The sequence below is a fragment of the Psychrobacter sp. CCUG 69069 genome (assembly GCF_021023115.1).
GTDB classification, from domain to species: Bacteria; Pseudomonadota; Gammaproteobacteria; order Pseudomonadales; family Moraxellaceae; genus Psychrobacter; species Psychrobacter namhaensis.
The window spans coordinates 1-57,671 of the sequence record NZ_QQAI01000015.1; the positions used below are offsets into that span (position 1 = coordinate 1).

The 57,671-nt window shown below is 45.0% G+C and carries 50 protein-coding genes and 3 pseudogenes (1 of these 53 running past the window's edge); 29 read left to right on the plus strand and 24 right to left on the minus strand.

Annotation, left to right across the window (positions count from 1 at the left end; all coding sequences use genetic code 11):
- Nucleotides 1–124: 124 nt before the first annotated feature.
- The 4 genes from DVY93_RS09795 to DVY93_RS09810 all read right to left on the minus strand — a co-directional run bounded on the left by DVY93_RS09795 (nt 125) and on the right by DVY93_RS09810 (nt 5,127).
- Nucleotides 125–1,480, minus strand: a complete 1,356-nt coding sequence (locus tag DVY93_RS09795) for a peptide MFS transporter (protein ID WP_230710567.1) — start codon at nt 1,478–1,480, stop codon at nt 125–127.
- A 311-nt stretch (nt 1,481–1,791) separates the two neighbouring features.
- The gene (locus DVY93_RS09800) at nt 1,792–2,229 is read right to left on the minus strand and encodes a hypothetical protein (protein WP_193005517.1); all 438 of its coding nucleotides are present in this window, start codon (nt 2,227–2,229) and stop codon (nt 1,792–1,794) included.
- A gap of 171 nt (nt 2,230–2,400) precedes the next feature.
- Entirely contained in the window at nt 2,401–3,984 is a 1,584-nt protein-coding gene (gene lnt, locus DVY93_RS09805; protein ID WP_230710568.1) for an apolipoprotein N-acyltransferase, read from the minus strand.
- 243 nt (nt 3,985–4,227) lie between these two features.
- Nucleotides 4,228–5,127, minus strand: coding sequence for a CBS domain-containing protein (locus DVY93_RS09810; protein ID WP_193005519.1), 900 nt, complete (start codon nt 5,125–5,127; stop codon nt 4,228–4,230).
- A gap of 251 nt (nt 5,128–5,378) precedes the next feature.
- On the opposite strand from DVY93_RS09810, the gene DVY93_RS09815 reads away from it, so the two are divergent.
- Complete coding sequence (locus DVY93_RS09815) at nt 5,379–6,734, plus strand: Lnb N-terminal periplasmic domain-containing protein (protein WP_230710569.1); 1,356 nt, start codon at nt 5,379–5,381, stop codon at nt 6,732–6,734.
- A 29-nt stretch (nt 6,735–6,763) separates the two neighbouring features.
- Here the strand turns inward: DVY93_RS09815 and DVY93_RS09820 are convergent, their stop codons facing one another.
- Complete coding sequence (locus tag DVY93_RS09820) at nt 6,764–7,357, minus strand: YcgN family cysteine cluster protein (protein WP_198334453.1); 594 nt, start codon at nt 7,355–7,357, stop codon at nt 6,764–6,766.
- A 145-nt stretch (nt 7,358–7,502) separates the two neighbouring features.
- Here DVY93_RS09820 and DVY93_RS09825 point away from each other — a divergent pair, with 145 nt between their 5' ends.
- From DVY93_RS09825 to mutY, 4 genes are all read left to right on the plus strand, one after another.
- Entirely contained in the window at nt 7,503–8,240 is a 738-nt protein-coding gene (locus DVY93_RS09825; protein ID WP_230710570.1) for a dienelactone hydrolase family protein, read from the plus strand.
- A gap of 423 nt (nt 8,241–8,663) precedes the next feature.
- Nucleotides 8,664–9,620, plus strand: coding sequence for a ribosome biogenesis GTPase YlqF (gene ylqF, locus DVY93_RS09830; RefSeq protein ID WP_198334451.1), 957 nt, complete (start codon nt 8,664–8,666; stop codon nt 9,618–9,620).
- A 23-nt stretch (nt 9,621–9,643) separates the two neighbouring features.
- Nucleotides 9,644–10,564, plus strand: coding sequence for a GIY-YIG nuclease family protein (locus tag DVY93_RS09835; protein WP_198334450.1), 921 nt, complete (start codon nt 9,644–9,646; stop codon nt 10,562–10,564).
- Between the two features lie 142 nt (nt 10,565–10,706).
- Nucleotides 10,707–11,966 (plus strand): A/G-specific adenine glycosylase, encoded by a 1,260-nt coding sequence (gene mutY, locus DVY93_RS09840; protein WP_230710571.1) that lies wholly within the window; start codon nt 10,707–10,709, stop codon nt 11,964–11,966.
- 106 nt (nt 11,967–12,072) lie between these two features.
- Here the strand turns inward: mutY and DVY93_RS09845 are convergent, their stop codons facing one another.
- Both DVY93_RS09845 and rapA read right to left on the minus strand, forming a co-directional pair.
- Nucleotides 12,073–12,975 carry an acyl-CoA thioesterase gene (locus DVY93_RS09845; protein ID WP_193005526.1) on the minus strand — a complete coding sequence of 301 codons (903 nt, stop codon included), beginning with the start codon at nt 12,973–12,975 and terminating at the stop codon, nt 12,073–12,075.
- Nucleotides 12,976–13,323: 348 nt separating this feature from the next.
- Nucleotides 13,324–16,212, minus strand: coding sequence for an RNA polymerase-associated protein RapA (rapA, locus tag DVY93_RS09850; RefSeq protein ID WP_198334448.1), 2,889 nt, complete (start codon nt 16,210–16,212; stop codon nt 13,324–13,326).
- A 324-nt stretch (nt 16,213–16,536) separates the two neighbouring features.
- Here rapA and DVY93_RS09855 point away from each other — a divergent pair, with 324 nt between their 5' ends.
- Nucleotides 16,537–17,481, plus strand: a complete 945-nt coding sequence (locus DVY93_RS09855) for a D-2-hydroxyacid dehydrogenase (RefSeq protein WP_230710572.1) — start codon at nt 16,537–16,539, stop codon at nt 17,479–17,481.
- A gap of 18 nt (nt 17,482–17,499) precedes the next feature.
- Here DVY93_RS09855 and DVY93_RS09860 read toward each other — a convergent pair whose 3' ends face one another.
- Nucleotides 17,500–19,104 carry a flavin-containing monooxygenase gene (locus tag DVY93_RS09860; RefSeq protein ID WP_230710574.1) on the minus strand — a complete coding sequence of 535 codons (1,605 nt, stop codon included), beginning with the start codon at nt 19,102–19,104 and terminating at the stop codon, nt 17,500–17,502.
- A 136-nt stretch (nt 19,105–19,240) separates the two neighbouring features.
- Nucleotides 19,241–19,954, minus strand: a complete 714-nt coding sequence (locus DVY93_RS09865) for an RluA family pseudouridine synthase (RefSeq protein WP_230710576.1) — start codon at nt 19,952–19,954, stop codon at nt 19,241–19,243.
- A gap of 364 nt (nt 19,955–20,318) precedes the next feature.
- On the opposite strand from DVY93_RS09865, the gene trxA reads away from it, so the two are divergent.
- The 3 genes from trxA to DVY93_RS09880 all read left to right on the plus strand — a co-directional run bounded on the left by trxA (nt 20,319) and on the right by DVY93_RS09880 (nt 23,179).
- Nucleotides 20,319–20,645 carry a thioredoxin gene (gene trxA / locus DVY93_RS09870; protein ID WP_193005531.1) on the plus strand — a complete coding sequence of 109 codons (327 nt, stop codon included), beginning with the start codon at nt 20,319–20,321 and terminating at the stop codon, nt 20,643–20,645.
- A 538-nt stretch (nt 20,646–21,183) separates the two neighbouring features.
- Nucleotides 21,184–22,452, plus strand: coding sequence for a transcription termination factor Rho (gene rho, locus DVY93_RS09875; protein ID WP_068403707.1), 1,269 nt, complete (start codon nt 21,184–21,186; stop codon nt 22,450–22,452).
- A gap of 487 nt (nt 22,453–22,939) precedes the next feature.
- Nucleotides 22,940–23,179: a hypothetical protein gene (locus tag DVY93_RS09880; protein WP_193005532.1), complete on the plus strand. Its 240-nt coding sequence runs from the start codon at nt 22,940–22,942 to the stop codon at nt 23,177–23,179.
- Between the two features lie 153 nt (nt 23,180–23,332).
- Here the strand turns inward: DVY93_RS09880 and ypfJ are convergent, their stop codons facing one another.
- Nucleotides 23,333–24,217, minus strand: a complete 885-nt coding sequence (gene ypfJ, locus DVY93_RS09885) for a KPN_02809 family neutral zinc metallopeptidase (RefSeq protein WP_193005533.1) — start codon at nt 24,215–24,217, stop codon at nt 23,333–23,335.
- Nucleotides 24,218–24,754: 537 nt separating this feature from the next.
- Here ypfJ and DVY93_RS09890 point away from each other — a divergent pair.
- A complete protein-coding gene (locus tag DVY93_RS09890) occupies nt 24,755–25,093 on the plus strand; it encodes a hypothetical protein (RefSeq protein ID WP_193005534.1) in 339 nt (112 codons plus the stop codon).
- Between the two features lie 217 nt (nt 25,094–25,310).
- Here the strand turns inward: DVY93_RS09890 and DVY93_RS09895 are convergent, their stop codons facing one another.
- From DVY93_RS09895 to rpmI, 5 genes are all read right to left on the minus strand, one after another.
- Entirely contained in the window at nt 25,311–25,610 is a 300-nt protein-coding gene (locus tag DVY93_RS09895) for an integration host factor subunit alpha (protein WP_193005535.1), read from the minus strand.
- Nucleotides 25,611–25,835: 225 nt separating this feature from the next.
- Nucleotides 25,836–28,250 (minus strand): phenylalanine--tRNA ligase subunit beta, encoded by a 2,415-nt coding sequence (pheT, locus tag DVY93_RS09900; RefSeq protein WP_230710578.1) that lies wholly within the window; start codon nt 28,248–28,250, stop codon nt 25,836–25,838.
- 54 nt (nt 28,251–28,304) lie between these two features.
- The gene (gene pheS, locus DVY93_RS09905) at nt 28,305–29,360 is read right to left on the minus strand and encodes a phenylalanine--tRNA ligase subunit alpha (protein WP_230710580.1); all 1,056 of its coding nucleotides are present in this window, start codon (nt 29,358–29,360) and stop codon (nt 28,305–28,307) included.
- Between the two features lie 303 nt (nt 29,361–29,663).
- Nucleotides 29,664–30,020 (minus strand): 50S ribosomal protein L20, encoded by a 357-nt coding sequence (gene rplT, locus DVY93_RS09910; RefSeq protein ID WP_011281252.1) that lies wholly within the window; start codon nt 30,018–30,020, stop codon nt 29,664–29,666.
- A 135-nt stretch (nt 30,021–30,155) separates the two neighbouring features.
- A complete protein-coding gene (gene rpmI / locus DVY93_RS09915; RefSeq protein ID WP_011281253.1) occupies nt 30,156–30,353 on the minus strand; it encodes a 50S ribosomal protein L35 in 198 nt (65 codons plus the stop codon).
- Between the two features lie 435 nt (nt 30,354–30,788).
- Between rpmI and DVY93_RS09920 the strand changes: the two genes are divergently transcribed.
- The 7 genes from DVY93_RS09920 to DVY93_RS09950 all read left to right on the plus strand — a co-directional run bounded on the left by DVY93_RS09920 (nt 30,789) and on the right by DVY93_RS09950 (nt 37,062).
- Nucleotides 30,789–31,232, plus strand: a complete 444-nt coding sequence (locus DVY93_RS09920) for a thioesterase family protein (protein ID WP_230710582.1) — start codon at nt 30,789–30,791, stop codon at nt 31,230–31,232.
- A 182-nt stretch (nt 31,233–31,414) separates the two neighbouring features.
- Complete coding sequence (hisIE, locus tag DVY93_RS09925; protein WP_230710584.1) at nt 31,415–32,251, plus strand: bifunctional phosphoribosyl-AMP cyclohydrolase/phosphoribosyl-ATP diphosphatase HisIE; 837 nt, start codon at nt 31,415–31,417, stop codon at nt 32,249–32,251.
- Between the two features lie 193 nt (nt 32,252–32,444).
- Nucleotides 32,445–32,717 carry a Sec-independent protein translocase subunit TatA gene (tatA, locus tag DVY93_RS09930; RefSeq protein WP_198334440.1) on the plus strand — a complete coding sequence of 91 codons (273 nt, stop codon included), beginning with the start codon at nt 32,445–32,447 and terminating at the stop codon, nt 32,715–32,717.
- 50 nt (nt 32,718–32,767) lie between these two features.
- Nucleotides 32,768–33,364, plus strand: coding sequence for a Sec-independent protein translocase protein TatB (gene tatB / locus DVY93_RS09935; RefSeq protein WP_230710586.1), 597 nt, complete (start codon nt 32,768–32,770; stop codon nt 33,362–33,364).
- On the plus strand, nt 33,364–34,245 hold the full coding sequence (tatC, locus tag DVY93_RS09940; protein ID WP_230710588.1) for a twin-arginine translocase subunit TatC: 882 nt from the start codon (nt 33,364–33,366) through the stop codon (nt 34,243–34,245). Before tatB ends, tatC (DVY93_RS09940) begins: the two co-directional genes overlap by 1 nt.
- 218 nt (nt 34,246–34,463) lie before the next feature.
- Complete coding sequence (locus DVY93_RS09945; RefSeq protein WP_198334475.1) at nt 34,464–35,963, plus strand: UvrD-helicase domain-containing protein; 1,500 nt, start codon at nt 34,464–34,466, stop codon at nt 35,961–35,963.
- A gap of 73 nt (nt 35,964–36,036) precedes the next feature.
- A complete protein-coding gene (locus tag DVY93_RS09950; RefSeq protein WP_198334438.1) occupies nt 36,037–37,062 on the plus strand; it encodes a tRNA dihydrouridine synthase in 1,026 nt (341 codons plus the stop codon).
- 46 nt (nt 37,063–37,108) lie between these two features.
- Here the strand turns inward: DVY93_RS09950 and DVY93_RS09955 are convergent, their stop codons facing one another.
- A complete protein-coding gene (locus tag DVY93_RS09955) occupies nt 37,109–37,534 on the minus strand; it encodes an MAPEG family protein (RefSeq protein WP_193005545.1) in 426 nt (141 codons plus the stop codon).
- A gap of 14 nt (nt 37,535–37,548) precedes the next feature.
- Complete coding sequence (locus tag DVY93_RS09960; protein ID WP_198334437.1) at nt 37,549–37,962, minus strand: OsmC family protein; 414 nt, start codon at nt 37,960–37,962, stop codon at nt 37,549–37,551.
- 464 nt (nt 37,963–38,426) lie between these two features.
- Here DVY93_RS09960 and DVY93_RS09965 point away from each other — a divergent pair, with 464 nt between their 5' ends.
- Entirely contained in the window at nt 38,427–38,945 is a 519-nt protein-coding gene (locus tag DVY93_RS09965; protein ID WP_193005547.1) for an RNA pyrophosphohydrolase, read from the plus strand.
- Nucleotides 38,946–39,060: 115 nt separating this feature from the next.
- On the opposite strand, the gene DVY93_RS09970 is transcribed toward DVY93_RS09965, so the two are convergent.
- Nucleotides 39,061–39,879, minus strand: a complete 819-nt coding sequence (locus DVY93_RS09970; RefSeq protein ID WP_193005548.1) for an NRDE family protein — start codon at nt 39,877–39,879, stop codon at nt 39,061–39,063.
- 516 nt (nt 39,880–40,395) lie between these two features.
- On the opposite strand from DVY93_RS09970, the gene urtA reads away from it, so the two are divergent.
- From urtA to lgt, 6 genes and pseudogenes are all read left to right on the plus strand, one after another.
- Nucleotides 40,396–41,673, plus strand: a complete 1,278-nt coding sequence (gene urtA, locus DVY93_RS09975; protein ID WP_230710605.1) for an urea ABC transporter substrate-binding protein — start codon at nt 40,396–40,398, stop codon at nt 41,671–41,673.
- Nucleotides 41,674–41,863: 190 nt separating this feature from the next.
- Entirely contained in the window at nt 41,864–43,723 is a 1,860-nt protein-coding gene (gene urtB, locus DVY93_RS09980; protein ID WP_230710590.1) for an urea ABC transporter permease subunit UrtB, read from the plus strand.
- 10 nt (nt 43,724–43,733) lie between these two features.
- Nucleotides 43,734–44,804 (plus strand): urea ABC transporter permease subunit UrtC, encoded by a 1,071-nt coding sequence (gene urtC / locus DVY93_RS09985; protein WP_230710592.1) that lies wholly within the window; start codon nt 43,734–43,736, stop codon nt 44,802–44,804.
- Between the two features lie 161 nt (nt 44,805–44,965).
- Nucleotides 44,966–45,718, plus strand: a pseudogene (gene urtD, locus DVY93_RS09990) (urea ABC transporter ATP-binding protein UrtD); the annotation flags it as partial.
- 32 nt (nt 45,719–45,750) lie between these two features.
- Nucleotides 45,751–46,449 carry an urea ABC transporter ATP-binding subunit UrtE gene (gene urtE / locus DVY93_RS09995; protein ID WP_230710594.1) on the plus strand — a complete coding sequence of 233 codons (699 nt, stop codon included), beginning with the start codon at nt 45,751–45,753 and terminating at the stop codon, nt 46,447–46,449.
- A gap of 230 nt (nt 46,450–46,679) precedes the next feature.
- Entirely contained in the window at nt 46,680–47,564 is an 885-nt protein-coding gene (gene lgt, locus DVY93_RS10000) for a prolipoprotein diacylglyceryl transferase (RefSeq protein ID WP_198334433.1), read from the plus strand.
- 221 nt (nt 47,565–47,785) lie between these two features.
- Here lgt and DVY93_RS10005 read toward each other — a convergent pair.
- A protein-coding gene (locus tag DVY93_RS10005) for an IS3 family transposase (RefSeq protein ID WP_230710596.1) occupies nt 47,786–48,873 on the minus strand; the annotation gives its coding sequence in 2 pieces (ribosomal slippage) (nt 47,786–48,621 and nt 48,621–48,873; 1,089 coding nt in all).
- Between the two features lie 110 nt (nt 48,874–48,983).
- Between DVY93_RS10005 and DVY93_RS10010 the strand changes: the two genes are divergently transcribed.
- From DVY93_RS10010 to DVY93_RS10020, 3 genes are read left to right on the plus strand one after another with little or no spacing between them, the layout of a single operon-like run.
- Nucleotides 48,984–49,142: a hypothetical protein gene (locus DVY93_RS10010; RefSeq protein ID WP_230710598.1), complete on the plus strand. Its 159-nt coding sequence runs from the start codon at nt 48,984–48,986 to the stop codon at nt 49,140–49,142.
- On the plus strand, nt 49,142–51,250 hold the full coding sequence (locus tag DVY93_RS10015) for a site-specific integrase (RefSeq protein ID WP_230710599.1): 2,109 nt from the start codon (nt 49,142–49,144) through the stop codon (nt 51,248–51,250). The genes DVY93_RS10010 and DVY93_RS10015 overlap by 1 nt, the downstream gene beginning before the upstream one ends.
- A complete protein-coding gene (locus tag DVY93_RS10020; RefSeq protein ID WP_230710601.1) occupies nt 51,247–51,759 on the plus strand; it encodes a hypothetical protein in 513 nt (170 codons plus the stop codon). The genes DVY93_RS10015 and DVY93_RS10020 overlap by 4 nt, the downstream gene beginning before the upstream one ends.
- A gap of 171 nt (nt 51,760–51,930) precedes the next feature.
- On the opposite strand, the gene DVY93_RS10025 is transcribed toward DVY93_RS10020, so the two are convergent.
- Both DVY93_RS10025 and DVY93_RS10030 read right to left on the minus strand, forming a co-directional pair.
- Entirely contained in the window at nt 51,931–52,782 is an 852-nt protein-coding gene (locus DVY93_RS10025; RefSeq protein ID WP_101204880.1) for a thymidylate synthase, read from the minus strand.
- A gap of 549 nt (nt 52,783–53,331) precedes the next feature.
- A complete protein-coding gene (locus DVY93_RS10030) occupies nt 53,332–54,162 on the minus strand; it encodes a cation transporter (RefSeq protein ID WP_087814222.1) in 831 nt (276 codons plus the stop codon).
- 76 nt (nt 54,163–54,238) lie between these two features.
- On the opposite strand from DVY93_RS10030, the pseudogene DVY93_RS10035 reads away from it, so the two are divergent.
- Nucleotides 54,239–54,313: pseudogene (locus DVY93_RS10035) on the plus strand (IS1 family transposase); the annotation flags it as partial.
- A gap of 267 nt (nt 54,314–54,580) precedes the next feature.
- Entirely contained in the window at nt 54,581–55,171 is a 591-nt protein-coding gene (locus DVY93_RS10040; RefSeq protein WP_189586930.1) for a recombinase family protein, read from the plus strand.
- A 136-nt stretch (nt 55,172–55,307) separates the two neighbouring features.
- On the opposite strand, the pseudogene DVY93_RS10045 reads toward DVY93_RS10040, so the two are convergent.
- The 3 genes and pseudogenes from DVY93_RS10045 to tatC (DVY93_RS10055) all read right to left on the minus strand — a co-directional run.
- Nucleotides 55,308–55,403, minus strand: a pseudogene (locus DVY93_RS10045) (putative quinol monooxygenase); the annotation flags it as partial.
- Between the two features lie 188 nt (nt 55,404–55,591).
- Nucleotides 55,592–56,881, minus strand: a complete 1,290-nt coding sequence (locus DVY93_RS10050; RefSeq protein ID WP_036599449.1) for a hypothetical protein — start codon at nt 56,879–56,881, stop codon at nt 55,592–55,594.
- Between the two features lie 167 nt (nt 56,882–57,048).
- Nucleotides 57,049–57,671: the 3' portion of a twin-arginine translocase subunit TatC gene (gene tatC / locus DVY93_RS10055; RefSeq protein WP_230710603.1), read on the minus strand. It continues 247 nt past the right edge of the window; 623 of the gene's 870 nt are visible here — the last part of the coding sequence; the start codon falls outside the window, past its right edge — the gene reads right to left on this strand; it ends in the stop codon at nt 57,049–57,051.

A 57,671-nucleotide genomic window follows, 5' to 3' on the forward strand; every position in this document is an offset into this window, starting at 1 on the left:
AACTTCTTTGCTGTTGCGACTCCGGTATGTCCTTGCCGATAGTATGATATGACTTTGAGCTTAAAGTCCAGATCGTAACGCATAAAAATACCCCATAAGTTGTGTCCAACTTATGGGGGTCAGTTCACATCTGGCCCTGCATGCCTTTTGGTGCAAGTTTAGTCATCGACGACAGGCCAACAGGGCTAAGCGCCAACTCACCAAGCGTCAGCAGCAGCAAACTACCTACTAACCACAGCGGTGAAGCCAAGCCACCATCGCTATTCAAGATGCTTTTTGACGCAAAAATCATCAGCGTAAAGCCCGCCGCTGCAAGCAGCATACCTAGCGCGAATTTCGCCATACTGCTCGGCTCAAGTCCTCGGTTACCAAGCTTGACCCAGATAATACTCACGATAGGCGCTAGTAACAAAATAAACAAAGGGTTCAATGACTGGAACCAAATACTTGGTATCTCAAAACCTAAAACATTAAGGTCCGTATAACGATCAGCAAACAAGTTAAACGACGTTGGCTGCTGCTCAAAACTTGACCAAAATAGCGTCGAGCCAATGATTAAGATAAAGCAAATCAGTAGACGCAGTTTGTCTGTTTTATCTAGGCGCGGTGAAATAAACATAATAGCAAAGTACGATATGACCACGGCTGCGATGATATAGGTCATGTACTCCGCAACCATTTCAGGGTTGAACGCTATCGTACCAGTTGAGACTAGTAGCACGACTGCCACGAGTAGCCCAACAAAACCTGCGACCCAAAGACCTATGTTTTTATAGCGATCATTGGAGCGCTCCCACTCAGCGGTAATACCTTTGGCTCGCGCATAGCGCGTTAAGTTCTTTTGTGCAGCAAAACGATAGACCAATAAGGATACCAGCATACCAAGACCACCAACACCAAAACCTACGTGCCACATGCCTTGTTCTTTAAACACCCCGACGATAAGCGCGGCCAATAGCGCCCCAATATTAATACCCATATAAAACAAGGTAAAGCCACCATCACGGCGTACGTCCCCTTTAGTATAAAGGGCGCCGACCATCACCGAGATACAGGTTTTAAATAAACCTGAGCCTAAAACAATACATATCAAACCGACGAAAAACAGCGTCATACCAAACATGGCCGAGAGTGCAATACACAAGTGACCAAGGGCGATGACAATACTCCCCCACCACAATGCGCGCTCTTGACCGAGCCAGTTATCTGCCAACCAACCGCCCGGCACGGCTGCCAAATATAATGAACCAGCGAAAATACCATAAATAGCTGAAGCGGTGACTTCATCAAAGCCAAAACCACCGCTGCCAACTGTCGCTACCATAAAGAGTACCAATAGCGGACGAATACTATAATAGGAAAATCGCTCCCACATCTCGGTAAAAAATAGCGAGCGTAATGGCTTGGGATGTCCCATAAAACCATTATCTAGTGCTTCTAGTTCAGCAGCCCTAGCCCCTGATTTTGTTTCTGTACTCATAACTTTATTCCTTTAAAGACCACTGTAGTAATGACCAAACCTCTAATTATTTCGTTAAGCGGTCATATAGGCGCATTATTGTTTCACTTGGTTATAATCAAGTAAAGAAAAAGTTGGCTAATAATTACACAAATACCCACAAAAAAGCTCGCTCTCATGTGAGAGCGAGCTTTTATTTTTTAGTAGGGACGATCACACTAACATAACGGTAGTGCTGCTACCCTCAAGCCTTGAGCATCAGTGTGTCTTGCGCTGCCACTGACATCCTGAGCTTTTCTACACTTATATAACGAAACAATAATCTGGTAAATTTATTGCGCAGTGGCTACGTCGCCTGCATCTAAATCCCCATCGGCTTGCTCAGCGGTTAAATCCGCATCTGCAACGGCAGCTTGGCTTACGGTGCCAGAGGCCGTGGCCGTACCAGCTTCTGCGGCAACCACCGCACTGTCTGCCGCGATCGTTGGTGTCACGGTTGCATCTGCAGCCGTATCGGGAGCGGCGGCGTCAGTATCTGCTTCTGCAGCCACTGTCGCGGTCTCAGCTGGCGCGGCATCTTCAGCAGCAATCGCTTCTGCTTCATCAGCTGCAGCCGATGCTTCGGTAGGCTCGGCCGTAATGTGTTCGCCTGCTGGACGCAAAAACCCAGAAACACCAATAAGTAAGACAATACCTAAAAACAAGGCAATGCCACCTAGAGAATATAACAGCTCTTTTTTTGGATTGTTATTGACGATACCTTCTGACATACCTTATCCACCTTGCACAAAATATTTGAAATATTGATCTATTATATCGCAATTTATACCGATTTGTTAAAACCCTTAAGTATTTAAAGGATTTATTATCGACAATTTTTGCCATCGTTCTTTATGACAAAAGTTGCTGAGATAAAAATTTCTATGATAAAAGCTGCTTACTTATTTTGTCTGCGGGCTCACACGTGCTGGTTTCGCCGCCCGTTTGCCAAAATAGCTCAAAATGAGTAGCAGCGCCATGATAAACAACATAGGATAATTACCAAAACGCATAAAAGGGGTGTTACCAACCCGCGCCTGTACATCGCCGCGTAATACAGTACGCTCAAACTGCGGCGCCCGCTCAACGATACGGCCTTTATGGTCAATAATGGCCGTCACACCCGTATTGGTCGCGCGCATAAACCAGCGACCATTTTCAAGCGCGCGCATTTGTACCATCTGTAAGTGCTGTAATGGACCGGCTGACGTGCCAAACCAAGCATCATTTGAGATGGTCAATAAAAAATCCGTATCGATGGCATTTTTACGCGTGGTGTCTGGATAAGCGACTTCATAACACACAGCCGCCCCTAAATTATGACCTCGTACACGCAGCGGCGACTGCCCCTCATCTCCTCGACTATAGCTCATAATATCTTGGCTACCGGCCAAGTTTGGCAAAATATCTAGTAAACCTTCAAACGGTATATACTCCCCGAACGGTACTAAACGCTGCTTTTTATACAGTCCGTCTGCTTGTGCGCCCAAGGCAACCACACTGTTATAAAACGGTGGGTATTTGTTGGTACTGGCATCAAACGCCGCTTCATCTTTATAAGGGATACCTGTCACCCACGTGGTGTCGGTTTCTTTGGCCATTTTGACCATTTCACTGATAAAACCAACCGCTTCCGTCTGAAACATCGGAATCGATGACTCAGGCCACAGGATAATATCGCGCCCCCATTCGGTACTGGTTAAGGTGGCGTAGATTTTCAGCGTTTCTATTTGATACTCAGTCAGCCATTTTAAATCTTGCGGAATGTTACCTTGTATGAGAGACACGGACAGATCTGGGGTGCCTTTAGGTTTCGTCCATTGCGGATTAACCAGCCATAACGCACTACTAATGACCAACAAACCCAGCGATGGAATCAGGTAACCACCGCGGCGACGTGGCAGCTCGACCACACTGGCTGCCACTAATACAGCAACGAAAGAGACGGCAAAGACACCAGCCACAGGGGCAAGTGAGGACAACCAATACTGCTCCGTAAAGGCGTACCCGACGAACAACCATGGAAAACCCGTGAATAGCCACGTTTTCATCCATTCTTGTAGTATCCACAAGGCGGCAAAAGACAACGGCTGCTTACCGACCATACGATTAAAAATCAACGCCAAAAAGCCGTGGAAAAGCCCCATTCCCAGCCCCATGAGCGCGATCATGATCAGCGCAAGCCACACGGGCGTGTCACCATAAACGTGAATAGAGGTATATAGCCAAAACGCACCAACACACCATAGCCCTGTGCCATAAGATTGACCAATAAAAAAGGCACGCTTGCCACTCATCTCAGGCAGCAATAACGCATATAGAATAGCAGGCGATACCAGCGCAAGTGGCCAAATCCCATAAGGCGCGAGTGCCAATATAAACATCGCCCCTGCCAGCCAAGCAATTAATATCGTCAGCATCATAGGCAAGCCCTTGGGCTTAACGGGATTTAGACGTTTTTGTAAATCAACAGTAGACAGACGCATAGCAGGTATCCAAAACCATATTTCCCAAAATTGTAAAGCTCTAGCCTTTAGGCAAAACCCAAGCCAAAACTGACCGTATCATGTTTTATACAGTATCTAAAAATCAAACCCGACCATGATACCAGCCTAACCTTACCCTTGGGTAAAATTGCGTAGCAAAAGCCCAATTACAAACACAAAAAAACACGACCGCAATCGTGTTCTTTAAACGTATCAATCCGTTGTGAAGTCCATATCGACGAACTAATGACTGCCTATCAGGATTTGCGACTCAGCATTCGTTTTGGTCAGCTCTAAGTTTTGGATAAAGCGCCCTTCTACATCAGTGATGGTGATTTTCCAATCATCTATCAACACGCTCTCCCCTTCAAGATCACCCACATAGCCCAGCGCCTGCATGACCAGACCACCCATTGTATCCACATCGGTATCATCAAAGTGGCTACCAAGCTCATCATTGCAGTCCTCAATCACCGTAGAGGCTTGCACCCGCCAGGTATTTGGCTTTTCAGGATCGGCAATGATATTGTTGATATCACTGTCTTCATCAAAGTCATCATGCTCATCGACGATGTCACCGACGATTTCCTCTAACAAGTCCTCCATCGTGACCACACCGCCAAAGTTACCAAACTCATCGACGACGATTGCCATATGTACTTGCGTGCGTTGCAATGAGCGTAGCAACGTATCAGAACGAGCAGTTTCACTGATGTACAGCGGCTGACGTACCAAATCTCTTAGACGTGTACTATCAATTTTTTCTTCTTGATTGCGCACCATATGGACGAGGATAGGAATCAAGTCTTTTGCCAACAAGATACCAATGACGGCGTCATCATCTTGGCTGTCAAAGACAGGATAGCGCGAGTGGGTGGTTTCAAGAATAATATCCATCACTTCGGCAATGCTTGTACTTTCGTGCAAGCCAACCACTTGCGGTCGCGGCGTCATGATTTCGCGAACTTGCGTCGCAGGCAGATCCAGCACGCCTTCTAACATATCAACCGTATCAGGCTCTAAGAACTGGCGCGAGTCTTGTACCAAACGAATCAGTTCATCACGGGTTTCGGGGGCGGTCGATAGCCAGCGTTTTAAGCCGCGCATCGACCAACTACTCGGGCTGGGAGTGTCGTCAGACATGGTTGTGTGATTTAACCTCTTTAGTTAGTGGCAATTAAAATAAAAAGTAAACAGCAGATACAACATAGATGGGGATAAAAGTAGCAAATAAAACAGCGCTTTTATGATTATATAACAAATAGACCAGTGTAAATTAGCTTCACTTTATCGTAAGGTTCATCGACATTCAACGACAAATTCACTCAAATTGTACTGTCAGTGTGTTGTAAACTTTGCTATGGTCAAAGCCTTCATTTATCAAAACTATGTCTATGTCACTCCGTTCTTTTTTTTCTCGTCTGCTTTCATCTCACTCAAATAGCCATCGTTCAGATAACGGCTTAAGCAGTCATGACGTAGAAAGACAAGAAACGTATGGCAGCCACCCACGACAGCAACGGCAGTGGCGACGTTATGTTGTGCAATTTTTCATTGCACTGGTACTACTATTGTCTGCTGTCTGGTTAGTGATGGCACTGTGGTATCACTTTGGATTATCCAGCCCAATCACTTGGCTGGCAATAATAACGATTGTAGGGTTGTTGTCGGCAATGTTTGCGGCTCACTATTTGCCTCAGTTTTTCGAAAAAAAACCCTTCAAACATAAGACGGTTAATGACACTGTTTCACAGACTAGTCCTGCCAACCCTTCTAACAGCCGCCCCTCTAACAAAAAAAGTACTCGGTTTAGATGGCTGACCGGCTTATATGCGGCGGTTTGGGTCGCTGGACTTGGCTGGTTTTTTTCTATCGAGCCCAAGCAAGAGCGCGACTGGATGGCTGAGGTCGACCGGCAGGTTTCCTACGAGCGTGATGCGACCAATCCTGATTTGATTACGCTGACCCATGTCCGTAATTTTGATTGGCATACCGACAAGGACGCGACCGAACGCTGGGAGACGCGCACGGTTGATTTGTCCAAATTATCGGGTGTCGATGTGACCAACTCGTATTGGATGGGACCACTGATTGCTCATACCTTGGTCAGTTTTCGTTTTGAAAACGATAGACCTCTTGCCTTCTCGTTTGAGATTCGTAAAGAAGAGCACGAGTCTTTCTCCGCACTCGCTGGATTCTTTCGGCGTTATGAGCTTAGCCTCATCGCGGCAGAAGAGCGAGATATTATCTACACTCGCAGTAACGCACGCGGTGAGCAGGTTTATCTGTTCCCCATTAGTCATCTGCAGCAGCACGAGGTTAGAGCCCTGTTTGACTCTTATTTGACGGCTGCTGATGAACTAAACGCCAAGCCTGCTTGGTACAATACGCTGCTCAGTAACTGTACCAATATCATCTTTTACATGGCGCGTATCGTCAGTGGCGAGCGTTTGCCATGGGATTATCGCATTTGGGTGTCGGGCTGGCTGCCAAACTATCTATATGATGTGGGTATGCTTGACGCCAATCCAAATAAGGACGGTCAGCGGTGGTCGATGGATACGTGGTATGAGCGTACTCATATCAATCCAAAAGTGCGTGGTTTTAACCATCAACTCAGTACAGAATCTGGTACTCATAGTCGCGATTTTTCTCAGCAGATTCGTCGAGACATTCCTATTCCGCCGCTTGCTGACTCGCAAGCACTCGCCGAGGCCGAGGCCAAATCTGCGGCTCAAGCTGCTAACTAACAGACTGAAAAAAGTGAGCGTTAAGCGAGCTAAGGTTTTACCCAATTGACCACACGCTCCTCCATCTCTTCATCAGACATGCCTATCTCAGAGACACAGCGTCCAGCCACCCCAATATTAGCAGCGCGCATTTGCTGCTGGGTGGCCACCACATCGCCAGTCAACAGTAGATGCCAACTCGGTAGGTTTTGGCCTTCATACAAACGCTTATAGGCACAGTGCGAGGGTAGCCACATCATGTTTGGCAAATTCTCCATGGTCAACTGTATACAGTCCGGTACGTGCTCTTGACGCGTCGCGTAATGCTGACAGTAGCCAGTCGCACAATCCATCAGCTGACAGGTCACATCGGTATATTCGACCAACTCTTCATCGTCATCATTGTCGATGTATTTGATTAAGCAGCAACTACCGCAGCCATCGCACAGCGCTTCCCATTCACTATGATTTAGCTCTGCCAATGCAAAGCGTGTCCAAAACTGTGGGCGTAATGGCTCAGCCACGGCGGATTCAGGAAACAAAGTCGCAGAATGCCCCGACTTAACAGTTGAGTGATGGTCTAAGTCAGAGCCTGAATCAGAAGCCGAGTTAACAGCATGTTTATTAAACAAATTGATAGTCATAAAGTGGCAGTAGCATTTTGATAAAGAGCGTTACAGTATTATAGCTGTTTTTGCTTAACATGGGCGTTAAGGTAGTAAAAGTAAGAAAAACGACAAGCCCTACATACAGACAAATAAAACTCATAACATAAAAAAGGACAATAATATGTCAATTAAGACTTTCGAATTAATCAGTACCACTGATAATGACATCGAGCTGATCAGCTATGTGGCGCTGCCAGAAAGTGCGTCAGATGAAAAGCCAGCGCCAGGTATTTTAGTCGCTCCAGAATGGTGGGGGGTGGTTGATCATCCAAAATCAGTCGTGGAACGCTTAGCAGAAGCAGGCTATGCCGCCGTTGCTATGGATGTTTACGGTGAAGGCAAGCTGACCACCGATGCGGCGATGGCAAACATGTGGATGGAGCAAGTACTTGCCGATCAAGATGCACTAATGGCACGTTGCCGTTTAATTCTCAATGATTTTAGTGATCAATTGGCGGTCGACGGCGACAACCTAGGCGCAATCGGCTATTGCTTTGGCGGTAAAGTCGTACTCGACATGGCACGCGAAGGTATGCCTTTAAAAGCAGTCGCAACTTTCCATGGTAACCCATCAGCCAAACAGCCAGCGGACAAAAACTTTAAAGCAAAAGTACTGGTGGCTCATGGTCGCGACGACTCAATGGTATCGATGGATGCGATTGAAGGCCTCAAAAAAGAGCTGGATGCTGCTGATGTGGACTACACGATTGATGTTTATGACAATGCAAAACACGGCTTTACCAACCCCCATGCTGATGAGCGCGCCGCCAAAAATGAGGTGGATCTGGGTTACAATGAAGCGGCTGCCAACCAAAGCTGGGAGAATATGCTGGAGTTTATGAAGACCAACTTGGCATAAGCATTTAAGCAGTAATAAAAAAGATCGCTAAGACATCTTTGTCTACAGCTCTAGTGTAAACGCGGTACAAGGGCAGCTTAAATATGAAGCTGCCCTTTTCTTTTGGGTAGCGATTTTATCGATGATTTTTTGCCTCAATGATCGCTGACAAAATAAGCCAATAAATAAACAGCTGTCTTAAGATGTATGGCACAGGATCACTTGATAACAAGCGCTATGATTGGCTATTTAATACCTGTCCAACCGCCCATAAGGAGCCAGCTGATCAGTCATAAGAGTCACCTTGCGCTATGGTTGGGTGAAATTGTACCGTGAGCATGCTGGTTCTGTAGTAAACTGAACCCCATGACTAAAGACACAGCTAAATTGAGCATGATCTGTCTTTAGCGCTAAACTCTATGAATAACAAGGTTATAAAAGCAGATGGATAAGAGAGCAAGTATTCAGTGGTTCCCCGGGCACATGAACAAAGCCCGCAACGAAATCAAAGAAATCATGCCGCAGATGGACGTGGTCATCGAAGTGATTGACGCGCGCATTCCTCATAGCAGTGAAAACCCGATGGTCGCGGCATTACGCGGCGAAAAACCAGTCATCAAGATCTTAAACAAAGCCGATCTTGCTGATCCTGACTTGACCCAAGCATGGATGGATCATCTTGAGCAGCAAAATGGTGTCAAAGCGATTGCGTGCGATACCGATAAAGCCAATGACGTAAAACGTATTATCGCAATCTGTAAACAACTTGTACCTAACAAAGTCGGCACAGGTCGCCAAATCAAAGCCATGATTATGGGTATTCCAAACGTTGGCAAATCAACGTTGATTAACACATTGGCTGGGCGCGCTGTCGCAAAAACAGGGGATGAGCCAGCAGTGACTAAGTCGCAGCAGCTGATCAAACTTGATGATGACATCATGCTCTATGACACACCTGGTATGCTGTGGCCAAAGGTTGAAAACGAAAACTCTGGCTATCGCTTGGCAGCAACGGGCGGTATCCGTGACACCGCGTTTGACTTTGCTGATGTTGCCAGCTATACCGCTGAATACCTAATGCAAGCGTATCCTGAGCTGCTAAAAACTCGCTATAAAATTGACGAATTACCCAAGACCGATTGGGAGTTTTTTGAAGTGGCAGGTCGCAATCGCGGCTGCGTGCGCGCGGGTAATCAAGTCGATACCTACCGGATGTCTGAGATTCTGATCAATGAGCTGCGTAGCGCAAAAATTGGTCGTATTACGCTTGAAACACCTGCCATGATTGAGGCGGAAGAAATTGTGGTTGCTGAGCAGCGCCTTGCCGCAGAAGAGAGAAAGAAAGCCCGCGAGGAAGAAAAGCGTCTACGCAAAAAGCGTACTCGGCAGAATCGGAAGTAAACTCATTACCAATACAGGCTACTATGAATCCATCAATACCATCTGCTAAGACTATTCAAATCTATCTGCCAAAAGGTAATCCTCGCGGATTACGTTTGGCTGAAATGACAACTCGTACAGTACGTCTGATTGAAATTCCGCGCATCCATATTAATGACTTTTTTGCGATGCCAGATGCTAACCAAGTTGGTTTATATTTTTTAGTCGGTGATAGCGATAGTACAGATAAGCCGTTACTTTATATCGGCCAAACTGGCGATTTAAAAAGAAGGCTTAATCAACACAGTGAGAAAAACTTTTGGACGCGCGCTTTTGTCATGCTCTCAACCAATAATACCATGACTCAAACTCATGCTTTATATATGGAACATAAAGCAATCGCTACAGCTGTTGAAGTTGGTCGCTATGAAATAAAAAATGGTAATAATGGCAACCTACCGCATACTCCTGAACCATTAAAAGCCGACTGTGAAGAACTTTTTCACACCCTTGATGTTTTGTTATCCACATTAGGGCAACCTATTTTTGAGTCTTTAAGTATCAGTCGTTTTAATAATGTGACTACTGTTGCCGCTCCTGCTAATCAAGTAGCAATACAGACTGACAAAATCCCTCATCATTCTGAACCTATATTGTTTTATTGCAAAGCAATAGATGCCGAGGCACAAGGCTATTATAACGATGATGGCTTTGTAGTATTAGCAGGTTCGTTACTACGTAAAAAGCAAATAAATTCAGTAGGAAAATGGGGAACTCGTAAGCAAGAAGAGATGATAATTAGTAATCTTTTAGTTGAGTATGACAGTAAGTCTTATAAACTCAAGGAAGATTATCTATTTAAGACACCGAGTGGCGCAGCTCAGATCGTTACTGGACGCAATGCTAACGGTTGGTTGGTATGGAAAAATAAAGCAGGTCAAACTTTAGATAACGTTTATCGTTAATTGTAATAACCTATTGTAGTCAATAGCTTTTATCCTCTTTATTTATAGCCCCTTAAGCCTTATATACTAGTGGGCAATTATGATTGCTCACCTTTTCTCCTTTCCCAATCTATTTTAATTTTTGTTGATGAAAAACCTGCCTATGACCCAGCCAACTGCCAATTCAAACGCTACTCCATTAGACACAACTTTTAATCACTCCACCTATTCCCTCAACTCCTTCGCCCCGCGCCTACTCGATTGGTTTGCCGAAAACGGTCGCCACGATTTACCGTGGCAACAGCATCAGACCGATACGCCAAATCCTTATATCGTTTGGCTATCAGAAGTCATGCTCCAGCAAACGCAAGTCACCACAGTGCTACCCTACTTTGCGCGTTTTATGGAGACGTTTCCGGCAGTACAGGAGTTAGCTGCTGCTGACTGGGATCTGGTCGCTGAGCACTGGGCAGGACTTGGCTACTATGCGCGTGCGCGTAATTTGCATAAAGGGGCTAAGCAGTTGGTAGAAGTCATCGAGGAGACAGGTGATTTTCCGCAGACTCTAGCAGGTTGGGAGGCCATTTCTGGCGTTGGCCCATCCACTGCTGGCGCAATCATGGCGATGGGGCTGCACCGCTATGGCGTGATTTGCGATGGTAATGTCAAACGTGTACTAACGCGCTGGGCGGCGATTGATGGTGACATTACCAAGTCTGCCACGACCAAAGAGCTGTGGGAATTAGCAGAGCGTTTAACACCTGTCGATGACTCAGGATTATTTGCGCAAGCGATGATGGATATGGGCGCGACGTTATGTACTCGTAGCAAGCCTGCTTGTCTGTTATGTCCATTAAAGGGCGATTGCGTGGCCCATGCCGAGGGGCGCGAAACAGACTATCCCGTTAAAGCAAAGAAGCAGCCCAAGCCCAGTAAGTTTAGTGATGCGTTACTGATTGAAAGCTCGGATCACGACATACTCTGGGTACAGCGCCCTGATAATGGCATTTGGGGCGGACTGTGGAGTTTACCCCTACAGTTTGTAGAAAAAATTGCGGGTAAAGTGACGGGTAACACGAAAAATGCTAGCAAGAATAAGCAGTTAGACGTCCGTAGTAATGAAAAAGTCTACGAGACAGAATTTACCACTGCTGAGCAAATCATCAATGAATGGCTGACAGAAAATAAATTGGTCGCAGAATCGGTGAGTCATACTTTATTAGAGGGCGCACCTATCAAGCACTCGCTCACGCATTTTCACTGGTATTTGACCCCGCGAAAACTAACGGTTAATGCAGCGCAAATGACCGAGTTGAGTGAGAAATTGTCAGCGGCTGAGATAACCTTTCAATGGTTAACAGAACAAAAAGCGCAAGACAGTTTGGGTCTGCCTCGCGCCATGGAAAAACTGATCGAACGTTAAACTCAAAACCGATAGTAAGACTTTAACTCTAAGCGCTATTTTTAAAAATAGCGCTTTTTTATGATTGAGCGTTCTAGAATATAAGCCTAAATTTTAAGATGGGACTTTAAGACTTTGGCACACGCAAACGCATCAAACCTTCTTGTTGTACGGTGGCCACCAGCTTACCATCCTGCCAAAACTGCCCGTGGTTCAAGCCTTTAGCGTTAGAGGTCGTATCACTCCACATGTCGTACAACATCCATCCGTTTAGGTCAAAATCACGATGGAAGTGCATCGAATGGTCGATACTGGCCGCTTGCAAACCGCTAGTCATAAAGCTGACACCGTGTGACATTAGCCCCGTTCCCACCAGATAAAAATCGGACGAAAACGCGAGCAGTGCTTGCTGTATGGCCACGGGCTGATTGCCAAGCTCGCGGATACGTAACCAGTTGGCTTGTTTTGGTTTCATCGGCTCAGGATGAATCGGGTCACGCGGTTTAACGGGTTTAATCTCTACATGACGACGACGCATAAAGCGGGCTTTGAGCGCATCTGGCACCTTACCCACGTACTCTTCTTTTAGATCCTGCTCTGCCAGTAAATCTTCAGGTGGCGGATAAACGGGCATATCTTCTTGATACTCGAGGCCCTCTTCCATCGGAGAAAACGACGCGATCATCGAAAATATGACTTGCTCAACCGGCGGCTTGCCGCGCATTTCTTTATACTGAATGGCCGTCACTTCCCGTGCAGACAGACTACGACCGTCACGCAAACGGCGCACTTGATAAATAACGGGCTGATTGATGTCGCCACCACGCAAAAAATAGCCATGCAATGAATGGCAGGGTTTGTCTTTATCTAGCGTATGAGCCGCAGCCATGATCGCTTGAGCGAGCACTTGCCCCCCAAAAATACGACTGCCAACATAGTCATGGCTCTTACCCTCAAAGACATCGGGGGTCACTTCAATAAGTGCCACAGTATTAAGCAGCTCATCAATCAATTGCGAATAGTCGGACATGACAACATGTTTCCTTATTTTTATCAAAAACGCCTAATACCCAACCATATCAATTCGATATAGCAACAGATCCTTTGCGTTTGAATTTAAAATAATGTGAAATCACTTGCTGAAAGTACACAAGAGAGGTTTTAGAAAAAAATACAGTCATAGCAGCGCTATCACTCAGCATCTACTATCAATCGGCAAGATAAACATCTTACCCAATATTGAAGGCTTTGACTAGATAGTAACAGCCGACTTGCGAGTTGCTGTTTTATCCACCCAGCCAATAAAGCGATAAAAGCATTGTCGAACATAAAAAAACGAGATGTGTAGCACACCTCGTTTGTTATGACTGTCTTACCGTTAGGGCTTCACTGCTACGAGAACGCGAATAGAGTCTGGAACCAAAGATAAGTTACCAAGGGCTTGCTCTCCCTGAGCTTTTAACTGCTCTAAGCGTTCAATCTCTTCGGGGCGTACGTTAGGATTGATGGTTTGCAGATGTTTGAGGCGTTTGATTTCACGTGACCACTGTTGGCTAAAGCGCGCGCTTGCTTGCTCACCAATCTGCGTTAACTGCTCACGGGCGATGTCTTCGGCTTCATAATAACGCTGCTCAATCACATCACCACGTACTTTAATCACTTGGCGCGCACGGTTTTTATCCAAACGTTCAATGTGCGGCATAATCATATCGGCGCTAATGCGTGCAGATAAATCACTGCCCTGCTCACTGATAAAGACACGGATATTTTGCGTAGTTAAGGTCGCTGGCAAGTTGAGTACTTTTGGTGCAATCGCTTCTACGCGAAAATTCACTTCAAGTAGTACCATGCCTTGTGGTACAGCCGCGCTTTTTAACATCGCAACCGTCGTATTACCAAAGGTGCTGGTACTCGCCAGCTCATAAATGGCACGCATCAGTGGATGCTCGTGCGTGATAAAGTCGATGTCTTCACGTTGCAGCGCTTGCTCACGCTCGAAGGTGAGCGTCATGCCATCTTCATCGCCCAGCGGTAAGCCATCGATATAATCACTGATCTCGGTGCTGTCAATCGGTGCGATGACCCACGAGCCATCACGTTGAATGTTATGGTCAATATTGGCGGAGGCAAAAAAGCGCTCAATAAACTGCGGTAATAAATTGTGGCTATCAAAATCACGCATGGCATCAGCAATACGCCCCGCCACACGCGGACGACACGAGTTGTACTCCAGCAGGCGATCACGGCCCGCTTGTAGTTGCGCCTCTAGTCCCAATCGCGTTTGTAGTGCTTCTGCGATGACGTCTTGTAAGCTAGTGCGATTAACAGCCGTGTCGGCACCTTCAAGTATTGGCTTTAGCGCTTGGATATACTGCTCTTGCACACTTTGCGCGGTCGGAGAAATCTGATTAAACATATTTAGCGCATCGTTATACCACTGATAAAGACGCTCTTGCGCCGTCCCTTGGACATATGGGATGTGCAACATGATTTGCTGCGTTTGGCCAATACGATCTAAGCGGCCAATACGCTGCTCTAATGTATCAGGGTTAGCGGGCAAATCCCATAGTATCAGTTGGCTGGCAAACTGGAAATTACGCCCTTCCGAGCCAATCTCCGAGCACAATAATATCTGTGCGCCTTCGCTATCGGCGAAAAACGCCGCTGCTTGGTCACGCTCAAGCAAGGTCATCTGTTCGGTAAAAATAGCCGTCTTAATGCCAGCATGCAGACGCAATACCGCCTCTAGACTCTCAACCGTCGCACCACTACGCGCAATCAGCAACACCTTTTGCTGTTTCAGCTCGCCTCGCAATATCTCAATCAACCAAGACACACGTGGGTCATCTTCTAGCCAGCCACCATCCGGTTGGTTCTCTTCTCCCCATAACTGCTCGCGCAATTTACCATTGGTCTGATAGCTGTCTTTCCATGCTTCAGGTAATGGCAGCGGATACGGCTGACTGCTACGACCATAGAACCCTTTGACGCTCTCACGCGTGTTACGGAACAAAATACGGCCCGTGCCATGGCGATCTAGCAGCTCATTGAGCGCATAGGTTCGCAATTTTTCATCTTCATTGATTGCCGCAAGCTCATCCACGCTAATATCTAGTAAGCTACTTAACGCGGCGATTTGTCCCTCGCTTAACGGTTTATCTTCTATCAATACGCCAGCAACAGCGGCCGTCTCAGCGAAGGCTTCTTGACCATCGATAAACTCATCTAGATCATCAAAACGATCTGGATCTAATAGGCGCAAGCGAGCAAAGTGACTTTGCGCACCAAGCTGCTCAGGGGTCGCTGTTAACAGCATTACCCCAGGGGTTTCTTCTGCAAAGTCGGCAATCAAGTCATATTTATCATTGCCGCCTTGCGCTTCATCCCAATGCAGATGATGCGCCTCATCGACCACCAACAGATCAAACCCTGCATCCATCGCTTGGTCATATAAGTCAGGATGGTCGAGCAGCAGATCCATACCAGCGATAATGCATTGCTCAGTGGCAAAGACGTTTTGCTCAGGATCGTGCTCTTTGATCGCAGCAGTACGCACCAAATCAAACAACGCAAAGTTTAGATTAAAGCGACGACGCAGCTCAATCATCCACTGATATTGCAAGCTGTCCGGCACAAGAATGAGTACACGCTCAGCCTTACCAGTCAGGAGTTGCTGATGAATAATCAAACCTGCTTCAATGGTCTTACCCAAGCCCACTTCATCAGCGAGCAAAACACGCGGCGCGATACGTTTGCCAACTTCGTGCGCAATATACAGCTGATGCTCAATGATATCGACACGAGCACCCATCAAGCCTTTGAGCGGATGTCCTGCCAGCGCTGACTGCATACGCAATATGTCTTGACGCAGCTCATACCAATCGCCACGTTCAATACGGCCAGCCAGCAGACGTTCAAGCGGTTTTGCTAGCGTGATATTGGCAGCAAGACGGGTCTCCATGATTCCGCGCTCGTGCTCATCGACGCCATACTTGAGCACGCCCATTACTTCATCAACGGCATTGACGGTATAACTTTTGCCGTCTTGATCATAGATGCTATCGCCGACTTTGAACACTACGCGCGATAATGGCGCAGAGTTTTTCGCATAGACGCGCGTCTCTTCACTTTGAGGAAATAAAATATGCACACATCGGTCGTCTACATCGATGACCACGCCTAAGCCCAGCTCGGACTCCGTATCAGATAAATAACGTTGACCAACGGCGAATTCGGTGCTGTGCAATGAAGCGATAGAGATAGTCATAGGGCGATGTCTTTTGTACTCAGATGATAAGAAAATAGATAGCAACGGTGGCTATTGATAACGGCTCAGGTTACTCACGCAGCTAAGCGTCAACAGACGGGAGCGCGATGTCGTAATATAAATCAAGCCGTTCAGCCGAACCATTATATAACGTTAGCGGCTAGATGAGTGCGTTAAGTTGAATTTTCAAGAGGCACATTGCGATACCTATTAAGATTATAAGGTATTTGGCCGATTCATTTTTGACTAAAAATCCCAACGTGCTACATTAAGTCGACCACCACCCTCCACTATCGCTATGAAAAGAATAAATAAGGAACAATCATGCAAGCCGTTTTTTTAGACAAAGGCACGTTCTCTGAAGGCATCGATTTGCCCGCGCCCGCTGGCGTGAGTGATTACATCACTTATCATGACACACCAAAAGATGCGGCAGTCATCATTGAGCGCTGCCGTGATGCCGATATTATCATTACCAATAAAGTTCAAATTGGCGCAGACATCATCGCAAACTTGCCCAAACTCAAGCTGATTCAATTGACGGCTACGGGTATGAATAACGTCGATCAAGATGCTTGCGATAAACACAACGTTGCACTTTATAATGTCGCAGGTTACGCGGTCAAAAGTGTGCCAGAGCATACTTTTATGCTGATGTTGACTGCTATGCGCGCGGGTATTCATTATCATCAAAAAGTCGCTGATGGCACGTGGCTGGCAAACGGTAATTTTTGTCTACTCGATATCCCGCTGATCGATCTGGAAGACAAGACACTGGGAGTTATTGGCGTCGGCACCATTGGTAAGCGCGTCACTGAAATCGCCCGGGCCTTTGGTATGACCGTACTATGGGCCGAGCATCAAAGGTGCAAGCCGCGCAGTGATGACTATACCGCGTTTGAGGAAGTCCTTGCTCGTGCTGATGTTATCAGTCTACACTGCCCATTAAACGAACAAACCCAGCACCTTATTAACAAAGACACGTTGGCAAAAATGACCAAACACCCCCTCATTGTGAATGTGGCGCGTGGCGGCATCGTCGACAGTCAGGCTTTAACGGATGCGATCAATAATGAACAAATCATCGGTTATGCCAGCGACGTGTTCGAACAAGAACCGATCACGAATGATGATCCTTTATTAACCCTTGCCGATCATCCGCGCGTTATATTCAGCCCGCATAACGCTTGGGGCAGTAAAAGCGCCCAAGATACTTTATGGCAAATACTAAGCAAGCAAGTGGCCAACTTTATTGACAGTCAGTCATAACAACTCACAACCTAAGCATTAGCGACTAAAATGTAGCCAGTCGTCTGTTATTTTGCGGTATTTAAGCATCACGCGGTCGCTTAGATAATTGTTGGTCACGTACCAAGGATAGCGATCGCCTTGCTTGGGCAGAGTGTCTTTTGCGCGCTGAACATACCCTGCTGATAGAGCACCCATGACCGTATCCGGTTGAATGTGCGCTTGGGCACGGTCAGTTTTTGCTTGCGGCAGTGCTACTTGATACCGATGCTGATGCATGTAGCCCAGCAAGCGCACGACATACTGACACGCCAAGTCAATTTTTAGCGTCCATGAGGCGTTGGTATAGCCAAATAGCGCTACCATATTTGGTACACCTTCAATCATGACGGCCTTGTAGGTCATGCGAGTGCCAATGTCCACCGCCTGACCATCGATATAGACGGTAGCACCGCCGAGCATTTGTAATTGCAGCCCAGTGGCTGTCACAATGATATCGGCATCCAGATGTTTGCCAGATTTGAGCATGATACCTGTCTTCGTAAACTGGTCAATCTCATCAGTCACCATTTGGGCACGTGGGCCATGTAAGGCTTTGAATAGATCACTGTCTGGCACCGCACAAAGCCTTTCATCCCAAGGATTATAATCGGGCACAAAATGCGCCACATCCACATTACTGCCCTTTAGCTCTTTTTTAACACCCTGTTTTAACAACGCTTTCATCACCTTCGGCGCAAAGATGGCGGCGCGATAAATACCTTGTTGCATCAGCACATTACGTGCGCGCAATACCGTATAAGCTTGCTCCTTTGATAAAGGGGAAAACTTACCAGACAGCCAGTCGAGCGCATAATCATCACCGACGACACTGGCCACATACGTGGGCGAGCGTTGCAACAGGGTGACATGGCGTGCACATTGTTCCCCTGCCTCATCCACCAAAGCTGGCAATAGCGTCATCGCGGTGGCACCGCTACCGATGATCACAACTTTTTTGTCTTGATAGTTGAGGTTTTGCCAATGTTGCGGATGGACAATACGACCTTGAAACACCGCTTCTTGATCAAAATACGGTCGATACCCTTGCTCATAATCATAATAGCCAGTTGCACCCACCACGAAGTTGGCGGTTAGCGTAAACACTTCACCACTACGATGATTTTTAACCATCGCTGTCCATTGCTGATGACTACTTGACCAAGACAGCTGCTGCACTTCATGCTGATAACGAATGTGCTCAGTAACAGCAAACTCGCGCGCCGTATCAGCAACATAACGCTTAATATCAGCGCCTTTTGCCAACATCCGATGATCTAACCACGGGCGAAAGCTATAGCCAAAAGTCAACGCGTCAGAGTCAGAGCGAATCCCCGGATAAGTAAATAAATCCCACGTCCCTCCCAAATCTGCTCGTTTTTCTAATATCACAAATCGTTGAGTGCTGTTATGCTGATGCTGCTTCGGTTTTTTCTGACCAAACCGTCCTTTGTGCTTTTGTTGTTGTAAACGGCAGGCCATACCAATGCCTGCAATACCAGCGCCGATAATAAGCACCTCATAATCGACTGGCGGATGTGATAAAGACTTTTTAGATTTGAAGCGATTTTTAACAGCCTGTTTGGCCGCAGTCATATCAAGCATAATCTCATCCCTGTAGTTGCATGATTTTTTTACACCATAAGCTTAGTCACAATAAACGATTAACATACCATAACGTGTGTGTCCTCGCCTCTCACACAAGCTACCCCAACACAGACGAATCTAAAAAACGACCGCGCTAAAAAGGACTCGGGCTTTCCCAGTCCATCCATGCGCCAAGCGTGGGATGCTTGAGGCGCAATTGCTGCGCGTGTAGATTGAGCCTTGGGGCAATGTCCAATGCAGCGCCTTCAGCATAAATGGGGTCACCAATCATCACATGACCGACATGTACCATGTGGACGCGTAGCTGATGGCTACGTCCCGTCACAGGCTTTAACATGACCCGAGTGACGGGCTGACCACCGCACTCCTCATGAGCCACAACTTCGTACAAAGTTAACGCATGCTTTGACCAGTCATGATCGACGATATGGCGCGGTTTTGTGCTAGGCTCATAGCGTACTGGCACTGATATCTCGCCAGTAGCCCCCACACTCCCCCACTGACCAAAGACCCGCGCTTGATACTTTTTTTGTGGTAACCGCTCGATAAACTGTTTACTGATATGGGTTTGTGCCGCTGCATTTTTGGCAAAAATGAGCAGCCCTGAGGTATCCATATCAAGGCGATGAATCAACTTAACCGCTGGATTGGCACGCTCAAGACGAGCAAGCAGACTCACTTTTAACGTTTTGCCATCGACACTTAACAGCCCTGCTGGCTTGTCAACTACCCAGATATCATCGTCTTCATAAACCGTGATGTCTTGTGCAAACGCTTGAAAAAATTTAGGCGGATAGGCGTTTTCTTGCGCGTTAAGGATTTCGACTTCTTCATCAGTAAAAGGCATAAAATGGGCTACTTATATTATTAATAGACTTCAATTGAAAGTCATCGGTCTTCATGGACTAAATTTAAAATAAATTGTGAACTAAAACTTGGGACAATACTGACTTGGTAGGCAAGTATGACCGCAGATAAAGCACGTGACAGATAAAACACAACCTGTGTCGTTATGTTCGATTTATTGTGCTAAACGTAATTGTTAAACAATTTAACCAGCCTGCCTCTGCCAAGTGTGAGCAAACATGTTAATATAATGGCACATTTTTACCACTTCTAAACGATTCTTTGGCCACTCATCACGCTATTATAGAACCAATATATCAGTTGATGAATGACGATAGAAACAATAAAACAAGAGAGATAAAATTATGTCAGACCTTATTGTAAACACCACCGATGCAAACTTTGACCAAGATGTGTTGGAGTCAGATGTGCCAGTACTGGTAGACTTTTGGGCAACTTGGTGTGGTCCTTGTAAAGCGATCGCCCCTATTTTAGAAGATCTAGCCACTGAGTACCAAGGCAAAGTTAAAATTGTTAAAGTCGACGTGGATAATAACCCACAGGCAGCAAGCCGTTTTGGTATCCGTAACATCCCAACGCTATTTGTGTTCAAAGACGGCGAAAAAGTTGACTCAGTCATGGGTCTACAGCCAAAAGCTGAATTGGCAAAAGTACTAGACAAGCATCTGTAAGTGAAGCGTCGCTTGTCTTAGCCAGCCTAATACGAGCGCTCTGTACACACTATAGAATCATCAAAAAAGCTATTATCTCCCCCAGATAGTGGCTTTTTTGCTTATTTTTTATGCAAAAAGCGTCATTTTACGACTTTTTTGGCAAAATTTATTGACAACGTCATTACGAAAACCGTATAGTCTGCTGACAAGAGAAAACTAACGGTTTTCCTAAGTGTCTTATCGCTATTCTCCTCGTGTTTATCAACAAAAACACAATCGTCGTTATAAATACCATTGCTAAACGAAATGACTAAACACAATGACTGATATTGAGTTTTTGTCGCAGACTCTTATGTAGCCTTCTTTATCCTTATTTCTTATTACCTTGCATCACATGATTGCCATGCGTACATAAGCTGACCCGTAACACCCAAACTACATAAGCCCTAGCTCTGTGCACGCACCCTCTATCACCATACTATCGCTGTTTTAATCACTGTCGTGACTTGTGCTGCTAATGGCATCTCTCATCTGATCAATTGCTAATGACCTACCTATGAATCTAACTGAATTAAAGAAAAAATCAATCGCTGAGCTATTGGCCATCGCCAAAGAAATGGGACTTGATAATATGGCGCGTAGCCGTAAACAAGACATTATCTTTGCCATCCTAAAAACCCATGCCCGTAACGGTGAAGCCATTTATGGTGACGGTGTGCTTGAGGTTCTTCCGGATGGTTTTGGCTTTTTGCGCTCGTCAGAGGGCTCTTATTTGGCCGGCCCTGACGACATTTACGTCAGCCCTAGTCAAATTCGTCGCTTTAGCCTCAAGACTGGTGACAGTATCGCTGGTACGATTCGCCCGCCAAAGGATTCTGAGCGTTATTTTGCGCTACTAAAAGTCGGCGAAATCAACTTTGACACGCCAGATCGTTCACGTCATAAGCTGATCTTTGAGAATTTAACACCGCTATTCCCCACTGAACAGCTAAAGCTGGAACTTGGTAATGGCACCACTGAAGACTTGACGGGACGTATCATTGACCTCATCGCCCCGATTGGTAAAGGTCAGCGTTCAATCATCGTGGCACCGCCAAAAGCCGGTAAAACGATGCTGCTACAGTCAATCGCTCAGTCAATCACCCGCAATAATCCTGAATGCTATCTTATCGTCCTATTGATTGATGAGCGTCCAGAAGAAGTCACCGAAATGGAACGTACCGTCCGCGGTGAAGTGGTTGCCTCTACCTTTGATGAGCCGCCGCAGCGTCACGTACAAGTCGCTGAGATGGTCATCGAAAAAGCCAAGCGTTTGGTCGAGCACAAGCAAGACGTCGTCATTCTACTTGACTCTATTACTCGTCTTGCCCGAGCGTATAACACCGTTATCCCTTCATCGGGCAAAGTGTTGACTGGTGGTCTAGATGCTAATGCGCTAGAGCGTCCAAAACGCTTCTTCGGTGCGGCTCGTAACGTTGAGGAAGGCGGCAGCTTGACCATCATTGCCAGTGCCCTTATCGATACTGGGAGTAAGATGGACAGCGTTATCTTTGAAGAATTCAAAGGAACGGGTAACCAAGAAATTACCCTTGAGCGCGACTTGGCAGAAAAGCGCGTCTTCCCGGCGATTAACATCAAAAAATCTGGTACACGCCGCGAAGAGCGTCTGCTCGATGAAGATAAACTGCGTAAAGTTTGGATCTTGCGTAAATTGCTGCAGCCGATGGATGGGGTACAAGCAACAGAATTTTTATTGGATCGCCTCAAAGAAGCGAAGACCAATGATGAGTTCTTTGAACAGATGAAGCGCAAATCACAGAATTAATCCGCTGTTCCAAGCTTAGCCCAATACTTTTTCGGTTGGCTCAGCAGAGACTTACCGTCATTAATGAAGACCGCCTTTGTGCGGTCTTTTTCTTTTTACAAGCGGTAAAAAGATGGGTAGTAGAAACTATTAGCGGCTGATCAATACAACAGCTCTCGGCCAAGCCCTCGCAACGATACAGTGGAGAAACATAGTTTACAGGGTGTTTGCAAACTTTAGCGCTTTTACTACGCCTAGTAGCTGTGAGACAGGTTAGTATAGGTGCCAGTATAGATGTACTTTGCTATCAATCTTGATAGTAGTAGGAGTTCTGAGATATTTGCCGTCCTTACTGTAATCCTTTTACTGCACACTTCAATGATTCTTGCGGTAGCACAATCGATTATTCTAAGCTCATTGCCCAGATGTTTTAATTTAGCATGACGCATTAAAATGAGTGGCAACGGAAATATCGTTTTTTAATTTTGATAACCTAACAGGTGATACTATGAAATTTGCTAAAACTATCGCAATGACTGCTCTTACTAGCTCGGCTCTTATTATGGGCGGTTGCTCAACTGGTGGATACAATAGTGGTTTGAGTAATACAGCCAAAGGCGCGGCGGCTGGCGCGGCGGCCGGTGCTCTAATCAGAAGTGGTGGCGACAGTAAAGATATCGCTCGTGGCGCCCTTGGTGGGGCAGCCGTTGGTGGTGCAGGTGCGTATATTCTTGATAACAGCAGATAATCGCTGTATCATTACTTAAGAGACTTAAGAATCACGCCACTCTATTGTAAGGCAGTCTCGTTAAACCAGACGCCTTAGCACATAAAAAAGCCTGCAATCGACGTTGCAGGCTTTTTTGGGCATGTTTATTAATTTTTATAAAGCGCCACTATTTTATAAAGCGCCACTAAAAGTATCACAGGACTGTACGTTGCCACTCTCCAGTCCACGGGTAAACCACTGAATACGCTGCTGACTGGTACCATGAGTGAAGTTATCAGGTACTACCGCCCCACCACTGGCTCGTGCTAAGCGATCATCACCGATTTGGCCGGCGGCATTGATGGCCTCATCGATATCACCCGCTTCCAAAAACTGTACACGCTCTTGATTACGCTGCGCCCAAACCCCCGCAAAACAATCCGCCTGTAGCTCTTGTAATACTGACAGCTTATTGGCTTCTGCCCGCGTGACTTGGCGACTAGCCTCACCAACTTGCTGGGTAATGCCAAGCAGTGTCTGTACATGATGACCGACTTCATGGGCGATGACATAAGCCTGAGCAAAATCACCAGCCTTGCCTTGGTTGTCTTGACCACCAGAGCCTTGCTGGTCACCTGCAATTCCAAGATTTTGACGCATCTCTACAAAGAACGACGTATCCAAATAAACCGTCTGATCCCCTGGACAATAAAACGGACCTGTTGCCGCGCTGGCACTTCCACAGGCTGAACTGACTTGACCATTAAACAATATCAAAGAAGGCTCTTTATAAGTGCTCCCCGCTTCACTAAATATCTGATGCCAGACCTCTTCTGTATCCGCTAACACCACTTTTACAAACTGCGTATCTCGGTCGGTACTGGTCGCAGGTTCGGTAGAGGTACCGCCCCCTCCCGTTACTACTTGACCCGTTTGCAAAGCGGTCATTGGATTTACGCCAAACACCAACCACAAAATACCCGCAATAACAATACCGCCGATGCCACCACCGATCAGCTTTCCGCCCCCCTTGCTTGTACGTACGTTAGAACTGCCTCGTCTGCCTTGCCATTTCATATTATTATTCCTCAACCATACGATATATACCGCTATTCGTATTGATAGTTATTATTGATAGTTTTGCCGTTATGTGGTTTTTAGTTTAATCCTCGCTTGTATAGCTTAGTTTACTGTGTCAATTTCCTACCTTTTAATGTGTCAGTCAGTGCTGTGAACGAGTGTCTAAATGTTTTGCCTATTACTAACAAAAACACACGTCTCGCTTACCAATTCTAACTATATAATTCGCATAATGACTGAGAAAATAGAGAGAAATCAAGACAGCGAAAAACTCTGCTAACGGCTTGATGTCATTGATTATACGATGATTAATTCAAATGTTTGTATGAGAAATTATATTAAGTAAACAAAGTAAAAAATTATTTTTCACTTTTATTGTTACTTAATTGTACAACCTATTTCTATTTAGATAGAAAACGTATAGAATGCGTGGAAGCTGAGTAGCTGTGACTTAGATTAGTTGAACTCTGGGAAATCTCGGATTTCAACCTTTTTCGCTGCTACTGCTCATTTCATTTTTCCGGAGAAAACCTTATGAAACTTAAATTACTTGCTTTAGCTGGTATCATGACTGCAACTATGGGCCTAACTGCCTGTGACAGCAACAAAGAAAACGCTGCTGAAGATTTAGCTGATGCGCAAGAAGAAGTACAAGACGCTTCAGAAGAGCTAAACGAAGCTGCTGCTGAAGGCGAAGTTACTGCTGAAGCGGAAACTGGAGTTGCTGATGCTGAAGCGGCGGTTGCTGAAGCAGAAGCTGACATCGACGCTACTGCAACTGACCTAACAGATCCTACAGTGGCAGAACCTGTAGTTGCTGATCCAGCTGTTGACGCTGCTGACGAAGTTGTAGTTGTTGAAGAAGCTCAGTAATTTTTATTGCATAAGCGATAAATAGACTGTAGTAAAAAAGAGAGCGTGTGCTCTCTTTTTTTATGCCTATTATTTTATAGGCCTTAATAAATATGACTCATATTTCATTTTCGTTGCCGCCTCTAAGTAGTTAGTGTAAGCCACCAACCATTTGATGCCTTACAAGGCGATAGCGTCAATAGTTAAATTATCAACAAAGTAACTGCGCCAGTTTACATTAAGCATCAAACAGACGCTCATCGACTTTTTGACGGAATTTTTGTCCCGTTTTAAAGGTCACCACACGGCGTGCAGATACTGCAACAGGCTCTCCTGTTTTAGGATTACGACCTGGACGGCTATTTTTATCTTTCAGTTCGAAGTTGCCAAAGCCTGAAAGCTTGACCTCTTTGCCATCAATCAAACTCTCTGACAATTCATCAAAAAAACTCTCCACCAAACAGCGGCCTTCTTGGCGTGTGAGGTTAAGATGACTCATCAAATGCTCAATCATGTCAGATTTGGTTAAGGTGCTCACAGTACGACTCCTATGCTATGTCGTGATGTCAAATATCATGGTTTAGCGGTATGAGGGTAGCTATTATAAAGGTTTTTTGCCTTCTTTTTCACAAAGATTGCATTAAAGTCCTTTATTAATAACCACTTAGCACGCCCTATCAATAACAGTTTTTACAAATAGCAATGCTCTATAGCCTCAAAAATGAAAAGACTATAGAGCATCACGTGTTAACGATAACAAATTTTAGCTGTCACGCAGCTGCACTGCGTGTTGGTCAACCAGCGCTTGCACCACCTTATCAGTGGCCGTTTTTACTGCTTCGTCAGACAAGGTTTGCGTACTGTCTTGCCACACTAATGCAAAAGCTAATGAACGCTGTCCTGCTGGTACGTTGTCACCTTGATAAACATCGAACAACCAAAGATCGGTCAATAGATTACCGGCAGCAGTACGTATCGTTGACGCTAGCGTTTGTACGCTAGTATCGCTATCTACTAAGATGGCAATGTCGCGACGTACTTGTGGGAATTTACTAGGCGTGGTGATCGCATGCTGCTCACGGGCGAGAGTCAGCAACGGCGCAAGTGACAATTGAGCCACCCATGTCGTAGGCAAATCCAACTGTTTGGCCGTGCTTGGATGCAACTGACCTAGCCAACCAACGTATACGTCGTCGATATATAATTTAGCGCTTTGGCCGGGGTGCAAGAAGGCAAGCCCACTACGCTCATAGCGAATACGGGCGCTATCGATTTGCGCTGGTAGCAGTTGCTCAATATCGTGTTTTAAGTCATAAAAATCTAGCGCACGATTTTGATAAGCTTGCTCATCCCATACGTCACCCACTGCCACCAAAGCAATACTTGGTGTTTGGACCAAGTCGCTCACGCTCTGACCGACGAAGCTAAGGCCTGTCTCAAAAAAACGGACACGTGGCTGCTGACGGTTTAGATTGTACTGTACACATGGCAATAAGCTAGAGAGCAAAGTACGGCGCATCACCGCCAAATCACTAGAGATTGGGTTGGCCAATGCCAAAACCTCACCCAATGCTTCATCATCGAGCAAGGCTTCTAGTTTTGCATCGCTAAAGCTAAAGCTAATCGCTTCCATATAGCCGTTGTCGACCAGCGCCAGCTTCATCTCATGAATCAAGTCTGCGGTATCGTCATAATCCATACTCACTTGCAAATGCGGCAAGACACTTGGAATATTGTCATAGCCATAGATGCGGGCAATCTCTTCGATCAAGTCCTCGAGGATACTCATATCAAAGCGATAAGACGGCGGCTTGCAAACCAGCGCGTCGCTCTGTTGCTCTACGTCAAAACCCAGTTGGATTAAGATACGCACCATCTCTGATGGATCAATCTCAATACCAATAACGTCACGGACTTTAGCGATTGGCAACGTGATGGGCGCGCACACTGGCAGATATTTAGAGTGCTCAACTGTCACGATCTGTCCAGCTTGCCCCGCCGTAATGCTAGTGATTAAATCACAAGCTCGTGCGAGCGCAATCTCTGGTAACTCAAAATCCACTCCACGCTCAAAGCGCTGTGATGCATCAGTATGAAGACCAAAGCGGCGTGCGCGTGCAGCAATCGCTAACGGGTTAAAAAAAGCACTTTCTAAGACGATGTTGGTCGTACTGTCGGTGACACTACTACGCTGACCGCCCATGATACCAGCAAGTGCTAACGCCCCTTTGTCATCGGCAATCACTAACTCATCACCCGTTAAGGTAATGGTCTGCTCATTGAGCAACGTCAGGCTTTCTTCAGGCTGTGCCAAACGCACCACGATATCGCCTTTGATCGTATCGGCATCAAACGCATGTAGCGGCTGCCCCAACTCCATCAACACATAGTTGGTCACATCGACTAAGAAGTTATGCGAACGTAATCCGGATTGCACCAGCGCGTCTTGCATCCATTTTGGTGTGTCGATACTACGATCGATATTGCTAATAGATTGCAACAAATAACGTGGACACGCTTCTATTGCACTGACGGTTACGGCGGGCGTAGGCGTATCAGCGCCGTTATCAGTAACTGCCACATTGGCAGGGATCTCTGGCATTTGCATCGGCAAATTGTTAATGACCGATATCTCGCGGGCAATACCGCGTACGCTAAAGCAATCGCCACGGTTTGGGGTGATTGAGATATCCAATATCTGATTGTCTAAGCCTAAATAGTCACGGATATCGGTACCGACTGGTGCATCAGCTGGCAGCTCAAGCAGACCATCAATGCTATCGGTTAAATCAATCTCGGATGCGCCGCAGAGCATACCGTTTGAGGCCACACCGCGCAGCTTGCTCTTCTTAATTTTAAACCCTTTTTTATCGTCGCTTGGCAATACGGCCCCAACGGTAGCCACTGGTGCTTTCATACCAACAGTAACGTTGGGTGCGCCGCAGACAATTTGTACGGGCTCAGCGTCACCGATATTCACCTGTGTGACGCGTAGCTTATCCGCATCTGGATGCTGCTCGATGCTGATGACTTCACCGACGACCACGCCACTGAATGCACGGGCAACCGCATAGCGATCATCAATCTCTAGTCCTGCCATGGTCAACTGTTCAGCCAATTGCTCACTGGTATTATCGGGATTTACCCATTGACGTAGCCACTGTTCGCTAATTTTCATAAATATCTCGAATCAAATTTTTGGAGTAAAGGTAGACGTATTAACAACGAAACTCTAGCCAAATTGCTTTAAGAAGCGTACGTCGTTTTGGAAAAACAAACGCAAGTCATCGATGCCGTAATACAGCATCGCAAAGCGCTCAATCCCCATGCCAAAAGCAAAACCTGTGTATTTGTCGCTATCGATACCGCAGTTGGTCAGCACTTGTGGATGCACCATGCCGCAGCCCATCACTTCAAGCCATTTGCCATTATCGTCGAGGATGTCTACTTCAGCAGAAGGCTCTGTAAATGGGAAAAATGAAGGACGGAAACGTACGGTCAGCTCTTTGGCAAAAAACGCCTCTAAAAACTCGCTAATCAACCCTTTTAGCTCAGCAAAAGTACTCGACTCTGTGACCATGAGCCCTTCTAGTTGATGAAACATCGGTGAATGGGTTTGGTCTGAATCATTGCGATACACACGGCCGGGGCAAATAATACGAATCGGCGGCTCATTCTTTTCCATGGTCCGAATCTGCACCGGGCTGGTATGCGTACGCAGTAAATAATGCGCATCAAAATAAAAAGTATCGTGCATCGCGCGGGCTGGATGGTGCGACGGAATATTTAGCGCCTCAAAGTTGTAATAATCGCTCTCAACTTCAGGACCAGTTGCCACGTTGAAGCCTGCTTGAACAAAGTACTGCTGCATACGCTGGGTAATCATGGTGACTGGATGCAAGTGACCCTTTTGCCCACCGCGAGCAGGTAACGTAATATCAATACTCTCGGCTTCTAACTTGGCATTGAGCGCGGCGATCTCAAGCTGCTGCTGCTGATCGCTCAGTGCTTGCTGAATGCGGCTACGCACCTGATGCAACCAGCCACCGTAGGTCTTTTTATCGTCAGCATCGAGCTTACCCATCTGCTTTGACCAGCCCGTTAATGGGCTTTTCTTACCAGTCAATTGCACTCGTAAGTCTTGTAGGGTACGCGCATCGGTTACTTGCAGAACTAAAGCTTCAGCGGCACTCGCAAACTCGATAAGCTGAGCTTCATTAAGCTCATTGAGCTCTGAGGACAAGGTCGGTAGCGCCGACAAGTCGTTGGTGGCGGCAGGGGTAGTCATAAGACGCATTATTCCTGATTTAAACGGGCTGTTAATTGTAGGGATTTGACCAAATATTGCAAACCATTTACCCAGTCATTTTAGTACAAAGACAGATGATATGAATGGCTTGAATATTTAGACGGTGATCAGCGTGTTTTGACGTCAATAAAGTCCAACATCGCATACGCTTAAAATAATTTAATATAAAAAAAGCCACCGACCAGCGGTAGCTTTTATTAATATCGTACTATTAATCAATATTAGTCCTATCCGTTTAGATACTTGCTTAAGTAAGCCTGATACCTAAAGGATGGGTAATATTTAGGCCAATTCCGCTTTTGCTTTTTCGACCAATGCTGTGAAAGTCGCTGCATCATGCATAGCGATGTCTGCTAGAACGCGACGATCGATGGCGATGTTAGCTTTTTTCATGCCATTGATAAAGCGGCTATAGCTTAAGCCGTTTAAGCGTGCACCAGCATTGATACGTGCGATCCAAAGACGACGGAAAGTACGTTTTTTGTTGCGACGGTCACGATATGCATATTGACCAGCTTTGGTCACTGCTTGTACCGCTACGCGGTAAACACGTGAACGGGCACCGTAGTAGCCTTTTGCGCGCTTTAAGATTTTTTTGTGACGGCGATTTGCCTGTACACCACGTTTTACACGGGCCATAATTTACTCCAAGATTTCTTTAATCATTGTTAAACGAATCACGATGTCATTGAATAATAGACATCGTTGTCAGATTGCAAAGTCAGATATCTTTAATCAAATAATTTTTAATTAAACACAAGTGACAATAGGCTATTAGATGTATGGGCACATACGACGAACTGCTGCTTCGTCAGACTTGTCCACCATCTTAAGACCGCGCAACTGGCGAATACGCTTAGCTGATTTCTTGGTCAAAATATGGCTTTTGAATGCTTGCTTACGCTTAAAGCCGTTCGCTGTTTTTTTGAAGCGTTTAGCGGCACCGCTTCTGGTTTTCATCTTAACTTTCATGATGATTTGCCTCTTTTTCTGTGTTAGAACCTGGTCGTCAAATAGTAATAATGAATAATCATCATATAAACAACAACTATCTCTCTATTTGCCTCGAGGTGGGAGGCGCTATTTTAGCAGATAGCACGTTGTTTTGCCAAGTAAAGTTTTGGCTCTCTTCTAGTCGCCCATAAAGACAAACAACCTGTATGAGCTGAGTGACGATCTGCTCATACAGCATCCTAATAAAACGACGAATATTTTTCTAAATAGATTGAATGTCAGTTGCAGCTGTGCTTTAGTAACACTAAGCTTTGGTATAATCTAAGCACCGATAAAGCAACGCTATTGACCACTTTTATTGACTCTACATCCTATGGTCATAATCATTATGACGCAGCCCACCTATCCCATGATAAGCAGAGCTCATCACCTGCAATCAGTCTAGGAGATAACGTGTCAAAACATGAGTTAAACTTTGATAATGATCTATTCGTCTTCGAGACGGTAATGCGTGTGCGTCATACCGAAATCGATACTGGGCAATATATGACGCTTGAATCCCTGACCGCTTTATTATCTGAGGCACGCTTAAGATTTTTATATTCTAAAGGTATTAAAGAGGTCAACGCGGACTATCAAGGCTTAGTGGTTGATGAGTTACAGCTACATATCATGAGCCGTGTACGGGTGCGTGAAGAGCTATTGTTTGAGGTGGGCGTTGAGCCACTGTATGATAAGGGCGGCAACTTGATGACAAGAGTCACCCGTATGTACACGGGTGAAACGGTGGCAAAAGCACGGCAGCATTTTGTCAATTATGACTTTCGCCTGAATAAGACAACTCCGCTTGATCACACGATCAAAGAAGCATTGTATCCGCATCTGTTTAAGCATTAAAATGACGCTATACATCAGGCGCACGTACAATAACAGTGTGTCAGCTTAAACAGCAACTGACTCAAACGTTGCCCTTATACCGATAACAGTCTGACTCAAATCATTCAGACCATCCATAGAATGGTCAATGGCTAACCCCTTACCCTTTTTTTACTTTTTCACTATAAGATGATAGACATATTATGACTTTACCTGCTTGGCTGACCGCCATAAATTTTAATGCTGATGGTTTAATTCCGGCAATTGCTCAAGATCACAAGTCAGGTCGTATTTTGATGATGGCTTGGATGAATAGCGACGCACTGCAATTGACTGCGCAAACACAAACCGCGGTTTATTTTTCGCGCTCGCGTGCCAAATTGTGGCACAAAGGAGAGTCGTCAGGTCACACTCAGACAGTACACGATATTCGCTTGGACTGTGACGCCGATGTGATTGTGCTTAGTGTCACCCAAGCGGGTGGCATTGCTTGCCACACTGGGCGCGAGTCTTGTTTTTACCAGCGTTTAGATTTGTCTGGCCAAACACCAGAATGGCAGACGGTTGATAAAGTCCTAAAAGACCCTGCTGATATTTATCAGGCCCATGAGTCTACCAGTGCCAATTCTCAAACCAAAAACACTCGCGCAACTGCCAACTCTGACACGGGCCAAGCACGCGTTGATAAAAGCTCGGTGTTACAACAACTGGATCAGGTATTGGTAGAGCGAAAACAAGCCGATGCTGACAGCTCTTATGTGGCCAGCTTGTACGCTAAAGGATTGAATAAGATATTAGAAAAAGTTGGTGAAGAGAGTACGGAGAGTATCATCGCTGCCAAAGACTTTGCCCATTGTGATAAAAATAAAGACAAAGCGCAGTACGATGAGGCCCGTCATGAGCTTATTTATGAAGTGGCGGATGTCTGGTTTCATACCTTGGTTGGACTGGCGTGGTTCGATATAGAGTCAGATGCCGTATTAAACGAGCTGGGTCGGCGCTTTGGTCTCTCAGGAATCGATGAAAAAGCCGCGCGTTAACTTGTAAAATGACAAAATAAGCGCCTAATCTATTTGATTGTGGTTGCTTTCACCTTTTTGTCATAAGGGCAGGTTATAATATAGCTCTGTTTCACTTCAAACTATATATCGATGCTTTTTGTTTTATTTTCACGCTTTTATAAACTCAAAGCACGCATATAAAGACTGAAAACCAAGTCACAAGGATACCATTATGGGTAGTTTTTCTATTACGCATTGGCTGATACTGTTGGTTGTGGTGGTTGTCGTATTTGGCACCTCAAAACTCAGGAATGCTGGCAAAGATTTGGGCGGTGCGGTCAAAGGCTTTAAAGAAGCGGTCAAAGACGAAGAGAGCGATCATGCCAAAAAGCATGTTGTCCTCGACCACGAGGGCAATGCACGTACAACAGAACATCCAGCAAACAAAAAGGTGAATGATAGCGATATTCATACTGCGCCTGCTGATGACAAGCACAATGTATAACGCTTACAGCCTCTAGCCTGCTTCATTTAAAATAGTGACATTCAGCCGTTATGTTTGATATTGGGTTTTCTGAATTACTCCTCTTTGGCGTTATCGCCCTCATTGTCTTGGGCCCAGAAAAACTGCCCCAGGCAGCGCGTACCGCTGGGCAATGGTATGCCAAGATTCGTCGCACGGTCTCCACCCTACAGTCTGAAATAGAGGCGGAGCTGGACTTAGCTGAGACACGGCAACAAATGCAAAAAGAGCTGGCTAAAATTCGCCAAACTGAAGCAGAGATGAGGCGAGAGATGGCTGAGATGCGGGGCAATATAAAAGAGTTTGAAAGCTCGCAAAGCCATTCGATAAAGACTACCCATACCACCGTCACGAATAAAGAGCACGCAGCAGTCGGTCCAGAACCAAAGCACAATCTCAACGATGATGGTGTAGGCGCGGCCAACCGTAGCAATGCTCTGCCAGTTGCTCAACCCATGATCACCAGACCATGGGAAAACATGTGGTTTCGCCTAGGTGCTTATGACAAGGCGCGTCGTCTGCCTATGCCGCCATACTTACCGAACTATAAGGCCGATACGTTATTAAACGCTCATTTGGACAAGCCCTTAAAGCCACAGGCTTCTGTAAATCAGCAGGAAACCAAATAATGGGATTGTTCAAACGCAAAAAAAGCCGCCAAGAAAAAATCACTGATTCAGGCGTGGCTCACCCAGATATTCCAGACGTTAAAGCAACGGCAAAGGCAGACCATGACAAGGAGTCTGGCGAGGTTTTAAATGCGTTGGCTGATATGCCTATTACTGAGCATCTGATTGAACTGCGTAGACACCTCATCAAAATATGTGTGGCGGTACTGGTGATATTTTTGGGTTTAGCAGGGTTTTCACGCGAGCTGTATAATTTTTTGTCAGATCCGTTAGTCGCCCAGTTGCCTGCCAACTCGACGATGATTGCGACAGACATCACCTCCAACTTTATGGCACCGATACGACTGACCGTTTTTGTTGCCGCGTTTTTGGCGATGCCCTATATTCTCTACCAAATCTGGTCATTTGTCGCGCCTGGCTTGTATAAAAAAGAAAAGAAAATCGCTATACCAGTGCTTCTGTCTTCTATCTTTTTATTCTATGCTGGCGTGGCTTTCTCTTATTTTATCGTGCTAAAAGGCGTGTTGAAATTCTTTATCATGTTTGCCCCGCAAAACGTCCTACCGATGACGGATATCGATAGTTATCTAAACTTTGCCTTAAAATTATTTATGGTGTTTGGGTTAACGTTTGAGATTCCAGTGGTGACCTTGCTATTGATATTGGCTGGCATTGTCTCCATTCAGAGCCTAGAAGATAAACGTCGTTATATTATTGTTGGTTGTTTTGCCGTGGCGGCCGTCGTCACGCCGCCTGATGGCGTATCAATGTTGATGCTAGCGATTCCAATGTGGTTATTGTTTGAGCTTGGATTGTTTTTGGCTAAAATTTTAATCAAAGATGAGCCTAGCCCTGCTCTTGCCTCAATAGATAAAGAATAAAAGACTTAATGTCCTTACGTGGTTTGATATAAATCTATTCAATAGAAAAGAATAATGTTTTAATTTACCATTATTTTGTTTTTCTCTTATCCCATGAATGAGCTCAGTGCTTATTATCACGATTGAGCATCACTATCGTCTATCAGCCATTGTTTATGCAGTGGCTTTTTTTGCCGTCGTTGTTTTTAATCCCTTTTCGTATTTTAGGTAGCTTTATTATGTCCGCATCTATGCCAGCTTATATGAGCGATCCCACTGACGAGCAGCTGAGTGCGCTGAATATGGCAATGGATCACAAGTCATTTAAAGTGGTCGCTTATGCGGGCGCTGGTAAAACGACGACACTAAAACTGATCGGTGAACGTCTACGTGGACGCGGTTTGTACTTGGCTTTTAACAAAGCCATTGCCAATGATGCTCGCTCCAAGTTTCCGCCCCATGTAGAATGTCGCACCTTTCACTCGCTGGCCTACCGTCATGTCGCTCGCGATATTACCGCCAAACTGTCGTTGCCACGCTTTTCTCCCAAACGTCTCGGTGATGATTTGGGATTGCAACCTGTGCAAGTACGTCGGCAAATGGATGGCGTGAATAAATACATTACCCTGACGCCAGCTCGTCTGTCGCGATTCGTCAGCGATGCTGTGAGCAATTTTTGTAGTACCCATGCCAGCTATCCTGCTCCCAGACATATATTGTTTCCCAGCTGGCTCGATGCGTCAGATGCAGAGCAGCTACGTGAGATGCTCTACCCTGCCGTTGAGCAGCGCTGGCTACAGTCGATCGATGCCCGTCATCCTGCCGGTATCGGACATGACATTTATCTCAAGCTTTGGGCGTTGTCTAAGCCCAGCATTCCAGCGGACTTTATCTTATTTGATGAAGCGCAAGATGCTGATCCCTTGATGATGGGGATTTTGACTCAGCAGCCACGGCAAGTGATTTATGTGGGTGACGCGCATCAGCAGATTTACGAATGGCGCGGTGCAGTCAACGCCATGAAAAAACTTCCCCTACCGCAAACCTTATTGACCCAGTCTTTTCGCTTTGGTGAGCCGATTGCAGAAGTGGCCAATACTCTATTAAAAGCCTTGCAAGAAGACGTACCGCTAAAAGGCAATCCCAATAAACAATCCTCTACCGACAAAGGCATGGTACACAGTAAAAAAGATGCCATTTTGTGCCGTACCAATGCCGCGGCCATGGCGCAGCTATTGACGGGTCTTAAACTTGGCCATCGGGTGGCGCTACAAGCCGATACCGATCGCATGCTCAAATTCTGTCAGGCGGCAGAAAATTTAAAAAACGGCAAATCCGCTTACGGCGTACCCGAGCTGGCGTATTTTTATAATTGGGGTGATGTACAAGAGTACGCCGAAACCTCTGAGGGCAGCGATCTAAAAACCCTAGTCAAATTGGTCGACGATCATGGCACCAATGTGCTCAGCCAAGCGGTCAACAGCCTAACCAGTATCGAAAATGCTGACTATGTCATCTCCACGGCCCATAAAGCCAAAGGGCTTGAATGGGGAAAAGTACAATTGGATGATGACTTTTATTATGATGTCACCACCAATGCTGTCAAAATAAGCCCAGAAGAATTGCGCTTGCTTTATGTCGCCTGTACGCGCGCGCAGAGTAATTTGGATATTCATAATATTAAAGACTTGATATCAGGATTACAGACGGGCAAAAAAGTGATTTTCGGCAACACTTAACCCTTCTTAGTATTATCGATCAACCTAAAACCTTGATCTATTTATAACGACTTCTTAGCAGTGAATAACAAGCATGAACCATAATCAGCAGCTTCAAGCACGACAAAACACCATACACCAGTTATTTGCTGACCCTGTGCGCCTCCTTGCACCCATGGAGGGTTTGACCGATCCTTTGATGCGGCAAATCTTAACGCAAATTGCCGCCGACTTGGGCCGTCCTTATGATTGGTCAGTCAGTGAGTTTATTCGAGTCACTCAGCATCTCTTGCCTGCTCACGTATTTTATAAATACGTCCCTGAGCTGCACCATGGCGCCAAGACAGCATCAGGCACGCCCATTCACGTACAGCTACTCGGTAGCGACGCGCAGCTCATGGCAGAAAATGCGGCTTATGCTTGTGAGCTTGGCGCACCAGCCATTGATATCAACTTTGGTTGTCCTGCTAAGACCGTCAATAGTCATCGTGGCGGCTCAGTGCTGCTTGATGAACCAGAAGTGATGTACGACATTATCAGCGCCGTGCGTCGAGCTGTACCTACCGATGTTCCTGTGTCTGCGAAGATTCGTTTGGGCTATACCGACACCAGTCGCATGGATGACATTCGCGCAGCCATTGCTTCTAGCGGCGCTGATTGGCTGACCATTCATGCCCGCACAAAAACCCAAGGCTATAAGCCGCCTGCCTATTGGGATAAAATCCAAAATTTTAATGCGCTTAGCATTCCAGTGATTGCCAATGGCGAGATATGGACAGCAGAGCAAGCAAAGGATTGTATGACTCAAGCAGCAACCCCCCACCTAATGTTAGGTCGCGGCGCAGTCACTCGTCCCGATTTGATTGCACAAGTCGATAGTGACCGTCATAAAAATTCAGAAAATACGACGATACTATTGTGGCAAGATCTGATCGCTCATCAGATTAAATTCTTAGAGGGCGCAGCTAAAAATGACGTGGTTTTAGTGGGTCGCTATAAGCAGTGGCTGGGTATGCTGACCAAAGGTTATCGTGAGGCGCAAACCCTGTGGGAAGGTATCAAACGAGAAAAAAACAAAGCAGCAATTATTAGCGCACTGTACACCAGTGTAGGCGAATAATTCACTGCTTTTATATTAAAAAAAGGATGTTTATCACTATCTGTCGTTAAACACTGACTCGAATCGCTAAGTAAAATAACATCAAACAACAAGCAATCGATAACACCCACAGGATGGAGCGAAATGTCGCCAAATTGGTGATGTACGCCGCGCAATACCCAATACGAATCAACACATACAGCCAAGCCAATGTATTGATAATCAGTTGCGGCACAAAGAACAACATGGCCACCAGTACTGCTGCCAAAAATACCGGCAAGGTTTCATAGCTATTTTGCTGTGCTGCGTTAGCACGTGCGGCCGCACCCGTCGTACGCTGCAGAAAATCACGCGGATGCGCATTGTCAGTCAGACTAAAGCCACCAATGATTTTTGCTGTCAACGCCATTAAAAGCGGCAGTAGGCTTGCTACCACCATGGCCCATATTGCAGAGGCAGCGATATCAGGGACCAATCCAAAGAGTGCATTCATTATTTTCTTTGCCCCTACCCTGCGATAACTTCAAAATCATGCGTGATATTCACGCCGCCTTGTGCCAACATCCGGCTGGCCGAGCAGTATTTTTCTGCTGATAGATTCACAGCCTTTTCAACTTGTTTGTCTTTAATGTTTTGACCCGTCACAACAAAATGCATATGAATGTCAGTGTATACCGCTGGTACTGTTTCAGCACGCTTGGCGGTCAACTCACAACGTACATCTTGTACCTCTTGGCGAGATTTCTGCAGAATCGATACCACATCATAACTCGCACAGCCGCCAAGCCCTAACAAAATAAGCTCCATCGGGCTTGCCCCTTTCTCCTTATCGGCATCGATTTGTACCTCATGTCCTGACGGTGAGACGCCCATAAATGCTTTATTTTCTTGCCACGTAACGCTTGCTTTTGATTCTGACATCTTAGATTTCCCTTAGTTGCTTTTTAATTGGCTTCTTTTTAATTGGTTTTTTTTACTTAAAAAACTGATTATCGAGGTAGGCTATTATGATTTTATACCATCGTTTATTGGGTTAGTGTAGCATAAGCCCAAACCAGATTTTATAAAGACATCACTTACCTAAAAGCCTCTTCGTTTATCCCTTTACTGAGCGGCTGGCCATGAATCAGTCGTCAACCATAAAAATATCTGTGATGTAGACCGAAAAACGCCCAATTATAAACCATTGATTTTAAACGGTTAAACTCGTGAAACATTTTATAGCAAAATACTGTTACACATTTTGCTTGTTTCTTGGTTTAATAACGGTAATGAATCTTATTTTTGCCTGATAGCGATAACAATCACCCTATAATAATTATGCTTGCTGTCATGGTATCAGGTCGAAATAAGCGGTACTTTAAACAAATTAAAAAGGTTTAGTCATGATAGATGCAGACGGCTTTCGCGCCAACGTCGGCATCATCTTGGCAAATACACAAGGGCAAGTTCTGTGGGCAAAACGTATTGGTCACAATGCTTGGCAATTCCCGCAAGGTGGTATCGACCGCGGGGAGACGCCGATGGATGCGATGTATCGCGAGCTCTGGGAAGAGGTCGGCCTGCATCCACGTCATGTAGAATTATTGGCAGTGACGCAAGATTGGTTGCGTTATCGACTGCCAAAACGCTATGTGCGGCATGGACAGTACCCTTTATGTATTGGGCAAAAACAAAAATGGTTTTTGCTCCGCTTAGATGAGCCAAATACTCAACATATTCGCTTTGATGAAGGAAAGCCAGAATTTGATCATTGGCAATGGGTCAGCTACTGGTATCCACTTGGACAAGTGATTCACTTTAAACGAGGAGTCTATCGTCGTGCTTTGCAAGAGTTGGTGCGCGAGCTTCCTCTAAAACAAGAGCTGATCATTCCTGAACAAGACAATCATTTGTTGGTGTGAAGATCGCTCGGTTGATAACACAACAATACTCGGTTGATAACACAATAATAGATACCCACGATAATCGCTAGAGATTTTAGCCATTATCGTGGGTATTTTTTATGAGCAAGTTTTATCATCGTTTTGCATCATGATGACACTCTCTACTGGTAATCCCCGCAGTAACGGTGGCGTCTTTTTTCCTGTCTTTATGCAACGTTAAAATACTTTGGGTACGCGTCCCATAAGTTGGTGTGTTCTGATCCTTACTGCCAAAAGCAACAGGCTCGATATAAACAGAAGACAGTACCTGCTCAATCTCAACAGCTACGCCCGTATTGGGCAGTTTGTCCGCTGGCGCTTGTGTGTTGTCTGATAACACATTGAAGGCCGCCTGTTGCCAGTGCGCAGGCGAGCTGTTCTCTGCAATCAACGGCAACACTTCTTGCCGTAACCGTGCTCGTAAACGCTCGGTTTTAAACCAGCTTTCTTCTGGTTGGCCGTTGGAGAGAACGTGCAGTCCGGTATATAGTGGCGTGGGTGCATGGCCGCGATTATTGACGATGACCGCTTGGGCGGCGTCACCAACGATAAGATTGAAGCCCGCATAGTCTTGTAAGCTCACCTGCCGCGCAAACGTCATTGGGCTTATATTGCTGGTCAAAAAACGCGTTACCAGCTCACCGCGCGAACGTTCGTTCGAACCTGCCTGTACGCCATCACGAAAGTTCAATACCGCAGCCCAGCGTCCGTTCTGTTGGTGAAAATCTGCACTTTGCTCTTGGTGAACCCCCAACCAAGTACCACCGCTTTGGCTGTCACGCCCAGCATAGATTGGCTGGTCGGGCCACTGGTGCAACCTTTCAGTTGGACGCTGTAAAAACTCATCGCGGTTTGACAGTAGTACCAATGGCAGCTCATCAAACAACTGCCAAGCAATGGCGACAATACACATAACACTCCTTTTGTAGAATCATTCAACGCGTAGACACGTAGGCACTCTGACACGAGTAACAATCCTCGTTTTAGATTTTATTTGCTCATCTCTAAAAAACAAAAACCACAATGGATTAACGCAAATGGACTGTTATATAAAATTAAAAACCTATAACCGTCCAGAATCACGCATGCCTTAACGATATCACCGTAGCCGTTTTGGCGATTTTTAGCAATAAATGTCTTTATATCTGTAATTCAGCCCTTCTATCTTGCTGCACCAACCTTTTTTATTCTCACCTTTATGGTGCAACTTATGCACAGTCATGCACTAAATTAAGGAAAATAGCCGATAATATTTGATTATTGCTCAACTATTACTCGATTAGGGGACTTTTTGACTTGGCATGGAACTTGAACTCTTAATTAGTGTTCAGGAGCAGTATTTATCTTTGTGTTTATTTAGGAGATGTCCATGTTTTCGTTACCCATGCTAGCCAATCCTCAATTTATTAACGCTCATTTCCACGGCAAAATGAAATCACACTTTTCGCTATTAGCCATTGCCGTCGTTGGTAGCTTGAGTCTCGCTGGCTGTCAAAAGCCTGCTGAGACTGCGACAACAGAGACAACGACAGAAACCACAACCGTCCCTGTGGCTGACGGCGACACAATCAAAGTAGGCATCTTACACTCGCTGTCTGGCACCATGGCCATCTCTGAAACCTCTTTAAAAGACACTGCGCTAATGACCATTGATGAGATCAATGCCAATGGCGGCGTACTTGGTAAACAACTAGAACCTGTGGTCGTTGACCCTGCCTCTGATTGGCCCTTATTTGCTGAAAAAGCCCGTCAGCTATTAACACAAGACAGAGTCGATGTGATTTTTGGCGGTTGGACATCGGTATCACGCAAGTCCGTACTGCCAGTGGTTGAGGAACTAAATGGCTTGATGTTTTATCCCGTACAGTATGAGGGTCAAGAGCAATCAGAAAACATTTTTTATACTGGGGCTGCGCCAAACCAGCAAGCCATTCCAGCGGTAGAGTATTTAATGAGTGAGGAAGGCGGCGGCGCTGAGCGTTTTGTATTGCTGGGTACTGATTACGTCTATCCACGTACCACCAACCAGATTTTAAAGGCGTTTTTAAAGTCAAAAGGCGTGGCTGATGAAGACATCATGGAAGAGTACACGCCATTTGGCTTCAGTAACTATCAAACCATCGTGTCCAACATTAAAAAATTCTCAACGGGCAAGAAGACAGCGGTAATCTCTACCATCAATGGCGACTCAAACGTGCCGTTTTATCGTGAACTTGCCAATCAAGGGATCAAAGCCTCAGATATCCCAGTCATGGCGTTCTCTGTGGGCGAAGAAGAGCTGCGCGGCATTGATACCAGCTTACTACAAGGACATTTGGCGGCATGGAACTACTTTATGTCGATCAAAAACCCAACCAATAGCGACTTCACCAAACGCTATAAACAATATGCCATAGACCATAACCTACCGAACGCTGACAAAGTGGTGACCAATGACCCGATGGAAGCCACCTATGTCGGTATCAACATGTGGAAACAAGCGGTTGAAGACGCTGGTACTACCGATGTTGATAAAGTGCGCATCAGCATGGCTGGGCAAACATTTGACGCTCCGTCAGGATACACATTGAAAATGGATGAGGAAAACCATCATTTGTGGAAGCCTGTCATGATTGGTCAAATACGAGCGGATGGTCAGTTTGACACCATTTTTAAAACGCCAGAGGTCATCCGAGCGCAGCCATGGAGTGAGTATATCCCCAAATAAATTGTGCTGACAAGCATATGGGCGAGAAACGCACAGATAGACATCACATCAGTAACCGTCCTCGTGCCGACTCTCCACATTTATTTTCAACCATTTACAGGCCTTCAAACCTTAACCATATCTTTACTATTTGATACACCACGTAGTAAAGGCTGAGGGTTTGTTGTCTGTGAAAAACAGGGAGCCACACATGCAGCGCCATACTTTACATCCTACCACAGGCGCCACACCCTATCGGCGCGCCTCCATTCATAACACCAGCATCAATGAAAAAATAAGCCAGTCATCTGTTTTTACGCAGTGGCTGCCACGACAGCTATTGTGGTTAGTAATACTCAGTACGGTCACGGTGGCTCATGCTCATGAGAGCCAAACCGAGCATACGCACAGCAGCGAAATGGCCAACCAAGCAAATACGGTAGCAGTGACAGCATCTGCGCTAAATACGCCCAGTGACACCCTGCAAACTCAGCATGAGCAATCGCTCATCACGCCAGAATCAGCACCAACCAGCCTGCCCTCGACTGCGGCCTCAGGGGACGCTATCGAGCAGTTTGTGGCGGGTGATTTTGGTCAGCGGCAAGCCATGCTAAGTCACTGGCCAGGTTCGGTTGAGAGCCTGGATAATTTGGTGGCGTTCATTGAAAATGACGAGCTATATCAAGGTAACGGTGGAAAAACTTATTTGCTCAATGCCGATGATCAGCTGTTTACTTATCCTGATAAAAAAGAGACGGCAGATTGGCCAAGTGACTTAGCACCAATCACCCTGACCAATGCGCTCCGCTCGGCGCTTATTTTTGGGCGCGCCAAGGTCAAGCTAGAATCTGACAAACCCGCACAGCGTCTACAAGCCGTGGCGATTTTGGCTGACAATATTGACCAAGTAGATCCCGCCATTATTACAGCGGCAGCGGCTACCGAGGACAATGCTAAAGTCAAAAAAGCACTGGCCGCATTGCAAGCGCGTATTAACTTCAAAAACGGCGATCTACCAATGCAAATTGCGGCGCTGTCTGTGCTTGCTGACAGCGACAGCCCGCAGGTATTGGTTGATATGCAGTCGGCCCTTGCCAATGATAATGTAAACCCCACGCTCGAAGCGGCCCTTATCGATGCCAGAGATAGCGTGGCGCGCCGTATCCAAATAAGCACATGGACCGGTCATATCTTTACGGGTATGAGTACCGCCAGTATTTTACTGCTGGCGGCGCTTGGTCTTGCCATTACCTTTGGTTTGCTGGGCGTGATTAATATGGCGCACGGTGAGCTGATTATGATTGGTGCGTACACCACTTATATGGTGCAAAACTTATTTCAAGCTTATATGCCAGATATGGCAGGTTGGTATTTACTTGCCGCTATTCCAGCGGCTTTTATGGTCAGCGCTATCATCGGCATGGTTATTGAGCGTATTGTGATTCGTCCATTATATGGCCGTGAGCTAGAGACTTTATTGGCGACCTTTGGGGTGAGTCTGATTTTGATGCAATTGGTACGGATGATTTTTGGTGCGCAAAACGTGGAAGTCAGTAACGTGGCGTGGCTCAGCGGCGCTTATCAAGTGTCATCAAGCCTTGTACTCCCTTACAACCGTATTGCCATCATCGTGTTTACTATCATTATCGTGGCGCTCTTGGTGTATTTACTTAACAAAACCCGCTTTGGTTTGTTTATACGAGCAGTCACTCAAAATCGCCAAATGGCGCGTGCTGTCGGTATCCGCTCCGCCCGTATCGATATGATGGCATTTGGTTTGGGTTCTGGTCTGGCTGGCATGGCTGGCTGTGCTTTGGCTCAAGTAGGCAATGTGGGTCCAGATTTGGGTCAAACTTATATTATCGATACGTTTTTGGTCGTGGTTGTGGGGGGTGTCGGACAAGTGTGGGGCGCGGTATTGGCCGCCTTAGGGCTTGGTATCAGCGGCACAGTACTCGAGATTGGTATTGGCGCTGTATTGGCTAAAATTGTGTTGTTGGTTCTTGTGATTCTGTTTATTCAGAAACGGCCACAAGGTTTATTTGCACTCAAAGGCCGCTTTGTCGAATAAGGAGACCGCTATGATATTGACCAAATTACTGTCTGATACACCGCGTAGCGCCATTTTGATTGGTGTGTGCTTTGCCATACTATTGTTAATGCCTTGGCTACACTTGATGCCAGAGACCTCCCCTTTTTACCTATCCGCCTACTGGATCACGCTCATTGGCAAAATCATGGCATTGGCCATGGTGGCCTTAGCGTTAGATCTCGTATGGGGCTACGCCGGTATTTTGAGTTTGGGCCACGGTTTGTACTTTGCCTTGGGTGGTTATGCGTTTGGCATGTACTTAACACGCGAAACGGCGGGCGACGCCTTGCCCGATTTTATGCGCTTTTTGAGCTGGACTGAAATGCCTTGGTACTGGGCGGGCACCCAAAACTTTTGGTGGGCCATGGCACTAGTGGTACTGGTGCCAGGTTTGATCGCTTTTATTTTTGGCTTCTTTGCCTTTCGCTCCAAAATCAAAGGCGTGTATTTTTCGATCATCACCCAAGCGATGGTGTACGCCGCAGCCTTACTATTCTTCCGTAACGAAACGGGCTTTGGCGGCAACAATGGCTTTACGGGTTTTACCACGCTCCTTGGCTATGACATTACAGCGGCTTCAACCCGCGCCTTGCTGTGCTTTGTTACTGCCGTCGCGCTTTTGCTGTCCTACATGGGCCTACGCTATTTGATGAACCAGCCTTATGGCCGAGTGCTGGGCGCCATTCGTGATAGCGAAAACCGCCTCCAATACTTGGGGTATCGCACGCTATGGTACAAGCTGTCTGCTTGGGTATTATCCGCCGTCATTGCAGGTATCGCAGGCGCGCTCTATGTACCGCAAGTGGGGATCATCAATCCGAGCGAGATGAACCCTGTGAACTCCATTGAAATGGCGGTCTGGGTGGCAACGGGCGGTAGAGGCAAACTGATTGGCGCCATTTTAGGCACCGGTGTGGTCAATTCGGTCAAGACCTACTTTACGGTTGCCTATCCTGAGTTTTGGCTACTGATACTAGGCGGGCTATTCGTGGTGGTCACCCTGTTCTTACCCAACGGTATTATGGGCTTGTTCGACCGCTTTAAAAAGGAGAAGCAATAATGCTAAATCATAAATCACTATCGTCCAAGCCGCCTTCTCGTGTCACGCCAAAAAGTGAGTCATTAAATAATACCCTTAGCGCTAATGGCAAGCCATCTAATCCAACCAATGAATATGGACGTACGCATGGCGGTGATGGCCTCAGTCACCCAAAATCAGCAGAGGTGGATTTTAGCCACGGCATTGCTCTGTACTTAGAAGAGGTGAGTGTTTGGTTTGATTCGTTTCGGGCTCTTAATAATTTGTCACTCTACATTGAAGAGGGTGAGCTGCGCTGCATCATTGGCCCCAATGGCGCGGGCAAAACCACGCTGATGGACGTCATTACCGGTAAAACTCGCCCCACTAAGGGCAGCGTGTTTTTTGGTCAAACCCACAACCTTGCCAGCTTATCGACCGAAGAGATCGCCGAGGCTGGCATTGGCCGTAAATTTCAAAAACCCACCGTGTTCGAAAACTTTACGGTGATGGACAATTTGTTGCTTGCCGCACCCAAAGACAAGCGCGTCGTCAAAAGCTTGTTTAATAAACTCGATGCCGACACTCGCAATACCCTTGATGCTACCCTACAGCAAATCCGCTTAACGGACAGCATAAACAAACCTGCTGGCTTGCTCTCACACGGGCAAAAGCAGTGGCTTGAGATTGGCATGCTCCTTATGCAAAGCCCTAAACTTATTTTGCTTGATGAGCCTGTGGCGGGTATGACCGATGCCGAAACCGAGCACACCGCTGAGCTGTGCCTGCGCCTCAAACAAAACCATACGCTGATCGTGGTCGAGCATGACATGACCTTTATCGATGCCATTAGCGAAAAAGTCACGGTATTGGCGCAAGGGGCTATTTTGGCTGAAGGTACGTTAGCTGAGGTACAAGCCAACGAAGCGGTGATTGAGTCCTATTTAGGTCGATAAACCACAAAACAATTCGAGGTTAGGAGACAATTATGTTACAAGTTAATGCCATCAACCAATATTACGGCGGCAGTCATATTTTACGCGATGTCTCGTTTACGGCGCCTGTGGGCGAATGTAGTGTGGTGCTTGGACGCAATGGTGTAGGCAAAACCACGCTGCTTAAATGTCTGATGGGCATATTGCCAATCAAGTCAGGACAAATTTTACTCAATGACAAAGACATCAGCAAACTATCATCTGAGCAGCGCGTACGGGAAGGCCTAGCGTACGTTCCGCAAGGGCGCGATATCTTTTCGACATTGACGGTCGAAGAAAACATTTTGATTGGTATGGCCAAGTTTTCACGTAGCAAAGCGCGGCAAGTACCCAAGCATCTGTATGACATTTTTCCCGTACTCGATGAAATGAAACATCGTCGCGGCGGAGATTTATCAGGGGGTCAGCAGCAGCAACTGGCTATCGCTCGTGCGCTAGCCTCTGAGCCGGCCGTACTGATTTTAGATGAGCCGACTGAAGGCATTCAACCATCTATCATCAAAGATATTGGCCGCGTCCTGCGCGATTTGGCCAATCAAGGCGACATGGCCGTTGTATTGGTCGAGCAGTTCTACGAGTTTGCCGAGGAGCTTGCTGACAACTACACCGTACTGTCGCGCGGGCAGGTAGTGTCGCAGGGGACAGGCGATAGTATGCTAGCAAACAACGTGCAAGAGTTGGTCGCCATTTAACCCCACTCGGTCACGCTCACGTGATAGTGGCAGCCCGATAGCGTTAAAGATGGCATATTTGTCCTAGGCTGTCATCTAGCGTCAATTCACCATAAAACAAATAAAGTACGGTTAGAAACGATGTCTCATCTTACCAACCTCCTGTGACTGCCGCCTCGCAATTGTGTATGCCCGGCGGATGAAATTTGCTATTATAGTCAGCACTTTATTATCAATATTATGATGCCCTTATGATGATTCATCCTCAGTACGATCCTGTCGCCCTAGCACTTGGACCCGTCGAAGTCCATTGGTATGGACTGATGTATTTACTGGCATTTGCTGCCGCTTATGGTTTGGCATGGTATCGCAGCACCAAACGCGACAACTGGTCTACAGACATGGTCTCGGACTTGGTGTTTTTTGGGGCACTGGGTGTCATTTTAGGGGGCCGGGTCGGCTATGTGTTGTTTTATCAATTCAGCGAGCTGCTAGAAAATCCCGCTTATCTATTCAAGGTCTGGGAAGGTGGTATGTCATTTCATGGTGGCCTCATCGGTGTCATGCTTGGTATGCTGTATTTTGCCCGCAAGTATAAAAAGACACCCTTTCAGGTGCTTGATTTTATCGTCCCTTGCGTACCGACTGGTCTGTTGTTTGGCCGTATTGGTAACTATATCAATGGTGAGCTGTGGGGCCGCGTCTCTGATGGCGGTTATAATTGGCTCACTTACTTTCCTCAGGCGGCGGGCTTTGATATGCAGCTACTACAGGCCAATCCTGAGCTGCAAGATATTATGATTGAGGTCAATGGACAGTATCTACTGCCGCGCCACCCGTCACAGTTGTATGAAGCTTTTGCCGAAGGGCTGCTACTGTTTCTCTTTTTGTGGTGGTATTCCTCAAAACCTCGTCCTCGTATGGCAGTCACTGGTGTTTTCATGTTGGGTTACGGTTTTAGCCGCTTTATCATCGAGTTCTTCCGTCAGCCGGATGTCGACCAAGGATTCATTTTGTTAGGTTGGATGACCAAAGGACAAATTTTGAGCGCCCCGATGATTATTATTGGTCTGTTCTTGGTCGGTTACGCTTACAAACGCGGTATCTATGATTGGGGCAAGCAAGCTGCTTATTAAGACGGTTGCTTCAATACCGACAGTGATAACTTGAACAATAGGGCAAATGGTGACAAACACCTACCCTAGCAATACTTTTAACAATGACAGTGTTTATAACGATAATTCGCTCAGTTAGTAGGCGCTGTCGGCAGTAATTAAAGAGCATTTTTTATGATCAATGGCAACCAAAGTAATAACGAGGGTAACCCTCCCAAACTTAAGACACCTAATAAATAGAATTAAGCTGCCTGATTGAGTTTCTGTATCGGTGTAAAACCGCCATTGCCCATGTTTGGGCGCTTATGATTATAATGGTATAACCAGTTTTCTGCTTGTGCGCGTACCTGCTCTAGATTATCAAACAGCTCCTGATTTAACCAATCATATCTCATGGTTCTGTTAAAGCGCTCTACATACGCATTTTGCTGTGGATTGCCAGGTTCAATATAGCTTAAGATGATACCTTGCTGTTCAACCCAGTCTTTGAGCGCATTGCTGATGTATTCAGGGCCGTTATCGCATCTTATCTGCACAGGTTTGCCTCGGTACTCAATAAGCTGATTAAGACTGCGTATGACCCTCCCGGCCGGTAGCGAGAAGTCGACTTCAACGGTGAGTGCCTCACGGTTGTAATCATCAATGACATTGAACAGTCTAAAGCCGCGGCCATCAGTTAAGCCGTCGTGCATAAAGTCCATGCTCCAGCTTTGGTTAATCCTATCAGGTACTGCTAATGGTATTGGTTTAGCACGTTTAATGCGACGCTTAGGCTTGATTCTAAGGTTGAGTTCAAGCTCGCAGTAGATGCGATATACCCGCTTATGGTTGTACGGCAGTCCTAGCACATTACGCAAGGTTAAAAAGCACAAGCCAAAGCCCCAGTTCTTGTTCTCATCAGTCAGTTTGATAAGTAAGTCCGCTATTTGCTGGTTCTCATCTGTTACCACCGACTTGTGATAATAACAGGTGACGCTGATGTTAAAGATACGGCAAGCACGGCGTATGCTAATGCTACGATCTTCAATGTAGTGACAAACCAACGCTTTGCGCCTTTGGGGCGCTACCACTTTTTTGACATAGCATCCTGTAGGATGTCGGATTTAAGACATTCATCAGCGTACATCTTCTTTAAGCGGGCATTTTCAACTTCAAGCTCTTTAAGACGGCTGATAAGTGTGGCGTCCATACCACCATATTTAGATCGCCAGTTGTAGAAGGTGCTTTGGCTGATGTTATGCTCACGGCAGAGCTCGGTAATAGGGACGCCTTGTTCGGCTTGTTTTAGGATGTTGACGATTTGGTTGTCGCTAAAGCGTGTCTTTTTCATAGGATTCTCCTGCTGGTGTATTTTAGCAGTTAATCTCTATTTGTAAGTGTTCTTATTTATTGGGGGGATTACCGCGTGACTATACGCTTTTGAAAGAGCACTCCCGTGTCATGGATACACCCTATGGGCATGTTATTTCAGAGAATTTAGAACTGATAAAAGGTATTACAGAACCTGAACTATCTAATTTTTCCTTAGAAGAATTAGAAAATGGACGGCGTTTAGCAGAATACATTGAAACGACCACACTAGTTGATGGAGTAATCTAATGGACTATGAAAAAAAGCTGAATGTATTAACAGGTTTTGCAGAACATCGTTTATATGTTTTAGATGCTCTAGACCATGCTACAGTTCAAAAGAAGAGACACCTTCAAAATAATTACACAGATGACATAGAGTATGTGACGTACCTTATGGACAAACCTGTATCGAAATTATCAAAGTTTTCTGACATGTGTTGGAATTTTAATAACGACTATCCTAATGCTGCACAAAATGTCCAGGGAGCAAAGCTCCGCATTAATTTTTCAAAGTATACAGAGATCCCAATATTCGTTTTAACAGAAATTAAAGTTATATTGGAGTTGGCTCTGCTAAACAATTCGATTTTCAAGCTTCAAAGTAAGGAAGGCCAAAGTCGAACAAAAAAAGTCTTAAAAGCAAACTCTTTAATTACAATTTTTGAAAATGGATTAACGTTTATTAATGAAATATTTAAACAGGCATCTCATGAGCTAGGCTATGAGTTTGTTCAGGAAAAAATCAGAACACTCTCCGATATAACACCCGAACTGTATTCCAAAGCTGCTGAAAACTATGATCGCGTAAAAGGTGTAGAGCTAGATAAATTTTTCAAATATCTACGCAGTCCAGCGTCGGTTCAGTATGTATTTGAAAAACCTATCGCTTATGTAGAGTTAAATAGCCTGAAATGGAAGAGACTTGCTAATACTAATACTTCGAAAAAAGAACAAGTACTGCCAGATCTGGTATTTGAATCTCTCTCGAAAATGGCTTCCTTTATCATAGTGGACTTTTTAAACGCTATAGGAGCTTCAGCAAAGATATCAGATCCTAACTCCTTAGAAAGATTTAATACAAGCAACCACGTTTCATGGGCAAACGAAGAAGGAGTAACCCACGAAATTTTAAATGCTTATATTGCTATGAGATTAGGAACTAAAGGCTATCCTTCAAGTTTCATTACAAACATAATTGAACCCTATGATTGGATGCTCAAAAAAGACTCTAGTGTCATGGGTGGACGAACTTTACGTAACGCATTGAAAAAACGTGGTTACAAGTTAGATAATCTTAGAGAATACTTTAACCTCGTAGCGTATGCCTGCGCGTATTTAGTGGGTCAATATACAGGTATGAGACCATCTGAACTATCAGAAATAAGAGTTCAGGATTGTTCGTGCTTAATTCAAAGTGACTCCGTCTGGCTGATTGAAAGTACGGTCAAAAAGCATAAAGATGAAGTTAGTACAGGTTTGTTTGACGACAGATGGGTAGCTATACCAATTGTTAAGGATGCAGTATTAGCAGCTTCGTATATCTCAAAAATTAAGGCGTCGCCCTACTTAATTTCTAATGTAGATACTGTTAAACCTGATAACTCCCCCCAGTCAATGACTAGTACTGGTATCGTGTATCAAATGAATAACTTTATTAGCCAACTCTTAGGCGAAAAAGTTGCTAAAGAACTAAAATTCAATCCATATATGTTAAGACACACATTAACATATCAATTGTTTAAGGCTGAAGTTGGATTGCCTCTTATATCGTTTCAATTGAAACATTTTGTAGAGAGCATCTCTAAGTACACATCTACTGGCGCCACCTCGTCAGTTACGTTAGGCTACGGTGATATAGGTGAGATGCTGTCAAAAGACGGCAACCGAAAAGGTGATACGAAATCACTGCGCCGAGCAGCTGAATTAGATGCTATTAAAACTGCCCATAATCCAAATGGTACATATTATGGTGGTAAAGCGAGTGAGCATAAAAAAGGTCTGATCAAGACGTTTAGTGGATATATGGCTGAAGGATACACAGAGGATGAGATTTATGAGGCTATGGTAGATCAAGGGGTTGCCATGGTCTATATGGGACAAGGGCTTTGCTATGGTGGTAGAGCAGAAGAGTATGACTCAAGCCTACCATGTATTGGTTCACTGCGTTGTAACCCAGCTCGATGCAAACAAGCCGTTGTAACTACTAAGCATGCTCCTAAATGGCGTGAAGTTTACATGTTAAATAAAACCAACCTCAATAAACCAGAATATTCAGACAATCGAGAGCAAATTCTATCAGCAATGAACGAGGCCAAAATGGTATTGGAAAATCTTGGTGAGGCAATCGAACTATGAGTAATGAAGCTTATGATCAAAAAAATAATGACGACTATGAAGCAATAACTTCTGCTCTAAATATTGCCCTAATAGATCTTGAAAATAATAAAAAACTAAAACCCACTATAGCGCAACTTTCGAAGATGACTGGTATTCATCGAAATACTATTACAAACCGTGGTTGGCCTGTCCAAAAGCTAAATCAGATCAAAGATATCAGAAAAGCTGAAGAGAAATCGCGTAAAGAAAAAAAAGCTATAGATAACGCTGATGTTAAGAATGCGCTTGAAGCAAAAATGATTCAAGCACAAAATGAGGTTATCTACTGGTTTAATGAATATCAAGATATAAAAAGAGTCACTCAACACTCAGATAAACGGTTACAAAAAATGAGAGAGTCACGAGATTATTATAAAACACAATCTGATACAGATAAAAGGTCGTTATTAGAAGCTAGACAGGAGATTAAAAAACTGAGACAAATGTTAGCTTTAAAAGATGCAACACCGAACCAGCTGATGCACTAATCTATCGAAAACTACCTATGCTATAAAAAGTATAAACTTAATTTCCTTGTACTTAAAAGCTAGCAAGAGCTTAGCTAACAAATATATACCTTATAGCATAAATCACATATATTAATACTTTATGCCTAACAGAAATTTATCATCTTTCTTAACTTTTAATTTATATTTGTATCAAACTGAGAATGGATACGCGATAGACTCATGATACTGATACCCTTCCACTTCAAAATCGTCCAATGTTACCCATGTCTCAATATCTTCGAGAGACTTAATTTCAGGGTTAATGTGAAGTTTAGGGGCTGGATACGGTTCGCGTTTTAATTGCACATCACGCATTAACTCTAATTGGTCTTCATATATATGTGCATTTACAATCTTGTGATAAGCTTTTCCAGCCTCATGCCCCGTAATTTGAGCCATTAAAGCCAATAAAGTAAAAACCTGGACTTGATTGAAATTTTGACCTAATGGCACATCACAGGAACGTTGTGATGAAGTCAAATAAAGCTTGCCACCTAACAACGAAAATGTATGAGTATGCATACAAGGACGTAAACATCCCATATGAAACTCACCTGGATTATAGAAAGTTAGGATTTCACCTCGATCATCAATACCGTTCCGCAAGTTATCATAAATCTTACGAAGCTGGTCAAACTCCTCTCCTACTGAATTACGCCACCTGCGGCCCTGTACACCATATACTCGGCCCATATCATCCTCACCTTTACGATAAGGATTAGCTAACCAAGCTTCATTTTCATTGGCATTAGCGTTCCATGTATTACATCCAATAGCTCGAAACTGAGCTGCGCTATCATAACCACGTAGATACCCTAATAATTCTGCGATAGCTGCTTTCCAATAACTCTTTCGAGTAGTTACTAAGGGAAACTCATTAGCTCCTACATTGTAGTTTAAATCAGCATTAATAACGGTTAAGCAGCGTTTTCCAGTCCGTTCATTCTCGACCCATACACCCTCATCAACTATACGTTGACATAAATCTAGATATTGTTTCATTCAATAACCTTAATTGGACTGTATACTTTTCTCGTGAGGTAATTTCTTATTGCCCGTGATCACAACACATTTTACCTCATGATTTCATTGAGCATTATAAAGTTTCAAGGCTCAATTGTACAAACCTGTTCGTAACAACTAATTGTCTTAATAACTTATCAACAGGCTATGCCCCAATGGATCCAATGAAACCGAATCATTCTATCTAAAACCATTTACCATAATGTACCTTTATGCGCAGAATGCGCGGTTCCCTAGTGAGGACTTGAAGAGACCATCCCAGATTCTGTGTAACTGACGTTTAGATTAAATACTTACACAAAATTTAGGAAGGTCTCCCAGATTCTTATCAAAGACTTCATCATCTATTATTCGCCAAACGGCAACTTGCTGATGGTCTTTGGTGGTGACTAGATTTAAAGTTTGTTCAATCATTGCTTGAGGTCTCATATCCTTATGATGTTTATTTGCTTCAAACCCAGTTACTTTACACTTAGCGGTTTAATTAAGCTACTTACTTGAGCTATTTGCTTCAGTTATTAGGCTTGGCTACTTACTCAACTTCAATATTCTAAAGGCGCCCTGAATAACTAAAGCAAATACGATGCTACCAATAATCAAATCAGGCGTACTAGAGTGTAACCAATTAACCAAAATCCCTGCAACAATTACCCCTAAATTGATAATCACATCGTTTGAAGTGAAAATCATACTGGCTTGCATATGGGCTTCTTCTTTGCTTTTCGATTTTTGTAGTAAATAGAGGCAAATCGAGTTTGCAATTAGCGCAAGAATCGATATGACTATCATGGTAGAAAAGTCAGGTAACTGCTCATTGCCAAAGAAACGTCTTAGTACTTCTAAAAAACCAAGAATCGCTAGCGTAATTTGAAAATATCCGGCAATTCTAGCAATCCGTTTTTTCTTAATGACCGTTCCACCGACCGCAAATAAGCTAATTCCGTACACGAAGCTATCTGCTAACATATCTAAGCTGTCGGCGACCAACCCCATCGAACGAGAAATCAGTCCCGTGCTCATTTCAATAATAAAGAAAGCAAAGTTAATGACCAGCACTATCCATAGTAGCTTTCTTTGCTCAGCATCTTTTTTGTGACTAGAATCAGCATCAATTTTAAAATTATTGTTGGGATCAGAGGGGTCAATGGTTTCGGTCGAGAGTAGGGTGTCTCCTAATTTTAGGTCATGAATAGCAGTCTCTATCCCTTCTATATTGTCATGATGAAACACAGTTAATTGACGGTTAGGAATGTCGAACTCAAGATGTTCAATATTCGAGTGGCCCTCTAATTTCATTCGGATTAGGTTTTCCTCCGAAGGGCAGTCCATCTTCGATATTTTAAAAGTTGTTTTATTCATAGCTACATTTATATCCGGGTGGTGGTTCAAAAAGTAGGCTGGAAAAAAACAGGCTGAGAAATTGATAAATAGTGAAATGCAAATGACACTATACATCAAATGCCCAGCCTGTCTAAGTGACAATATAAAGAAAAATGGTTTCAAAAGCTATACCTTAGCGGAACCAGTTATTTCACCCTTCAAACATATTAACAGACTACTTAAAGCAGACTGTTAGCATGGAACCATCTATAACAGACTTTTGAATTATAAGACTGGCTGCTGTGCTTTTTTCCTATCATTAGCCTATACCTAAAACGTAAATCCTCTAAACGATAATTTATCTATCAGTAGACTTGTTTCTAATATTAAATGATAGTAATATCTGTCTATTATCAATGAACATTAATTATTAAGTCTAAGTGATAGGGGTGGCGTTATGACTGTTCGTATTTATGTGAGAGCCAGTACTAAGGATCAAGACGCTAAGAGAGCCTTGTCTGACTTGATTAGCTTTAGCCAAAGCTATGATGATAAGCATGTTGAGTACGTTGAGCATTTCAGTGGTACGAAGCTTGATAGACCAGTACTCACTCTGTTACTCAATGACGCTGAGGAAGGCGATATTCTGTTGGTCGAAAGTGTGGATAGATTAAGCAGGCTATCTCAAGATGATTTTGCAATTCTAAAGCAGCGCATCAAAGACAAGGGCTTGCGATTGGTGGTGGCTGATCTACCAACTACGCATACGGTAAGTAAAGGCATGACAGGTGAGATCCTAACAGTGATTAACCATATGCTGATCGACTTATTAGCAACGATGGCAAAGCTTGATAACGATAAGCGTAGAGAGCGTATTAAGCAGGGGTTGGCGAACAGTGGTTATAAGCCCACTGGTAAGAAGCCTAATACAACGAAACACAATCGTATTAAAGAATTAGCCAGTCAAAACAATATGACAAAAGAGGAGATCGCTAAGGCGGTTGGTGTTGGGGTAGCTACGGTTTATCGGGTGTTAAAGCAGGGCTAGACGACACTATGTCGGAGGGTCTCCAAACCCGGTACGGTTCACTCAAAAAATAGGAGCTTAGAGCTCCCATTTTTATGTTAGCTTTCTAAGTCTCTATGTTAATTTGAAGAATACTTCATCATAACTCCGAATACAGCTATATTTTTTTGATTTCTACAATATCATTTGATTCAATTAGCGATTGGATATTACCAAATAAACTTTGAATATAATCAGACGCTATATGGATATCTGGTGGTGTTCTAAAAAGTATGCTGGCGATAGAAGTCAATAAGAAATCTATGCTAAGTTCTCTGATTCTATAGGGCTTTCAAGGCTTCAAAAATTGTTCAAGTTTTAATCAGCATACTTTTTGACACACCACCAATTAGTTAACCGGACTTATAACAGCCTAATGCCATCTAAATAAGACCTAGACGATCACACCTGAAAGACAGGCGCGAATCCACCGCCTGGCGTACGGAAGTTAGTCACCTGACCTTGATACACACGCGCAGCAGGTAGTAACAGTTTTCCGCCATACGTATAAAGACGTATATCTACCTTTCTTGTTGTTACGATGTCATCAATTTTGAGTGATCTCTCTCCTGCAGGGACAAAGGTCTGTGCGATATAATCTTCATCCAGAATGTTTTCGAAGACGCGTCGAGTCAGTTTGCTACCGCGATAAACGCCTTTGCTTCCATGACCAGCAACTGGCTTAAAAAACAGTTGCCGCCGAGTAAGCCACAACTCTGCTGCATCGTCTCTTGATACAATCTTAGTCCTCGGTACAGACCTTTCGAGGCACTCCACTGCAGCCTCATCCAGACCCCAAGAGCGCAATATTTGGGAGTCTGATAGCAATGTCAGGTTTTGCTTATTGGCCAACATAGCATGTACGCGGGGATTGGGTGTCACTACCACAGCACCCTCTAAATAAGCCTGCTTAAGCAATACATGGTCAGGGTCCTCAAATGCAAAGTCGACAAGCCGATTGTAAATCATATCGATTTTCTGGCCATGAGCTGTTAACGTACCGTCGATATACTCGAGTTCAGAGGGATCAAGTATCACAGTATCAATACCTCTAGCTTGGAGCAGTTGACAGGCTAACTCAAACTCTAAGAACATGAACTGACTCTCGGGGTCATTGTCCACAATGGCTATCCGATTGGGCATAGCAACAGCGGACTGTCGCTGCCACTCCTGTTTGAACATGTCAAACACTGCTTCCTCGAACCTATCTAGCATTTGATTGGTTGCAGCGCTTTGCTCTGAGGGGTTGCAACAGCGTTTTTGTGCGCGAGCGAGCAACACATTCAGAAATGCGCCACCGGCATTAGTATTGACCTCGATGAGCTGAGGTCCATCGCTACCCAAGTGAAAGTCATAACCCATGAGGGCCCCTATTGGGCCTGGGTCGAAAGCAGCTATTTCTGGTGCCCACGACAGCACTTGCTCTTGATACAATGGCAGTTCGGCAGCTGACTCGATAGCCCTGACGATTCGCTCCATCGCCTCTATCTCTGTTTTGGGAACGAACACGGGTGTTGCTGAAAAAAGCTTATTAAGCTCGTTCGCTCCTATTGGATTGTTTCTAGTTTCTACCAATTGATCTTGAAGGCTTGTATTAAGCGCTTTACGATCAAGGGTAATGCAGTAGCACTCTTGGTTAAGTCGATTTGCAAGACCGTCATTTTTTTCGTTGTTATTAGTTGGGTGTTCCATTTAGAGTCCGTCGCTAAGTAGAGTATTCACGCTGACATACTCTAGTAAAAAGTAAAAAGTAAAAAGTAAAAAGTAAAAAGTAAAAAGTAAAAAGTAAAAAGTAAAAAGTAAAAAGTAAAAAGTAAAAAGTAAAAAGTAAAAAAGGTTCTTGGCGTGTTTAAGTAGTGCTAGCTACTTTCTAATGTTTCATTCCCTGAGACTAAATCATTATTTCGTTCATTTTTAATTAATATCTTTGCTAAGAGTAAACCCAGCTCAAATAATAGCCACATAGGAATCGCCAACAACAGCATTGATACACCATCAGGCGGTGTCACTACCGCGGCGATCCCAAAACAGCCGACTATGATATAACGACGCTTATCTTCTAAAATTTGAGTAGAAACGATTCCGGCCATTATCAGCAATAAGGTAACCACTGGAATCTCAAAAGTCAGTCCAAACACCATAAATAGCTTGAGGGCAAAGCTCAGATAACTGTCAATATCGGTCATTGGTATAACGTTCTGCGGAGCGAACATAATAAAAAATTTCAATACCCCTTTGAGTACGACAAAGTAGGAAAAAGCAACACCAGCATAAAATAGAAATATCGAAGATAGCAGTACAGGAATGGCAATTTTCTTCTCTTTTTTATATAAGCCGGAAGCTACAAATGACCAAATTTGATACAGGATATAAGGCATTGCTAAAAATGCGGCGACGAATATCGTTAAGCGAATGGGTGCCATAAAGTTTGACGTTATATCAGTGGCAATCATGATCGAATTGATGGGTAACTGCGCCACTA

Excerpts from the sequence above, each read along its gene's own strand:
- DVY93_RS09795 (WP_230710567.1), bottom strand. The coding sequence starts at position 1,480 with ATGAGTACAGAAACAAAATCAGGGGCTAGGGCTGCTGAACTAGAAGCA.
- DVY93_RS09800 (WP_193005517.1), bottom strand. The coding sequence starts at position 2,229 with ATGTCAGAAGGTATCGTCAATAACAATCCAAAAAAAGAGCTGTTATAT.
- lnt (WP_230710568.1), bottom strand. The coding sequence starts at position 3,984 with ATGCGTCTGTCTACTGTTGATTTACAAAAACGTCTAAATCCCGTTAAG.
- DVY93_RS09810 (WP_193005519.1), bottom strand. The coding sequence starts at position 5,127 with ATGTCTGACGACACTCCCAGCCCGAGTAGTTGGTCGATGCGCGGCTTA.
- DVY93_RS09815 (WP_230710569.1), top strand. The coding sequence starts at position 5,379 with ATGTCACTCCGTTCTTTTTTTTCTCGTCTGCTTTCATCTCACTCAAAT.
- DVY93_RS09820 (WP_198334453.1), bottom strand. The coding sequence starts at position 7,357 with ATGACTATCAATTTGTTTAATAAACATGCTGTTAACTCGGCTTCTGAT.
- DVY93_RS09825 (WP_230710570.1), top strand. The coding sequence starts at position 7,503 with ATGTCAATTAAGACTTTCGAATTAATCAGTACCACTGATAATGACATC.
- ylqF (WP_198334451.1), top strand. The coding sequence starts at position 8,664 with ATGGATAAGAGAGCAAGTATTCAGTGGTTCCCCGGGCACATGAACAAA.
- DVY93_RS09835 (WP_198334450.1), top strand. The coding sequence starts at position 9,644 with ATGAATCCATCAATACCATCTGCTAAGACTATTCAAATCTATCTGCCA.
- mutY (WP_230710571.1), top strand. The coding sequence starts at position 10,707 with ATGACCCAGCCAACTGCCAATTCAAACGCTACTCCATTAGACACAACT.
- DVY93_RS09845 (WP_193005526.1), bottom strand. The coding sequence starts at position 12,975 with ATGTCCGACTATTCGCAATTGATTGATGAGCTGCTTAATACTGTGGCA.
- rapA (WP_198334448.1), bottom strand. The coding sequence starts at position 16,212 with ATGACTATCTCTATCGCTTCATTGCACAGCACCGAATTCGCCGTTGGT.
- DVY93_RS09855 (WP_230710572.1), top strand. The coding sequence starts at position 16,537 with ATGCAAGCCGTTTTTTTAGACAAAGGCACGTTCTCTGAAGGCATCGAT.
- DVY93_RS09860 (WP_230710574.1), bottom strand. The coding sequence starts at position 19,104 with ATGCTTGATATGACTGCGGCCAAACAGGCTGTTAAAAATCGCTTCAAA.
- DVY93_RS09865 (WP_230710576.1), bottom strand. The coding sequence starts at position 19,954 with ATGCCTTTTACTGATGAAGAAGTCGAAATCCTTAACGCGCAAGAAAAC.
- trxA (WP_193005531.1), top strand. The coding sequence starts at position 20,319 with ATGTCAGACCTTATTGTAAACACCACCGATGCAAACTTTGACCAAGAT.
- rho (WP_068403707.1), top strand. The coding sequence starts at position 21,184 with ATGAATCTAACTGAATTAAAGAAAAAATCAATCGCTGAGCTATTGGCC.
- DVY93_RS09880 (WP_193005532.1), top strand. The coding sequence starts at position 22,940 with ATGAAATTTGCTAAAACTATCGCAATGACTGCTCTTACTAGCTCGGCT.
- ypfJ (WP_193005533.1), bottom strand. The coding sequence starts at position 24,217 with ATGAAATGGCAAGGCAGACGAGGCAGTTCTAACGTACGTACAAGCAAG.
- DVY93_RS09890 (WP_193005534.1), top strand. The coding sequence starts at position 24,755 with ATGAAACTTAAATTACTTGCTTTAGCTGGTATCATGACTGCAACTATG.
- pheT (WP_230710578.1), bottom strand. The coding sequence starts at position 28,250 with ATGAAAATTAGCGAACAGTGGCTACGTCAATGGGTAAATCCCGATAAT.
- pheS (WP_230710580.1), bottom strand. The coding sequence starts at position 29,360 with ATGACTACCCCTGCCGCCACCAACGACTTGTCGGCGCTACCGACCTTG.
- rplT (WP_011281252.1), bottom strand. The coding sequence starts at position 30,020 with ATGGCCCGTGTAAAACGTGGTGTACAGGCAAATCGCCGTCACAAAAAA.
- rpmI (WP_011281253.1), bottom strand. The coding sequence starts at position 30,353 with ATGAAAGTTAAGATGAAAACCAGAAGCGGTGCCGCTAAACGCTTCAAA.
- hisIE (WP_230710584.1), top strand. The coding sequence starts at position 31,415 with ATGACTTTACCTGCTTGGCTGACCGCCATAAATTTTAATGCTGATGGT.
- tatA (WP_198334440.1), top strand. The coding sequence starts at position 32,445 with ATGGGTAGTTTTTCTATTACGCATTGGCTGATACTGTTGGTTGTGGTG.
- tatB (WP_230710586.1), top strand. The coding sequence starts at position 32,768 with ATGTTTGATATTGGGTTTTCTGAATTACTCCTCTTTGGCGTTATCGCC.
- tatC (WP_230710588.1), top strand. The coding sequence starts at position 33,364 with ATGGGATTGTTCAAACGCAAAAAAAGCCGCCAAGAAAAAATCACTGAT.
- DVY93_RS09945 (WP_198334475.1), top strand. The coding sequence starts at position 34,464 with ATGTCCGCATCTATGCCAGCTTATATGAGCGATCCCACTGACGAGCAG.
- DVY93_RS09950 (WP_198334438.1), top strand. The coding sequence starts at position 36,037 with ATGAACCATAATCAGCAGCTTCAAGCACGACAAAACACCATACACCAG.
- DVY93_RS09955 (WP_193005545.1), bottom strand. The coding sequence starts at position 37,534 with ATGAATGCACTCTTTGGATTGGTCCCTGATATCGCTGCCTCTGCAATA.
- DVY93_RS09960 (WP_198334437.1), bottom strand. The coding sequence starts at position 37,962 with ATGTCAGAATCAAAAGCAAGCGTTACGTGGCAAGAAAATAAAGCATTT.
- DVY93_RS09965 (WP_193005547.1), top strand. The coding sequence starts at position 38,427 with ATGATAGATGCAGACGGCTTTCGCGCCAACGTCGGCATCATCTTGGCA.
- DVY93_RS09970 (WP_193005548.1), bottom strand. The coding sequence starts at position 39,879 with ATGTGTATTGTCGCCATTGCTTGGCAGTTGTTTGATGAGCTGCCATTG.
- urtA (WP_230710605.1), top strand. The coding sequence starts at position 40,396 with ATGAAATCACACTTTTCGCTATTAGCCATTGCCGTCGTTGGTAGCTTG.
- urtB (WP_230710590.1), top strand. The coding sequence starts at position 41,864 with ATGCAGCGCCATACTTTACATCCTACCACAGGCGCCACACCCTATCGG.
- urtC (WP_230710592.1), top strand. The coding sequence starts at position 43,734 with ATGATATTGACCAAATTACTGTCTGATACACCGCGTAGCGCCATTTTG.
- urtE (WP_230710594.1), top strand. The coding sequence starts at position 45,751 with ATGTTACAAGTTAATGCCATCAACCAATATTACGGCGGCAGTCATATT.
- lgt (WP_198334433.1), top strand. The coding sequence starts at position 46,680 with ATGATGATTCATCCTCAGTACGATCCTGTCGCCCTAGCACTTGGACCC.
- DVY93_RS10010 (WP_230710598.1), top strand. The coding sequence starts at position 48,984 with ATGGATACACCCTATGGGCATGTTATTTCAGAGAATTTAGAACTGATA.
- DVY93_RS10015 (WP_230710599.1), top strand. The coding sequence starts at position 49,142 with ATGGACTATGAAAAAAAGCTGAATGTATTAACAGGTTTTGCAGAACAT.
- DVY93_RS10020 (WP_230710601.1), top strand. The coding sequence starts at position 51,247 with ATGAGTAATGAAGCTTATGATCAAAAAAATAATGACGACTATGAAGCA.
- DVY93_RS10025 (WP_101204880.1), bottom strand. The coding sequence starts at position 52,782 with ATGAAACAATATCTAGATTTATGTCAACGTATAGTTGATGAGGGTGTA.
- DVY93_RS10030 (WP_087814222.1), bottom strand. The coding sequence starts at position 54,162 with ATGAATAAAACAACTTTTAAAATATCGAAGATGGACTGCCCTTCGGAG.
- DVY93_RS10040 (WP_189586930.1), top strand. The coding sequence starts at position 54,581 with ATGACTGTTCGTATTTATGTGAGAGCCAGTACTAAGGATCAAGACGCT.
- DVY93_RS10050 (WP_036599449.1), bottom strand. The coding sequence starts at position 56,881 with ATGGAACACCCAACTAATAACAACGAAAAAAATGACGGTCTTGCAAAT.